Raw genomic sequence first — 57,671 nt, 5'->3', positions numbered from 1 at the left:
GGTTGGGGGGGATAGACCATAATAATAACAATAAAAATGCAGAAGACAGCCACCGCTCAGAAATAACCGCCGACGGTAATATTCTTGTTGTGGGTAATAAAGGTGTTTCTATTACTGGCAGTAAAGTCAAAGCCAGCAAAGATGGTTATGTTCAGGCGGCAGATGGCGGAATTAAAATCGATAATGCCATCAGTACCACCACCACAAAAATTGATGAGCGCACCGGGGTTGCTTTTAATATTACGGGCAGTTCACACAAAGCCAATAATCGTGATGAAAAAGTCACCGGCAGTGAATTAGTTTCAGACGCCAATCTTAAAATCATCAGCAAAGATAATGTCGATGTGATTGGTAGCTTGGTAAAAAGTGCCGGAGAACTCGGTATTGAAACCTTGGGCGAAATTAACGTCAAAGCTGCGGCAGAACAGCAGAAAATTGATGAGCAAAAGACCAAGCTGACCATCGAGGGCTTCACCAGTGATGATGGGAATAATCAGTTCCAGGCGGGTATTAAACTGGAGCATACCAGCGAAAGTGAAAAAACAGAGAGCGTTCAACACCATGGCGCAACCCTTGAAGGCGGCACAATCAAACTGGATGCAGAGAAAGACGTCACATTTACCGGCTCAAACCTGACCACCACCCAAGGCGATGCTGATATTAAAGGTGAAAATGTCTCATTCGTCGCCGTACAAGACACCCTCTCCAGCAATAAAGAAAAAGAAACTGTCGGTGTAGATGTTCATTACGACGGCGGAATGGATAAAGCTGGCAGTGGTGCAAATGTCAGTTATGAAGACACCCAAACAACTACGGATAAATCGACGGCGGTGGTTTCTGACTCGAACATAGCCGGCAACCTGAATATTAACGCCACAAAAGATGTCACTAACCAAGGGAGTGAGCATAAGGTTGACGGTGCTTACAATGTCGACGCTATCAATGTGAATAATCTGGCGGCAGAAAACAGTGAAAAAACCGTGAATAAGAGCACCACGGTTGATGTCGGTTTTGGTGCCAATATTGACTATAGCGAAGTCACTCGCCCGATTGAAGACATTGTAAACAAAGCCCAAGAGCTGGATATGGGCGGTATGCTTGATGCTGCCGATGATGTCGGTGCGCCTAATGTGGGGATCGATATTTACGCCAAAGGTGGCACTAAAGAAACCAACCTCAGTAGCAACAAAGCCACCGAAACATCAATCAAAGGCGGAGACATTAATATCAACGCAACGGGTAGCGTCAAAGACCAAGGGACTGAATATCAAGCAGATAAGGGTTCCATCACGTTGAATGCCGCTAGCCACATCTCTGAAGCCGCGATTGATCGCGTTGAGCAACACACTAAAGAAACATCCGGCGGGGCTGACATTCGGATTTATACCAGCACAGGCAAAGACATTACTGTGGATGGCAAAGGTAAAGGCGGTTCTAAAGACCAACTGGTAAAAGGTGAAATCGCGCAGGTTGGCAGCATGAACGCCGCCAATGGCATCAATATCAATGTCAAAGAAGATGCCACTTATCAAGGCACCAATATGGATGCGGGTAATGGCAAAATCTCGGTCAATGCAGGCGGAGATATTCGTTTTGATCAAGTCACTAACCTGACGAGCGAAAGCCATAATAATGTTGATGCTGACGCCAAAATGAATCTCGGCACAAACACCAACAGCAAAGAATTTGGTGCTGGATTAGGCGGCGGGCACAGTAAAGGCGAAAGCAGCACGTCTATTGCTCAAGTCAGCAATCTTCAGGGTCAACAAGGGATTGAACTGAATGCAGGGAAAGATGTGGCACTGACCGGGACTTCATTCGGCAGCAAAGAAAAAGCAACCGGTGATATTCTGCTGACGGCTGGCGGCAAAGTCGAGATGAAAGCCGCCGAATCTCAGGGATCAAAACAAGATATGACCTGGTCAGCCAGCGCTAATGCGGGTATGAGCAAAGGTACCGGTGCCGATAAAGACAGCAAAGGGATGTCGGCCGGAGCAAAAGTGAACGTCGCCAAGACTGATGAATCAGCGACCATATATCAGGGCAGTGTGATTAACAGCAATGGGACATTGACGATTAAAGCAGACAGCGATGATAAACAAGCCATTCATCTGCAAAACGCTGATATCACGAGTAAAGAAACTATTCTGATGACAAATAACGGCGGTATTTTGCTCGAGTCAGCCCAGGATAAAGAGTACAAAAATAATTGGAATTTTGAGGTGGGCGCTAATGGCAAACAGAATGCTTCCTTTAATAAAGATGATAAAGGCGTAGCTGAAAAACAAAGTAGCGAGAAAACCCACAATATTGGGGCCAAACTGGATATTGGTGTGGAAAAACTTGATGCCATCGTGCAGCAAAATACCCATATAAATAGCGATAATATTAGCTTTAATACCGCTAAAGATATGGTTCTGGCTGGAGCAATACTCAAAGCTGATAATATTAATGGCAATATTGGCGGCAACCTAACAGTAGAAAGCCGGGAAGATAAGCAGCACTCCGTGAACGTCAATACCGCACTGGGCGTCAGCCACAGTAACGAAAAACAAGACAGTTTGATTAATCAGTTAGCCAGTGCTAGCCCAATTGGTGAAGATAAAATCAAGAAAAAACTGGATACCAAATCCAACAAATTATTCGATAAAATCAAAAAACAATATGACCAGCTCTCCAGCCGATTTACCACTAAAGAAGAGGACAACGTCCAGACACTCAGTTATACCAAAGACGGTAAAAAAATGACGGTCGAGCAATCAAAGGACGAAGAAGAAACCAAAGATAAATGGTGGCAAAAAGGGGCGAAAACCGTCGGGAAAAAAGTCAAAAGTAACGTTCAAGAAGACCAAGTCAAAGGAGGCAATGGTCGGGCTAAGATTGAAGTCGAAGTCGTTGAAAATAAGGCAGTTGAAGAGCAATCTGCCATTAGCGGTCAAGAAACTGTCAACTTAACAGTTGGCGGTAAAACACAACTGATTGGCGGGAAAATATCTAACCAGAACAACGATGTTGCATTACAAACTCAGGGTCTTGAATTACAAGACATCAATGGTAAACACACTGAAGGCGGGGCCAGAGTGAATGGTTCCTCCTCCGTCGGCGAAATGATGAAAAGTGGCTTCAGCGACCTTAAAGAGGGTAAAACACCGCTGATCGGTGCTCACGGTGGTTCTGAACAGAAAAATGCGGTAGCAGGAGTCACCCGAGGCTAAAACTAGCGCATCATTCCAACTAAAAGAGTATTAAAAAAAGGAGATAGCCCACGTGGTTATCTCCTTTTTACTTTTTGAATCATTGAGTTAAATATCAGTCTGCATCGTAGCCCAAATTAGGTGCTAACCAACGCTCGACTTCACTGACCGGCATTCCTTTGCGGGCGGCGTAATCCTCAACCTGATCCCGCTGAATCTGCGCTACGGCAAAATATTTGCTGTCCGGATGGCTGAAGTACCAGCCCGATACCGACGCCCCCGGCCACATGGCATAGGACTCCGTCAGTTTCATGCCGGTGTGAGTTTCGACATCCAACAACTGCCAAATTTGGCCTTTTTCGGTATGTTCCGGGCATGCCGGATACCCCGGTGCAGGGCGAATTCCTTGATAATTTTCCCGCACTAACTCTTCATTACTCAGATTTTCATTCGGTGAAAAGCCCCAATACACTTTACGCACCCGCTCATGCAGATATTCTGCAAAAGCCTCTGCCAGCCGGTCAGACAGCGCCTTAATCATGATTTTGTTGTAATCATCATGCTGAGCATCATAAGCCTCGGCCAACGCATCCTCTTCCAGCCCACCAGTGACCGCAAAAGCACCGTAGTAATCAGCTTTACCACTGGATTTAGGTGCAATGTAATCCGCCAGACAATAGTTCGGGAAGTCGGTTTTCTCGGTTTGTTGGCGTAAATGGTGGCTGACCACCAGCACTTCATCGCGGCGCTCATCACGGTAAATTTCGATATCATCGCCAACACTGTTGGCGGGGAACAAGCCGACGACACCTTTAGGATGCAGTAAATCCTCTGCTGACAGTTTATCCAGCATCTCATTGGCATCCGCGAACAAGCGCTTGGCTTCTTCACCCACCACTTCATCTTCCAGAATGCGCGGGTACTTACCCGCCAGCGCCCAGGTCATAAAGAATGGCGTCCAGTCGATATAATTACGCAGGGTTTCAATGCTGGCTTCTACCGCCTGAACCCCCAATTTGTGCGCCACTGGCGGAGTGTAATTCGCCCAATCAATGACGGTTTGATTCGCGCGTGCGGTCTGCAAGCTAACCGGTGGTGTACGCGGTTTCTTACGCGCATGCTGAATACGCACAGTTTCATATTCTTTACGGGTTTTTGCTATAAAATCATCGCGTTGCGTATCAGATAGCAGCGCTGAAACCACCCCGACACTGCGGGAGGCATTAGAAACATAGGTGGTGGAGCCGCTGTAATTTTGCTCGATTTTAACCGCAGTATGCGCTTTAGAGGTGGTCGCGCCCCCAATCAGTAACGGTAAGGTAAAGCCCTGGCGCTCCATCTCTTTGGCAACATTGACCATCTCATCGAGGGATGGCGTGATCAAACCAGACAAACCGATGATATCGACTTTTTCTTCCCGCGCGGTACGCAGAATTTTTTCGGTCGGCACCATCACGCCTAAGTCAATGATTTCATAGTTATTACACTGCAACACTACGCCAACAATGTTTTTGCCGATGTCATGCACATCACCTTTGACCGTCGCCAACAGGATTTTTCCTGCCGTGGTGCCTTTCTGTTTACTGGCTTCAATATAAGGTTCGAGATAGGCGACCGCTTGTTTCATCACTCGAGCAGATTTGACCACCTGCGGCAGGAACATTTTCCCCTCGCCGAACAAGTCGCCCACCACATTCATCCCCGCCATCAGCGGCCCTTCAATAACTTCGATCGGCCGATCGGCCTGCTGGCGAGCTTCTTCCGTGTCCAGCTCGATAAATTCGGTAATCCCTTTCACCAATGAATATTCCAGCCGTTTCCCAACTGCCCAGCCGCGCCACTCGGCTTGCTGAATGGCTACTTCACCACTTTTACTGCTACGGTACTTTTCCGCCAAATCCAACAAGCGCTCAGTGCTGTCGTCACGGCGATTCAGAATGACATCCTCAACAGCATCACGCAGCTCATCCGACAGGTCGTCATAGATAGCCAACTGCCCGGCATTGACGATACCCATATCCATTCCATTACGAATGGCGTAATAAAGGAATACCGCGTGAATAGCTTCACGCACTGGATCATTACCACGGAAAGAGAATGAAACGTTGGAAACACCACCAGAAATCATAGCGTGGGGCAACTCAGCTTTGATATCCGCACAAGCTTCAATAAAGTCGACCGCATAGTTGTTATGTTCTTCAATACCGGTCGCGACGGCGAAAATATTTGGGTCGAAAATAATATCTTCCGGCGGGAAGCCGACCGTTTCCGTCAGAATTTTATAGGCTCGGCGGCAGATTTCTATTTTACGTGCGCGAGTATCGGCCTGCCCTGTTTCGTCGAATGCCATCACCACCATCGCTGCACCATAACGGCGCACCAGTTTAGCGTGATGGATAAAGGCAGCTTCACCCTCTTTCATCGAGATGGAGTTAACAATCCCTTTGCCTTGAATACATTTCAGGCCTTTTTCGATGACATCCCACTTCGAGGAGTCGATCATAATTGGCACCCGGGCAATATCCGGCTCACCGGCAATCAGATTGAGGAAGCGCACCATCGCGGCTTCGGCATCCAGCATGCCCTCATCCATATTGATGTCGATGATTTGTGCGCCGCTTTCAACCTGCTGGCGCGCTACATCCAGCGCTTCATCGTATTTCTCTTCTTTTATCAGCCGCTTGAACCGGGCCGAGCCAGTGACGTTGGTCCGCTCGCCGACGTTAACAAACAGCGTATTAGCATCAATCGTCAGTGGTTCCAGCCCCGCTAAACGGCACGCGACCGGGATATCCGGCAACGGACGCGGTGCAACACCCGCAACAGCTTTGACCATCGCGGCAATATGTCGTGGTGTCGTCCCGCAACAGCCGCCGACAATATTCAAAAAGCCCGCCCGCGCCCACTCACCAATCTGCTCCGCCATCTCTTTGGCTTCCAAATCATATTCACCAAAGGCATTTGGCAAACCGGCATTCGGGTGCGCACTGACATAATATTCAGAGATACGCGATAACTCCGCGACGTATTGGCGTAACTCATCTGGCCCCAAAGCGCAGTTTAAGCCAAAAGAAAGCGGCTTCACGTGGCGCAGAGAGTTATAAAAAGCTTCTGTGGTTTGGCCGGATAAAGTCCGGCCAGATGCATCGGTAATGGTGCCGGAAATCATCACCGGCAACAGCCCCCCCATAGCTTCAAATTCAGATTCCACCGCAAAGGTGGCTGCTTTTGCATTCAGGGTATCGAAGACCGTTTCAATCATAATCAGGTCAACACCGCCCTCAATCAGGGCGCGGGTCGATTCGCGATAAGCTTCAACCAACTGATCAAAACTGACATTACGGAATGCAGGGTCATTTACTTTAGGCGAGATAGATGCGGTTCGGTTGGTCGGCCCAAGTACCCCGGCGACATAGCGGGGTTTTTCGGGCGTACGGGCAGTCCATTCATCGGCGCAGATACGGGCCAGACGGGCAGCTTCATAGTTAATTTCAGCTGACAGGGACTCCATCTGATAATCCGCCATGGCAATGGTGGTGGAGTTAAAGGTATTGGTTTCGAGAATATCAGCGCCGGCTTCAAGATAGGCATTATGAATAGCAATAATGACTTCCGGCTTGGAGAGCACCAATAAATCATTATTCCCTTTCAGGTCACTGGGCCAATCGGCAAAACGCGCCCCCCGATAATCCTCCTCTTCCAGCCGATAGCTCTGGATCATGGTTCCCATACCACCATCCAGCACTAAAATCCGCTGTGCTAATTGCTGGTGTAATTCCTTAACCTTATTATTTGTAACTGTGTCCACCACTGTCGCCTCTTTACCCTGTTGCCTTGCCATTATTTGACGCATTTTTTGTCATTTATTTGCATCAGACATGCTGAAAAATTCATCTGTCATCCTAGCACAAGTTGCCAATGTAATGAGTCCAGCTACAGTTGAGACTTTTTCAGGTAGATAACCACACTCATCGGATGAGCATTTTTCACTATTTACATGCATAATTGAAAAACGAAAATGAATTCCATAATAATAGATGAGAGACTAATTTATGGCGCTACCCATTCCGATTAAACGGGGAAAGAAACCCAAGCCTGCCGCACAAACCACCCCAGCGGCGACAGGTCAGGTCCAATCATTGACTCGCGGACTTAAATTACTGGAATATATTTCCGAATCGCAAGGAAGTGTCGCGCTAACAGATTTAGCCCAACAGGCAGGTTTACCTAACTCAACCACTCATCGCCTGTTAACCACCATGCAACAGCAAGGTTTTGTCCGTCAAGTGGGTGATTTAGGCCTTTGGACTATGGGCGCACATGCTTTTATTGTTGGCAGCAGCTTTTTGCAAAGCCGCAATTTATTGGCCATGGTTCACCCAATGCTGCGCCGTTTAATGGATGAATCCGGTGAAACCGTGAACCTGGCGGTACTGGATCACAGTGACTATCAAGCCATTATTATCGACCAAGTGCAATGTACCGCGCTGATGCGGATGTCAGCGCCGATTGGCGGCAAGTTGCCGATGCATGCTTCTGGGGCGGGTAAAGCTTTTCTTTCCACCCTGCCAGACGATCAACTGGTGCAGCTTTTACATAAAAAAGGGCTGCACGCCTATACTCAGCATACCCGCACCAGCCCAGCCAGTTTGAAAGATAATTTAGCCCTGATCCGCAAACAGGGTTATTCATTTGACGATGAAGAACATGCACTTGGCCTGCGCTGCATCGCCGCCTGCCTGTTCGATGAACACCATGAAGCCTTTGCAGCTATTTCCATCTCTGGCCCAGTATCGCGCATTACCGACGATCGCGTCACAGAACTTGGCGCGCTGGTCATTCATGCTGCGAAAGAAATCACTCAATCTTACGGCGGAGGCAATCGTAGCTAGTGTGCAACCCGCCATACGTTGACCCGCAAAAGGTAACGCCAGGATTTGGCCGGTATGCATTCATTATTATCAAATATAAACCTATTCATCAAAAAACTATTTACCCATAAATTACGCCCGCACACATTGCGGAGCAAAATGATTGTTCTGGCGATCATTATGGTTTCGCTACCTACGCTGATTATCGGCTATCTGGTTGAAACTGAAGGGCGAGATGCTTTATTGCAGGAAAAAAAAACCAAGCTGTTTGCCGTCACCACCCTATTGGATAATGCGCTGGCAGACAGCTTTACGCTTTATCGGGATTTGCCCAGAGAACAGCGCATTAAGGCATTAAACCAACATCTGGCCCCCGCTACCGATGAAATTACTCATGCTTTTTCCGGTGTCGGGGCGGGTTATTATAACAAAGAGTTAGATGCCATTATTACCTACGCGCCTCAGGCGCAATATGGCAAGGCGGTCGGGATTAGCATTAATCCCAATCACCCCGGTCATGAAGTGATGAACCGTGGAGAGCCGCAGGTAAGCAAGGGTTCCCAAGTGCGTGGCAATATTATGAATGCCATGATTCCTATCAAACGCGATAACCAGATTTTGGGTTATATCTGGGCTAACGAACTGTCCAATGACATTGACCGCCAGGCCATGTCGATGGATATCAAAATTATTGTGGTGATCAGCATTGGTTTATTATTGAGCTTATGGCTGATTATTACTTTCTCGCGCCGTTTTGCCTCTGATATCGATATTATCAAATCCAGTCTGGCCAATTTATCACTGAATCTCAATACCGGGATCCCCGCAATGAAGGGGGAAATGGGTGAAATTTCCGACAGTGTTAATGCTTTATCTCGCGCCTTGCGGGAAACCAAAACACTCAATGAATTAATTCTTGAAAGTGCCGCAGATGGCGTTATATCCGTTGATATTAATGGCTGCGTCACCATGATTAACCCAGCCGGGGAACTCATCACTGGATATAACCGCAAAGAACTGATGGGCAAACCTTACGCGGAAGTATTTGAAAAGATAGATTTCGACAGCCCGGTGCTGGATACCCTCTATCGCGGCATTGAGCATGTGGCGCTAGAGCTTGATTATCCAGGGAAAAACCGCACCATACAACTTAGCATTAGTACCAGCCAATTGCGCAATGCACAGGGTGATACTCTTGGGGCACTGGCAATATTTACTGATTTAACCGCTAAAAAAGAAGTGCAGCGCCGTATTGAACAAGCTGAACGTCTGGCAACATTAGGGGAATTAATGGCCGGGGTGGCTCATGAAGTTCGCAACCCGCTCACGGCGATTAGCGGATTTGTTCAGATCCTCAAAGACAGTGAGAAAGATCCGCAACGGCTCGAATATACGCATATTATTCTGAAAGAAGTCCAATCAATTAACCGTGTCATCCAGCAGCTACTCGATTTTTCCCGCCCGCGCATTGGCCGTTACCATCAAGTTAATTTAAATCAAATTCTAAGAGAAAGTCTGATTCTGGTGAAAACTAAAGGTGTCGAAGCGCGCGTTGATTTCCATGTTCAGCTAGATGAAAACTTAAGCGATATTGAAGCTGATGGTGAATTATTAAAGCAGGTGCTGCTTAATATTCTAATTAATGCTGTTCAGTCCATCACTGCTCGTGGCGAAATTATTATTTCGACTCAAACACTGGATGATAATTATCAGCAAATAACAGTCAAAGATAACGGTTGTGGAATCGCCGATGATATTAAGTCAAAAGTATTTGATCCTTTTTATACCACCAAACCTTCGGGCACCGGGCTAGGGTTATCCATCAGTCAGCGCATTATTGCTTCCCATGACGGCGATATTAGGTTAGAAAGTCAGCCGAATAAAGGAACAACATTTATTATTATACTGCCAGTTAAGCATGGTGCAGGGAATCTATTATGAAAAAATCCTATCGTATTCTGATTGTTGATGATGAAGAAAACGTTCGTCGCATGTTAACTACCGTCTTTAGTCTTGATGGGCATCAACCTATTTGCGCTGCGGACGGACAACAAGCATTGGAGTTATTCAAACAGCAAACACCGGATATCGTGCTCATGGATATCCGAATGCCAAAAATCAGTGGTCTTGAAGCCTTACAAATTATGCGACAAACCCATCAGGAAACCCCAGTAATACTGATGACTGCTTATGCCGCCGTAGAGACGGCAGTGGAAGCTCTACGTCTGGGTGCATTTGATTATGTGATTAAGCCCTTTGATTTGGATGAGCTAAAAATCATTATCGGCCGTGCGATGCAATTACAGGAGATGAAACAAGAAATAAACCGCCTGCATCGCGCCCTATCAGACAGTTATCAATGGGGCCGGTTGCTGACTAACAGCGCCAAAATGATGGAGCTTTGTCGCGATACCGCCAAAATAGCCATGAGCCATGCGAGTGTTTTAATAACCGGTGAGAGTGGCACTGGCAAGGAGCTGATTGCTAAAGCCATTCACTATAATAGCCCGCGAGCAAAAGGGCCCTTTATCAAAATAAACTGCGGCGCACTGCCGGAATCTTTATTAGAAAGTGAGCTGTTCGGCCATGAGAAAGGGGCTTTTACCGGTGCACATATGCAACGCCAGGGTCTGTTTGAACGCGCTAATCTGGGCACACTGCTGCTGGACGAAGTGGGTGAAATGCCACTTAACCTTCAAGTTAAGTTGCTGAGAGTATTGCAAGAAAAAGAGTTCGAGCGCTTAGGCGGCAGCCAAACCATTAAAACAGATATCCGCCTGATTGCCGCCACCAACCGGAATTTGCCCGCGATGGTAGAGCAAGGTGAGTTCCGGCAAGATCTCTTTTACCGCCTGAATGTCATTCATCTTTCCCCATTGCCCTTACGGGAAAGACCTGAAGATATCCCGTTGTTAGCCAGACACTTCCTGCAGAAATTCAATGCTGAAAATGGTAAGGAAATCATTGAAATAGATGCAAGCGCCCAAGCAATTCTCGATGCTTACCCTTGGCCGGGTAATATCCGGGAATTATCTAATGCCATTGAGCGCGCAGTCATTATGAGCACCGGATTTATCATTTTCCCTGATGATCTACCTGAGCATTTACAGCACAAAGCACATGCTCAGCCTAATGTTAACCGGGGTATCTTTGCCGAACAGGGATTAGGTTTAAAAGAGAATATGAAAGCTTATGAACGTGAGCTAATCTGCGCGGCGCTAGCGAATAATCAGGATAATCGGGTACAAACTGCACGAGCATTAGGTATCAGCCGCCGAGCATTGATGTATAAATTACAAGAATATCGCATCGATTCTCAGTCACAACTATCCCACGATAATATATAAATAAATATTAACTGTGTTATTTATACTTATTAAAAATAAAACGCTTGGAATCAAATTTATTTGATAGCCGAGCGTTATTTCACTTCTAATTTTATTCCAAATAAAATAAGAGAAACAAAATGTGCACCCCTGTGCAAGAAATTGCACACTTCCTTGTTAATTAATATCACATCTTATTAACTCTATTTTTAATGTTTAAATTAACCCAACCGATATCAGCGAGTTAATTACCTTCCAACAAAAATAAATAATAACATTTTAATTGGCACAGTCGTTGCAATTCCTTAATTGAAACTGTTTTTGGGTATCAAATATAAGGGATAACTATGAAAAGAAAACTCATTGATATTGAGCAAGCTACTGAGTATTTCCGTGATGGCATGACCATTATGATCGGTGGTTTTATGGGGGTCGGCGCACCACCCCGTCTTATTTCCGCATTACTGAATTCCAATGTAAAAGATCTGACTTTAATCAGTACCGACACGGCTTTCGTTGATACCGGCGTCGGGCCACTGGTCGCCAGCGGCAGAGTGAAGAAAGTCATTGCTTCACATATCGGCACCAACCCAGAAACAGGTCGCCGGATGATCTCGGGTGAAATGGAAGTCGAGTTAGTCCCACAGGGCACTCTGGCGGAGCGCATTCGCTGTGGTGGGGCTGGCCTTGGCGGTTTCCTGACCCCCACCGGAGTGGGCACCGTGGTCGAAGATGGCAAACAAAAAATCACTCTGAATGATATCGAATATCTGCTGGAGCTGCCTCTACGCGCCGATCTGGCGCTGGTTCGCGCCCACCTCAGTGACTATCAAGGCAATCTGACTTACCAACTCAGCGCCCGTAACTTCAACCCACTCATGGCACTGGCCGCCGATATTGTCATTGCAGAGCCGGAGTCCGTGGTGGATATCGGCAGCATTACCCCTGATTGCGTTATTACCCCCGCTGCATTGATTGACCACATTGTTTGCCCGCAGGAGAACCAATAATGAACGCTAAAGAACTTATCGCGCGCCGCGTCGCCCTTGAACTGCACGACGGGGACATTGTGAATCTGGGTATTGGGCTACCAACTCAAGTGGTCAACTATTTACCCACTGATATTCATATCACCCTGCAATCTGAAAATGGTTTTCTTGGCTTGGCCCCGGTCACCGAAGCGCATCCTAATCTGGTCAATGCGGGCGGCTTACCTTGCGGAATATTGCCCGGCGGAGCGGCCTTTGACAGCGCATTCTCCTTTGCGTTGATCCGCGGAGGTCATGTTGATGTCAGCGTATTGGGCGGGTTGCAGGTCGATCAGCACGCCAATCTGGCTAACTGGATGGTGCCGGGGAAAATGGTTCCGGGCATGGGCGGCGCAATGGATCTGGTCACTGGCGCACGGCGGGTGATTATTGCGATGGAACATTGCGCTAAAGATGGCTCATCTAAGCTCCTTAAGCACTGTTCGCTGCCGCTAACGGCTAAAAATAAAGTCAGCATGGTAGTGACCGAACTGGCGGTGTTCAGCTTCGAGCAGGGCCAATTAGTCCTGCAAGAACATGCGCCGGGTGTCACGCTGGCAACTATCTCGGCAAAAACTGATGCTGAATTCTCGGTATCACCGGGCTTCAAAGTCATGCCAGTTGCGCTAGAGGAAGGTGCTGTATGATTGGCCGCATCTCCCGCTTTTTAACCGGTTTTGTTAGCCGGTATCTGCCCGATCCGCTGATTTTCGCCATGTTGCTCACGATGCTGACCTTTGGTATCGCGCTGGCACTGACCCCGCACACACCGGTTGAAATGGTGCATATGTGGGGCGATGGCTTCTGGAATCTGCTGGCATTCGGTATGCAGATGGCGCTGATTATCGTCACCGGCCATGCGCTGGCAACTTCAGCCCCAGTTAAACGGGTGCTGACGCTGACCGCCTCCGTCGCCAAAACCCCCGCCCAAGGGGTAATGCTGGTCACTTTCCTCGGTTCGGTGGCTTGTGTTATCAACTGGGGATTCGGTTTGGTGGTCGGCGCAATGTTTGCTCGCGAAGTGGCGCGGCGGATTCCTGGCTCCGATTATCCACTGTTAATTGCCTGTGCTTACATCGGCTTCCTGACGTGGGGCGGCGGATTCTCCGGCTCCATGCCCCTACTGGCTGCCACACCGGGCAACCCGGTGGAACACATTGCTGGCCTGATCCCGGTATCAGAAACCCTGTTCACTGGCTATAACCTGTTCATTACCTTGGGTTTGATCCTCGTCATGCCGTTTGTTACCCGCATGATGGTACCGAAACCTCATGAAGTCGTCAGTATTGATCCAGCACTATTGGCAGAAGAACCCAGCTTCCAGAAAACCTTGCCCGCTGATGCACCCATAGCAGAGAAAATGGAAGAAAGCCGCATCATCGCGTTCATCATTGGCGCACTCGGTATTGCTTATCTGGGGATGAGCTTCTGGGAAAAGGGCTTTAACATCACGATTAACACCGTAAATATGATGTTTATGATTGCTGGCCTGTTGCTGCATAAAACCCCAATGGCTTATATGCGCGCTATCTCAGCGGCCGCGAAAAGTACTGCGGGTATTTTGGTGCAGTTCCCCTTCTATGCCGGTATCCAACTGATGATGGAGCACTCCGGTCTCGGGGGTTTGATTACCGAATTCTTTATCAATGTCGCCAACAAAGACACCTTCCCAATCATGACTTTCTTCAGCTCCGCGCTGATTAACTTCGCCGTGCCATCAGGTGGCGGTCACTGGGTTATCCAAGGGCCATTTGTCATTCCTGCCGCGCAAGCGCTGGGGGCCGATTTAGGTAAATCCGTGATGGCTATCGCCTATGGCGAGCAGTGGATGAACATGGCGCAACCTTTCTGGGCGCTGCCTGCGTTGGCGATTGCCGGTTTGGGGGTCCGGGACATCATGGGCTACTGCGTCACCGCCCTGCTGTTCTCTGGCGTCATATTTATTATCGGCCTCACCCTCATTTAGCGTCGTCATATAAGGAATTCATTTATGGAAAGTATTGTTATTGTCAGTGCCGCACGTACGGCGATTGGGAGTTTTAATGGCGCATTGGCAGCAGTCAGCGCGGTCGATTTAGGGTCAATTGTGCTACGTGAGGCCATGGCCCGCGCCGGTATCAGCGGTGACCAGGTTGATGAGGTTATTTTGGGTAATGTGCTTCAAGCCGGGTTAGGCCAAAACCCCGCACGGCAGGCATTATTGAAAAGCGGAATACCTGATACCGTCAGCGCCTATACCGTGAATAAAGTGTGTGGCTCCGGTTTGAAAAGTGTGGCATTGGCAGCTCAGGCGATTTTAGCCGGAGATGCACAGACCATTATTGCTGGCGGCATGGAAAATATGAGCCAGGCACCTTATTTGATGGACAGCAAAGCGCGCTGGGGCTATCGGCTGGGTGACGGCCAGTTATTCGACGTGATCCTCAAAGACGGTTTGATGTGTGCCACCCATGATTATCATATGGGCATCACGGCAGAGAATGTCGCGAAAGAGTATGGCATTAGTCGTGAAGCCCAAGATGCATTAGCGCTGGCCTCACAGCAAAAGGCCGTGACGGCTATTTCGAGCGGTGCTTTCACCAAAGAAATTGTGCCGGTGACGGTGAAAAACCGCAAAGGCGATATCATCGTGGATACCGATGAATTCCCTAAAGCCAGTACCACGGCGGAAGGTTTGGCAAAATTGCGCCCGGCATTTAGCAAAGATGGTACGGTCACTGCGGGCAATGCATCCGGCATTAATGATGGTGCCGCTGCATTGGTGGTGATGTCGGAAAGCCGTGCTCGGCAGTTAGGACTGACCCCACTGGCGCGTATCCGTGGCTATGCAAGTGCTGGCGTGGTACCGGCCTTGATGGGCATGGGGCCAGTACCGGCAACTCTTAACGCACTGAAGAAAACCGGGCTAACACTATCAGATATTGATTTGATCGAAGCCAACGAAGCTTTCGCCGCGCAATTCTTGGCGGTGGGGGAAACATTGGAGTTTGTGGCAGAAAAAGTGAACGTCAATGGCGGTGCGATTGCTCTGGGCCACCCAATAGGTGCCAGCGGCGCACGCATTCTGGTGACACTGCTGCATGCCTTGCAAGCTCGCGACAAAACCTTGGGGCTGGCAACACTGTGTATCGGCGGAGGGCAAGGAACGGCAATGATTATTGAGCGCCTGAATTAATTATCTCACAACCTAAACAGGTAATTGGAGTGAATACACGCAGTAGTCGTGGATTCACTGCCAATTAATGCGTAGCGAGCAAAAAGAATTTGGGTGCACCCTGCACACAGTCGCCGTTAATCTATCCCAATCAAGGCGTAGCGAGCTAAGTCAGTTTAGGTGCGGCCAGCGCGGAAAAACCGGAGCGTACACGAAGTACGTGAGGATTTTGAGCACTGCCCAATCCTAAAATGACAACGCGCAGTCGCCGTCAAGAGATCACTCTCTGGGAGAATCGTTGTTTTCGTCTATAGGCAAAAACATCCTCCACATGCCCATCTTTAATACGCTGCTGCAACCCTCGCCAATAGCTGGCGTGGAACAAGTCGCTGTGCATTTCCTCAAAAAAGTGCCGCACTTTCCGGTCACTGCACAAAAAATGACGAAACTCTTCTGGGAAAACATCATTGGGCGAGACGCTATACCACGGCTCACTGGCCATCTCATCTTCCGGATAGCGCGGTGGCGGAATATCACGGAAATTCACCTCGGTCATATAGCAAATTTCATCATAATCGTAGAACACCACACGCCCATGGCGGGTTACGCCGAAGTTCTTAAACAACATATCACCGGGGAAAATATTCGCCGCCGCCAACTGTTTAATGGCATTGCCGTATTCTTCAATAGCATCCTTCAACTGCTGATCATTGGCCTGCTCCATATAGAGATTCAATGGCGTCATCCGCCGCTCCATATACAGGTGCTTAATAATGATTTGATCGCCTAAATCTTCCAGTTTCTCCGGCACTTCCCGTTGTAGCTCCGCCAGCAGTTCAGCACTGATGCGGTGCTTATCAATCACAAAATTCTCATACTCTTGGGTATCCGCCATGCGCCCTACCCGGTCGTGCTCTTTAACCAATTGATAGCATTCTAAAACTCGCGCCTGACTGACCTCTTTTTGCGGCGCAAACTCATCTTTAATCACCTTAAACACCCGATCAAATGACGGCAGGGTAAACACCAACATCACCATGCCTTTGACCCCTGGGGCGATAATAAATTGCTCGTTAGATTGATGAACAAAAGTGAGATATTCACGGTAACTTTCTGTTTTACCGTGCTTTTGACAGCCAATCGCCATATACAATTCAGCGGTCGATTTACCCGGTAATATTTCCCGCAGCCATTCCACCATCGCCGCCGGTAATGGCGCATACACCATAAAATAAGAACGGGCGAAGCCGAACACGATACTGGCCTCTGCCCTACTGGTTAAACAGGTATCAATAAATAGTGCGCCTGATTCATTGTGATGGATAGGCAACAGGAATGGGTGGACCCCATCCGCCAGCCGCAACTTCCCCACCAACCAGGCGGCTTTATTGCGATAAAACAGTTCATTAGCAATTTGAAAGCGGGCATCCGCGAGTTGCTCAGCGGTAAAGTTTTTCCGCAGTGCCGCCACAATATAGCCAATATCGCGAGGCAGATCTTCCCAGGGTAAACGCAGCGGCAAATCATTAAGCACTAGCTGCAACATGCCACTCAAATTGCCCTTGGGGGTGAAATCACGCGCTAATGGGCGAGGGATCTCACGAAAGCGCTGCTCCGGTTGTGAGCTGAAAACAAACAATTTATCCGGCGTTAAATCTCGGTGTTTGAACAACCGGCAATAGACTGAATTAAAAAAACTTTCAGCGATCTCGAAGCGCGGATAATCCGGCAGCAACTCGGTGTAGATTTCTTTTACTCGCGCCAGAAAATCGACATCAAAACAGCGCTGGTCAGTAATATGTTTCAATTGCTCGACCACCAGACCGACATGGTGGTCATAGAGGTGAATACGCTTCTTCATCGCCTGCTGTACGGCATGCCACTCAGCCTGTTCAAAGCGATGCTGAGCGCCAGCAGTGACCTCCAGAAAGCGGCCATATTGCGCATCGAACCCCTGCAAAATTGTCTGAGCGATTAAGTGTTCCAGTTTTACCGCCATGATAACCCCCCAGCCCTACGGAACAGAGCCTGCATATGCAGGCTCCTGATAAAAAACACTTTTATTCAAACAGCGGATTAAAATTGCTGTTCTTCCGTCGAGCCGGTTAATGCCGTCACGGAAGACTCGCCGCCCTGAATGATATTAGTGACTTTATCAAAGTAGCCGGTGCCCACTTCCTGCTGATGGGATGCAAAAGTATAGCCGCGCTCAACAGCCGCGAATTCTGGCTGCTGAACTTTCTCAACATAATGCTTCATGCCCTCGCCCTGCGCATAAGCATGGGCCAGATCGAACATGTTGAACCACATGCTGTGGATACCCGCCAAGGTAATAAACTGGTATTTGTAACCCATGGCAGACAGGTCATCCTGGAAGCTGGCAATCTGCTGGTCAGTCAGGTTCTTTTTCCAGTTAAATGACGGCGAGCAGTTGTAAGCCAGTAACTTACCAGGGAATTGTGCGTGAATGGCATCAGCAAAACGTTTAGCCAGCGCCAAATCCGGTGTTGAAGTTTCACACCACACCAAATCGGCATAAGGGGCATAGGCCAGACCGCGGCTGATGGCTTGTTCAATACCGGCATGGGTGCGGAAGAAGCCCTCAGCGGTGCGATCGCCACTGATAAATTCGCTATCATGCGGGTCACAATCAGAGGTCAGCAAATCAGCGGCATCTGCATCAGTACGGGCAATAAGCAGGGTTGGCACCCCCAGCACGTCGGCAGCCAGACGGGCGGCGACCAACTTTTGAATTGCTTCTTGCGTTGGTACCAAAACTTTTCCCCCCATATGGCCACATTTTTTCACCGCCGCCAGTTGGTCTTCAAAATGCACCCCCGCGGCACCCGCCTCAATCATCGCTTTCATCAGTTCAAATGCATTCAACACACCGCCAAAACCGGCCTCAGCATCCGCCACAATTGGTAGGAAATAGTCGGTATAACCTTTGCTACCCGGCTCAATATTATTCGACCATTGAATCTGATCTGCACGGCGGAAGCTGTTATTGATACGTTTCACCACCGCAGGCACCGAGTCGACCGGATACAGTGATTGATCCGGATACATGCTTGATGCAGTGTTTGCATCTGCTGCGACCTGCCAACCGGACAGATAAATAGCCTCGACCCCAGCTTTCGCTTGCTGTAACGCCTGCCCACCGGTCAACGCGCCCAGACAGTTGATATAATCTTTGCGCGATTTACCGTGCAATAATTCCCACAATCTCTTAGCGCCGTGCTGCGCCAGTGTGCATTCAGGGTTAACTGAGCCACGCAGCTTAACCACTTCTTCGGCACTGTACGGGCGAGTAATCCCCTCCCAGCGCGGTGATTTCCATTCCTGTTCCAATTGCTGAATTTGCTGAGTACGAGAGGCAGTCATAGCGATATTCCTTATTATTAAATTTTGTAGGGTTAAATTAAATGTGATATCCAAAGCCATTGGAGTTGCGGGTAGGCAGCAAGCGAACGAATCCCGATGAGCTGACACAAGTCAGTGATTCGGGTGAGCGAACGTAGCTAACAACCCTGCAGCTTCAAGGACAAAGGGTATCAGGCTAATAATGCGTAGCCCGGTAAGGTCAGGAAATCGATAAGCTCGTCTTGTGTTGTAATCCGCTCCATCAGGCGCGCAGCTTCTTCAAACCGCCCGCCATCAAAACGCTCTGCGCCAAGTTCAAGCTTCACTACCTGCATTTCTTCACTCAACATGCTGCGAAACAGTTCTTTCGTCACCGTCTGACCATTACTGAGGTTTTTCTGGTGATGTATCCATTGCCAGATAGAAGTGCGGGAAATCTCAGCCGTTGCGGCATCTTCCATCAGGCCATAAATCGGCACGCAACCATTACCCGATATCCATGCTTCAATGTATTGCACAGCGACCCTGATATTGGCGCGCATCCCTTCCTCCGTGCGTTCTCCAGAGCAAGGCTCCAGCAACTCCGCAGCGGTGATCGGTTTATCGTGCTCGCGGCTAACCTCTAATTGATTTGGCCGTGCCCCTAATACTTTGTTGAAAACGTCCATCACCGTATCAGCCAAACCTGGATGTGCAACCCATGTACCATCATGACCATTACTCGCTTCTAACTCTTTGTCTGCACGGACTTTATTCAATACTAGCGCATTCTTTACTGGGTCTTTATTCGGGATAAATGCCGCCATACCGCCCATCGCCAAAGCACCTCGTTTATGACAGGTTTTGATCAGTAAACGGGAATACGCGCTGAGGAAAGGCTTAGTCATGGTGACTGATTGACGATCTGGCAACACACGATCGCCGTGGTTTTTCAGTGTCTTGATATAGCTGAAGATATAGTCCCAGCGGCCACAATTGAGGCCAACAATGTGATGGCGCAGGTAGTAGAGAATCTCATCCATTTGGAATACAGCAGGTAATGTTTCAATTAATACCGTGGCTTTAATGGTGCCTTGCGGTAAGCCGAAGCGCTGCTCGGTAAAGGTGAAAACATCACTCCACCACGCAGCTTCTTGATAGGACTGCATTTTCGGTAAATAAAAGTAAGGGCCGCTGCCGTTGGCAAGTAATTGCTTATAGTTATGGTAGAAATACAACGCGAAATCGAACAGACCGCCAGGAATAGCTTCGCCCTGGCATTTCACATGTTTTTCTGGCAAATGCAGGCCGCGAACTCGGGCAATCAATACCGCTGGGTTAGGTTTAAGCTGATAAATCTTGCCAGATTCATTTGCATAGGAAATCGTCCCTTTGACCGCATCGTGCAGGTTAATTTGGCCATCAATCACTTTGTCCCAGCTTGGTGCCAGTGAATCTTCAAAATCGGCCATAAAGACTTTCACATTGGCATTAAGGGCATTAATCACCATTTTGCGCTCAACCGGCCCGGTAATCTCTACACGGCGATCTCGTAAATCAGCAGGAATCCCTTGTATTTTCCAGTCACTATTACGAATGGAATTGGTTTCCGAAATAAAATCCGGCAATGCGCCTTGATCTATATTTTTCTGCCAAGATACCCGTGCTGCAAGGAGTTCGCTACGAGATTGTGCAAATTTCAGCACCAATTCTGTTAAGAATTCGATAGCTTCATCCGGCAAAACCTGTCGCTCTGCAGCAGTAAATTGCTGTGTGAAAACTAACTCCGTGCCAACCAACTGTTGTGTCATTTCCCTTCCCCTTCCCAATCTCACGACTTTCACATCAACGCCAATGTAGCGTCATTCTTGGATTCGTATCGGGTAATGCATTCCAACCGGAAATTGAAGGCTAGATTTTATGGTTACTTTTCACCCCGACAGGACTAAGAATAATCAATTAATCGTGAAAATCAAAAACGATTTCCATTTTTATTTAAAATAATTTTTTAATCTTTAATTATCATATTGTTAACATGATAGTAGATATTAGTAAGATAGGAACCAACTTCCATTCATTACTTTTTTGTATGATAACTTATTGTTTAATAAAGAGATCAGACCAGTTAGAGGGAGGGAAATAGGCTCCATCAGAGCCAAAAACAGAAAGGCGGCCTCGATTCAGCCGCCTTTGTTAACATTTAGAGAGAGGGAAAATCAGTCGAGGGTAGGATTCATATGACGCAAATCAAATGGCGTGATTTGGTAAACGTAGTAGTTCAACCAATTGGCAAACAACAGATGCCCGTGGCTACGCCAAGATGCTTTTGGTGGTAATGAAGCATCATCATTGGGGAAATAATTGAGTGGAACTTGAGGGTTCAAACCAGCGGCCAGATCCCGCTGATATTCACCCGCCAAAGTATCGACATCATACTCAGGATGACCTGTTACGAAAGCAACCCGCTTATCTTTACTGGCAAACAAATATGCACCAGCTTCTTCCGATGAGACCAGAATATCTAAATCAGTGTATTGCTGGAGCACCTCAACGGGGAAATCTGCATAACGAGAATGGGGAGCCAAGAATGTCTCGTCAAAACCGCGCGTGAGTAGCGCCAGGGGTTTGTCTGTTTGGTGCTGGTAAATGCCTGAGAGCTTGGTCTCCCGCGTCATTTTAGGGATACCATATAAGATATTTAATGCTGCCTGTACCGCCCAACACACAAATAAAGTTGAGGTCACATGATCTTTTGCCCATGCAATAATGCGCTCAATTTGCGGCCAATAAGCAACATCACAGAAATCGACCAAACCTAATGGAGCCCCAGTCACAATCAGACCATCAAAGTTTTGCTCTTGAATGTCTTCAAAGTCGCAATAGAAGTTATTTAGATGCTCGGCTGGCGTGTTTTTTGACTCACGGCTATCAATACGCAGCAATTGGATATCGACCTGTAAGGGCGAGTTAGAGAGTAAACGCAGGAATTGATTTTCCGTCTCAATTTTTTTAGGCATTAGATTCAAAACCAATACCTTCAAGGGACGAATTTCCTGAGTTTTTGCGCGCGATGAGGTCATGACGAAAACATTCTCATTGCGTAAGAAACTCACTGCGGGTAATTCATCAGGAACCCGAATTGGCATGCCTATATCCTCGATATATCCGTTTATACGTTTAGACTTCTAGATGCCTGAAGATAGCGTTTTTTTGATAAAAAGTCGAGCAATCTGCGACAACCTGAAAATGTTTCATTGCTGAAATTTCAACATATGCAGTATAGCAAATGGTAGATGTTCATTTTACATACTGCATGAATGTTAAAAATCATTTAATACAATTAGTTAGATAGATAATATCGATAAGATTATTAATGTATTATATGAAAGATGGTTGATATTCTGATGATACGACGCAGTCGATTATTAATTACTGAATCTTGATCAAAAGATATTTTTGAATAGCGGAAAAGCAAAAACCCCACGCTTTTGGCATGGGGTCTTTACTTGATTTGATACCTGGCAGTGTCCTACTCTCGCATGGGGAGACCCCACACTACCATCGGCGCTACGGCGTTTCACTTCTGAGTTCGGCATGGGGTCAGGTGGGACCACCGCGCTATTGCCGCCAGGTAAATTCTTTTCTACAACTACCGAACTTTAACCCATGTAACTGGTGCTGATACCCAGAGTCGAACTGGGGACCTCACCCTTACCAAGGGTGCGCTCTACCAACTGAGCCATATCAGCACGCTAAATTTGATGCCTGGCAGTGTCCTACTCTCGCATGGGGAGACCCCACACTACCATCGGCGCTACGGCGTTTCACTTCTGAGTTCGGCATGGGATCAGGTGGGTCCACCGCGCTAAGGCCGCCAGGCAAATTCTGTCTAAACTAACCCACTCAGTATCTCTACCTCGCCAGTCAGCCCAATCTCGGAACTTCGCTGAAAATATCAATCAATCTCTCAAATACAAAACACCTTTGGTGTTGTAAGGTTAAGCCTCACGGATCATTAGTACTGGTTAGCTCAATGCATCGCTGCACTTACACACCCAGCCTATCAACGTCATAGTCTTTAACGTTCCTTCAGGGGGCTTAAAGCCCCAGGGAAGACTCATCTCGAGGCAAGTTTCCCGCTTAGATGCTTTCAGCGGTTATCTCTTCCGAATTTAGCTACCGGGCAATGCCATTGGCATGACAACCCGAACACCAGTGATTCGTCCACTCCGGTCCTCTCGTACTAGGAGCAGCCCCTCTCAATCTTCCAACGCCCACGGCAGATAGGGACCGAACTGTCTCACGACGTTCTAAACCCAGCTCGCGTACCACTTTAAATGGCGAACAGCCATACCCTTGGGACCTACTTCAGCCCCAGGATGTGATGAGCCGACATCGAGGTGCCAAACACCGCCGTCGATATGAACTCTTGGGCGGTATCAGCCTGTTATCCCCGGAGTACCTTTTATCCGTTGAGCGATGGCCCTTCCATTCAGAACCACCGGATCACTAAGACCTACTTTCGTACCTGCTCGAGCCGTCACTCTCGCAGTCAAGCTAGCTTATGCCTTTGCACTAACCTCACGATGTCCGACCGTGATTAGCTAACCTTCGTGCTCCTCCGTTACTCTTTGGGAGGAGACCGCCCCAGTCAAACTACCCACCAGACACTGTCCTCACCCCGGATTACGGGGCCGAGTTAGAACATCAAACATTAAAGGGTGGTATTTCAAGGTTGGCTCCATGCAGACTGGCGTCCACACTTCAATGCCTCCCACCTATCCTACACATCAAGGCTCAATGTTCAGTGTCAAGCTATAGTAAAGGTTCACGGGGTCTTTCCGTCTTGCCGCGGGTACACTGCATCTTCACAGCGAGTTCAATTTCACTGAGTCTCGGGTGGAGACAGCCTGGCCATCATTACGCCATTCGTGCAGGTCGGAACTTACCCGACAAGGAATTTCGCTACCTTAGGACCGTTATAGTTACGGCCGCCGTTTACTGGGGCTTCGATCAAGAGCTTCGCCTTGCGGCTGACCCCATCAATTAACCTTCCAGCACCGGGCAGGCGTCACACCGTATACGTCCACTTTCGTGTTTGCACAGTGCTGTGTTTTTATTAAACAGTTGCAGCCAGCTGGTATCTGCGACTGGCTTCAGCTCCGAGAGCAAATCTCTTTACCTAATGCCAGCGTGCCTTCTCCCGAAGTTACGGCACCATTTTGCCTAGTTCCTTCACCCGAGTTCTCTCAAGCGCCTGAGTATTCTCTACCTGACCACCTGTGTCGGTTTGGGGTACGATTTAATGTTACCTGATGCTTAGAGGCTTTTCCTGGAAGCTTGGCATCAACTACTTCATCACCGTAGTGACTCGTCATCACACCTCAGCGTTGATAAGCAACCGGATTTACCAAGTCACTCCGCCTACATGCTTAAACCGGGACAACCGTCGCCCGGCTAGCCTAGCCTTCTCCGTCCCCCCTTCGCAGTAACACCAAGTACAGGAATATTAACCTGTTTCCCATCGACTACGCTTTTCAGCCTCGCCTTAGGGGTCGACTCACCCTGCCCCGATTAACGTTGGACAGGAACCCTTGGTCTTCCGGCGTGCGGGTTTTTCACCCGCATTATCGTTACTTATGTCAGCATTCGCACTTCTGATACCTCCAGCAACCCTCACAGGTCACCTTCAACGGCTTACAGAACGCTCCCCTACCCAACAACGCCTAAGCGTCGCTGCCGCAGCTTCGGTGCATGGTTTAGCCCCGTTACATCTTCCGCGCAGGCCGACTCGACCAGTGAGCTATTACGCTTTCTTTAAATGATGGCTGCTTCTAAGCCAACATCCTGGCTGTCTATGCCTTCCCACATCGTTTCCCACTTAACCATGACTTTGGGACCTTAGCTGGCGGTCTGGGTTGTTTCCCTCTTCACGACGGACGTTAGCACCCGCCGTGTGTCTCCCGTGATAACATTCTTCGGTATTCGGAGTTTGCATCGGTTTGGTAAGCCGGGATGGCCCCCTAGCCGAAACAGTGCTCTACCCCCGAAGATGAGTTCACGAGGCGCTACCTAAATAGCTTTCGGGGAGAACCAGCTATCTCCCGGTTTGATTGGCCTTTCACCCCCAGCCACAAGTCATCCGCTAATTTTTCAACATTAGTCGGTTCGGTCCTCCAGTTAGTGTTACCCAACCTTCAACCTGCCCATGGCTAGATCACCGGGTTTCGGGTCTATACCTTGCAACTAGACGCCCAGTTAAGACTCGGTTTCCCTACGGCTCCCCTATTCGGTTAACCTTGCTACAAAATATAAGTCGCTGACCCATTATACAAAAGGTACGCAGTCACCCAACAAAGTAGGCTCCCACTGCTTGTACGTACACGGTTTCAGGTTCTATTTCACTCCCTCGCCGGGGTTCTTTTCGCCTTTCCCTCACGGTACTGGTTCACTATCGGTCAGTCAGGAGTATTTAGCCTTGGAGGATGGTCCCCCCATATTCAGACAGGATGTCACGTGTCCCGCCCTACTCATCGAGTTCACAGCAAGTGTGTTTTTGTGTACGGGAGTATCACCCTGTACCCTGCGACTTTCCAGACGCTTCCACTAACACACAAACTGATTCAGACTCTGGGCTCCTCCCCGTTCGCTCGCCGCTACTGGGGGAATCTCGGTTGATTTCTTTTCCTCGGGGTACTTAGATGTTTCAGTTCCCCCGGTTCGCCTTGCATGGCTATGTATTCACCATGCAATAGTGCAACGAATTGCACTGGGTTTCCCCATTCGGGTATCGTCGGTTATAACGGTTCATATCACCTTACCGACGCTTTTCGCAGATTAGCACGCCCTTCATCGCCTCTGACTGCCTAGGCATCCACCGTGTACGCTTAGTCGCTTAACCTCACAACCCGAAGGTGTTTCTTCTTTATTGGTGTGGCTGCGAACACACTCTGCGTTGTTGTGCAGTGCGCGCAATCCTCATGAACGTAGAGTTCACTCCGGTTGCTGTGCGCTGTACGCCTTGCTGAGTATCTTCTCGCTCACACTGCAACAATGATAAACACATTAGCATTGCGATTATTTGAGAGACTCTAATACAGGTTAATCCTTACCTCAGTACATCTACGGAGAGATAAGTTTCAGCTGTATTGTTTCAATTTTCAGCTTGTTCCAGATTGTTAAAGAGCAATATTTCACAACACACTGTGTCTTTCGACCGCAGTACGTTTTGAAATAGTTTTTTATATGGTGGAGCTAAGCGGGATCGAACCGCTGACCTCCTGCGTGCAAGGCAGGCGCTCTCCCAGCTGAGCTATAGCCCCATATAAAAAGCAAATCACCTTATTGCTGCAACTCAACAGGGAATGGTGAGTTGGTGGGTCTGAGTGGACTTGAACCACCGACCTCACCCTTATCAGGGGTGCGCTCTAACCACCTGAGCTACAGACCCAACAAGGTACTAAAGCCCGACTAATTTCTCAGCCCGGCCTTATTTGCTCGTTACTTTCTATCAGACAATCTGTGTGGACACTGCGCAATGCGTATCGTTAGGTAAGGAGGTGATCCAACCGCAGGTTCCCCTACGGTTACCTTGTTACGACTTCACCCCAGTCATGAATCACAAAGTGGTAAGCGCCCTCCCGAAGGTTAAGCTACCTACTTCTTTTGCAACCCACTCCCATGGTGTGACGGGCGGTGTGTACAAGGCCCGGGAACGTATTCACCGTAGCATTCTGATCTACGATTACTAGCGATTCCGACTTCATGGAGTCGAGTTGCAGACTCCAATCCGGACTACGACAGACTTTATGTGGTCCGCTTGCTCTCGCGAGTTCGCTTCACTTTGTATCTGCCATTGTAGCACGTGTGTAGCCCTACTCGTAAGGGCCATGATGACTTGACGTCATCCCCACCTTCCTCCGGTTTGTCACCGGCAGTCTCCCTTGAGTTCCCACCATTACGTGCTGGCAACAAAGGATAAGGGTTGCGCTCGTTGCGGGACTTAACCCAACATTTCACAACACGAGCTGACGACAGCCATGCAGCACCTGTCTCACAGTTCCCGAAGGCACCTAAGCATCTCTGCTAAGTTCTGTGGATGTCAAGAGTAGGTAAGGTTCTTCGCGTTGCATCGAATTAAACCACATGCTCCACCGCTTGTGCGGGCCCCCGTCAATTCATTTGAGTTTTAACCTTGCGGCCGTACTCCCCAGGCGGTCGACTTAACGCGTTAGCTCCGGAAGCCACGCCTCAAGGGCACAACCTCCAAGTCGACATCGTTTACAGCGTGGACTACCAGGGTATCTAATCCTGTTTGCTCCCCACGCTTTCGCACCTGAGCGTCAGTCTTTGTCCAGGGGGCCGCCTTCGCCACCGGTATTCCTCCAGATCTCTACGCATTTCACCGCTACACCTGGAATTCTACCCCCCTCTACAAGACTCTAGCTTGCCAGTTTCAAATGCAGTTCCCACGTTAAGCGCGGGGATTTCACATCTGACTTAACAAACCGCCTGCGTGCGCTTTACGCCCAGTAATTCCGATTAACGCTTGCACCCTCCGTATTACCGCGGCTGCTGGCACGGAGTTAGCCGGTGCTTCTTCTGCGAGTAACGTCAATGCTCAGTGCTATTAACACTGAACCCTTCCTCCTCGCTGAAAGTGCTTTACAACCCGAAGGCCTTCTTCACACACGCGGCATGGCTGCATCAGGCTTGCGCCCATTGTGCAATATTCCCCACTGCTGCCTCCCGTAGGAGTCTGGACCGTGTCTCAGTTCCAGTGTGGCTGGTCATCCTCTCAGACCAGCTAGGGATCGTCGCCTAGGTGAGCCATTACCCCACCTACTAGCTAATCCCATCTGGGCACATCCGATGGCGTGAGGCCCGAAGGTCCCCCACTTTGCTCTTGCGAGGTCATGCGGTATTAGCTACCGTTTCCAGTAGTTATCCCCCTCCATCAGGCAGTTTCCCAGACATTACTCACCCGTCCGCCGCTCGCCGGCAAAGTAGTAAACTACTTCCCGCTGCCGCTCGACTTGCATGTGTTAGGCCTGCCGCCAGCGTTCAATCTGAGCCATGATCAAACTCTTCAATTTAAGATTTGTTTGATTTGCTATGAGTTAACATAGCGATGCTCAAAGATTACTTTCTGCAAATATGCATTCGAACCGAAGTTCAAATGTGTACTGCTTTGGTCACTCTTCAAGACTTTGATATTTCTTCTGCCTGTCGAAACAGGCTTCGATATCGTCTTGCGAGTGCCCACACAGATTGTCTGATAAATTGTTAAAGAGCGTTCGTTACCCGTTTGCCTTTCGGCGAATCTTACGGTAACGCGGGAGGCAGATAATACGCTTTCCCGCTGAAGAGTCAAGGATTTATTTGTTTTCTTTCGAAGTCAAAATCATTCTTTTCTCTTCCTGACCTGGCGAAGTGTGTTTCGTTGTTCCCGGTCAGTGGAGGCGCATTATAGGGAGTTCCTGACAGCCTGCAACCCCTAATTTGAAAAAACTTTTCAACCGCTGAATCTTTAGTCAAAACGCCGTTAAATTGGTAGTTTTTCCAGCGTTGGGAAGCCATAACCCTGTAAAACGGGCAATAAAGCGTCAGTGTCCGTATTCAATGCCATGCAATACGCAATGTTTTCTGCTTGAGAAGAAACGACATTTTCCTGAGAAGAGATAAGCCAAGCGGTACGGCGAGCAATTGCGGCACCGGAATCGACCATGCGAGTACCTTCTGGCAGCACTTGTGCTAACTCATCACTTAATAGAGGGAAATGGGTACAACCTAAAACAATAGTATCTGGCGGTTCACGCATGGCGAGCCATGGATGAAGGATTTTCTTTAATGCTTCCGGCGGGACAGCCCCACCATGCAGCTTGGTTTCCGCTAACTCCACCAGCTCAGATGATCCCAGCAGCTCAATTTTGCAATCAGTGGCAAAACGCTCAATCAAATCCAAGGTATAAGAAGCATGAACCGTGCCGCGCGTGGCCAGTAAGCCAACCACACCATTCCGCGTGAGCCTTACCGCAGGTTTAATTGCCGGAACAACACCGACGACGGGGAAATCAAAACGTTCGCGTAAAGCGGGAAGAGACACCGTGCTAGCCGTGTTACAGGCGATAACCACAATCGCCAGCGGGTGGCGCTGTTGTACCGCAGTGACAATTTCTAATACACGCTCAACGATAAATTCACCAGACTTCTCCCCATAAGGGAACGCGACATTATCGAAAGCATATATATAGTGGAGATCCGGCAGCAGTTGCCGAATCTCTTGATAAACAGATAGCCCGCCAACACCGGAATCAAAAATCAGCGCTGTCGGGCGAGAAGCAGTATCAGCCTTAGAAGTTGTAACTTCCTGTGAGGTAATACTCTCGTCCAGCGGTTTTATAGCCATAAGCCGTTTCGTATTCTTTATCAAACAGGTTAGCAATTCTACCACGAACTGTGAGATGAGAAGTAACCGGATAACCAGCTGAAACGTCTACGGTGCTATAACTCGACAATTCGCGCTGAGTCGGGTTATAAATCGAAGAGATATTGTCATAACGTTTGCCGTAATACTGATAAGAAACGTCCATATCAAGGTTGAACATCGTCCAATCTAACTGATACTTGGCCTGTTGCTTAGAGCGGCGAGCTAATACCTCATTATTCGAATCATTACGTGGGTCAATATATTGCAATGTGACCGCGTGCGTAAATATGCCGGTAGTGAGATTTCCCGTCCATTCCACACCTTTTATCGTCGCAGAATTGACATTGTAGTAATGTCCTTTGAATGTTGAATTATCAAAGGAGTAATCAATCAGGTTTTCAATTTTGTTGTGATAAGCAGACAAACGCCAATCAAGTGGCCCGCTCACCCCTTCTAAACCGGCTTCCCATTGGCGGGATTCTTCCGGCTTAAGGTCGCTGTTGGATATAATATCAAAGCGCTGTGAACCATATTGCTGGCCCAAAGAGGGTGCCAGGAAGCCCGTGCCGTAGGATAAGGTCACACGATAGTCGGGAACAAACTCCCAGCCTGCCGCAGTTTGCCATGTTTCATGCCAACCGAATTGCTCATCTTTATCCCCACGGCCAGAGGCTTCCAGCGTGACTTCGCCGAGTTTTTGCTGCCCACTGAGATATAGACCGGTGTTATCTCTCTTATAAGTATCTGAGATAGTTTGGTTAGATGAGGTCAGGCGCTGCTGTTGCCAGTCAAGGCCCGCGCTCAGTGTTCCACTTTCAAAGCTGTAAGTGTTACCCCATTGCACATTCCGCTGGTCCATATTATCCAGTGTGGTCGCCACACCATAGCGGCCATATTGGCTGCTAAAGTTATAATCCTTATATTTCTGATAGCTACCGATTAATTGGGAAGAGTAGGCACCCGATGCATAACGCAGCCCTGCATCATAAGTATGATTATATAACCGCTCTTCATCGCCGCTGTATGCAGGGGACGACAAACCGCCAATATCATAATCAGTATTGTTGGTATAACCATAACCTCTAACAAAGCCGGAGATCTCTTGGTTAAACTGATGTTCCAACCCTGCCCAGAAGTTTTTATTGCGAAAACCGTCGCGATCACTATCAATTGGATTTGGCGAGTCAGGTCTGATGTTATAGCCATTGGTGGTTTGATATCCGCCCGCCAGTGTAGCTAAGGTGTCACCAAAGCGCTGGCGAACACTACCATCATATTGCTGATAGCCTTTAGAGCCGACGCCGGCATTAATCTGTGCACCTTCCTGGTCTGTTTGCGTAATCACGTTAATGACGCCACCAATTGCACCAGAGCCATACACCGCCGAGCGCGGTCCACGGATATACTCAATCCGCTGCACCAAGGAGATCGGGATTTGATCGAGATTGACACTATTGACGATACCGGTGCGAGCCAGTGGGATACCATCAATCAAGATAAGCACATGGCGCGCTTCCGTACCACGGATATACATAGAAGAACCCTGACCCAATCCTCCCATCTGAGCAATATCCACACCAGGCAAGCGGCGCATGACTTCATTAAGACTTTTTGTCTGCCAGCGCTCAATGTCATCGCGAGTGACCACATCGGCAGGTGCCAATACTGTAGAAATCGGTTGTTTGAAACGACCGGCAGTGACCACCATTTCGTCTTTATTATTGCCGGTGGTGGTGTTGTCTTGCGCCCAACCAGAAAAGGCTGTCACAGAGAGGGCTGTGAGCAGCGTGTATTTTTTAATTGTCATTAGAAAAGCATCCAAACTCAAATAGCGGATGCCGCAGTGCCATGGCCGGTATTACGCGACGACCATGAATATTGCGACGTGATACCGGCAGGTCTTCGGGCTTGGGATCTCTGCTATACAGAGCGGGCGATGACTTCCCGTCTTTTCGGACAGTGTCTGGTTGAAACCTATCGCCGTAACATCCCCTTACCGCTGCGCGTCAGCTCCGGATTTACACCGGATTCCCTTTTAACTCTTAAGTGTTTAAGTAACAGCTTGAGGCCGGACGGCAATGTTACGATCAAGTAAAATAGATGTCTAGACTTCCATTCATGGAACAAATTAATTAAACGACAAAACTGGACATCAGAGCTACTTTCCCTACAATCCGCTGCAATAAACCTTTTTTATCTGTACAGATGAGAAGAAACATGACTCCTGACATCCTGCCGACTGACGGCTACGAGCACCAATTGGCAGAAAAATCTGCCCGTCTTCAGGCGATGATGTCGCCGTTTCAAGCCCCTGATCCACAAGTATTTCGTTCTCCCGCTCAGCATTACCGTATGAGAGCCGAGTTCCGCGTTTGGCATGATGACGATGACTTGTACCACATCATGTTTGACCAACAGACCAAGCAGCGAATCCGAGTTGAGCAATTCCCGGTGGCCAGTCTGTTAATTAATCGTCTGATGAGCGTGCTGATGACCGCCATCAGGGCAGAGCCGATTTTACGGCGCAAACTGTTCCAGATTGATTACTTATCGACTTTGAGCGGCAAGCTGATCGCATCTTTGTTGTATCACCGTCCATTAGATGAAGAATGGCAGCAAAAAGCACGGGAACTGCGTGACCAATTGCGTGAACAAGGCTTTGATCTTCAACTGATTGGGCGGGCGTCAAAAACCAAAATCATGCTGGATCACGACTATATCGACGAAGTGCTGCCGGTTGCCGGGCGTGAGATGATTTATCGTCAGGTTGAGAATAGCTTCACCCAACCTAATGCTGCGGTGAATATTCATATGTTGGAGTGGGCGATTGATGTCACCCAACATGCCAGCGGCGATTTATTGGAGCTCTATTGTGGCAATGGTAATTTCTCCCTGGCATTGGCACGTAATTTTGAGCGCGTATTAGCGACTGAAATTGCCAAACCGTCAGTGGCGGCGGCGCAATACAACATTGCTGCTAATCATATCGATAACGTGCAAATTATCCGCATGTCCGCAGAAGAATTCACCCAAGCCATGCAAGGTGTTCGTGAGTTCAACCGATTGAAATATATTGATTTAAGTAGCTATAACTGCGAAACCATATTTGTCGATCCACCGCGCAGTGGGTTGGATGATGAAACCGTCAAGTTGGTACAAGCTTACCCACGCATCCTTTATATCTCCTGTAACCCAGAGACCCTGTGCGCCAATCTGGAACAGCTACAACACACTCATAAAATCAGCCGATTAGCACTATTTGATCAATTCCCATACACCCATCATATGGAATGTGGGGTTTTGTTGGAAAAAAGAGGCTGACGAAAAGCGGCAATCAGAGACAAACAAAAGGGCAACGCGATGTTGCCCTTTTAATTTGGGGATTTGGTGAACAGAAAAAGTTACTGCGCCTGCTGATTATCTGTATCTGTGCCAACATCAGCATTGATATCTGTCTGCATCGATTTACGCGCTTTCAGTTTAAATAGAATCCAAAACACCAACACCACACTCAAAATAGAAGGAACAAAGTTAGAGCCAATCGCCGGATGCTCAACCCGCACAATCGCGCTATACACCAGAATGCCAAGTAAGAAACACGCACCCGCTAGCACGGGCAGGCCTTGCGGCATAGCAAAATTGAGATAGCGCTGATGCAGACAATAAACCGCCAAAATTAATGCCAGCAGCGGAAAGATTGAAAAAGGGACAAATCCACTGAATAACGCGTTAAATGAGCCGTTTATTGCCAACCCGGTAATCAAGGCCAGCAGCAACGTACCGGTTTCACGGTGAGACTGTTTTTCAGAGCCAGACGGCTTTTCAGAGCACGATTGTTCCAACATTTTCCTTACCTTTTCCTTATTAAGCACGGGACACTGCCAGCTTTTCCTGTTCGCGACGATACCAATAATAAGCGCCCTTGGAGATCATCCGCAGTTGTAAAACTAAGCGTTCCTCTAACTGTCGCCGTTGTTCGATATCGACGTCCAGTACTTCGGCACCCGCACTGAAGACAATTGTGACCATGGCCTCAGCTTGAGCTTCAGTGAAGCTGCGCGGCATGTGGTTTTCCAGCTCGAGGTAGTCGGCCAGTTCGGCAATAAAATGCTGAATTTCACGCGCAACTGCCGCACGAAATGCAGCGGAAGTCCCAGAACGTTCCCGCAGCAATAAGCGGAATGCATTAGGATTATTACCGATAAACTCCATAAATGTAGATACTGAAGTGCGGATAACACTGCCGCCCTTAGCAATCCGCTGACGAGCTTGCCGCATAAGTTGGCGCAACATCAGGCCGCTTTCATCGACCATTGTCAGCCCAAGTTCGTCTACATCACGGAAATGCCGGTAAAAAGAAGTCGGTGCGATACCCGCCTCACGGGAGACTTCCCGCAAGCTTAGGCTGGCAAAACTCCGCTCAGCACTCAATTGGCTAAACGCCGCTTCGATAAGGGAACGACGAGTCCGCTCTTTTTGTTGTGCTCTGACGCCCATAATCGTACCCAAGGGATATCCAATTTCTCAATCTAAGACATATAGTCAGCAATATACCAAACTTTATAGTAACAACCGTTATACAAACGTATCATCCCAATATGGAATTACCATTTTACAGCAGACATCACGGTGATTTACCCATTGTTGATTGGGTTATACTTGGGATGATGTTAATGTGGCGTTGTAATTTTGTATAAAAATAGGTCTCTCCTACATGCAACAGCACTTCCATTTTGATGCCATTGTTATTGGCTCGGGTCCTGGCGGTGAAGGTGCCGCTATGGGGCTGGTCAAGCAAGGTGCCCGCGTTGCCGTGATTGAACGGTATAATAATGTGGGCGGGGGCTGCACCCATTGGGGCACCATCCCTTCCAAAGCTTTGCGCCATGCCGTTAGCCGTATTATCGAGTTCAACCAAAATCCACTCTACAGCGACAATTCCAGAACCATCAGTTCTTCTTTTGCCGATATCTTAAACCATGCGGACCGCGTTATTAACCAGCAAACCCGTATGCGCCAAGGTTTTTATGATCGCAATCACTGCCAAATGTTCTCCGGTGATGCCAGCTTCATAGACGCCAATACTATCAATGTGTGTTATGCCGACGGCACCAACGATACACTGCGAGCCGAAAACATCGTGATAGCGACGGGCTCACGCCCTTATCGCCCAGCAAACGTAGATTTTACCCACGAACGTATTTACGACAGTGACACCATTTTACAACTCAGTCATGAACCACAACACGTCATTATCTATGGCGCGGGGGTTATTGGCTGTGAATATGCGTCAATTTTCCGTGGTTTGAGTGTCAAGGTTGACTTAATCAATACCCGCGACCGCCTTTTGGCTTTCCTCGATCAGGAAATGTCAGATGCCCTCTCTTACCACTTCTGGAATAACGGCGTGGTTATCCGCCATAACGAAGAGTTTGAGCAGATTGAGGGGACGGTTGATGGGGTTATTGTCCATCTTAAATCTGGCAAAAAAGTCAAAGCGGACTGCTTGCTGTATGCCAATGGGCGCACCGGTAATACCAGTGGTTTAGGGCTGGAAAATATTGGGCTGGAAGCCGATAGCCGGGGCTTGTTGAAAGTCAACAGCATGTACCAAACGGCACTGCCCCATGTGTACGCGGTGGGCGATGTTATTGGCTACCCAAGTCTGGCCTCGGCGGCTTATGACCAAGGGCGAATCGCGGCGCAGGCGATGATAAAAGGCGAAGCGAATACTCACCTGATCGAGGATATTCCCACCGGTATTTATACCATTCCGGAAATCAGCTCGGTGGGTAAAACTGAGCAGGACTTGACTGCAATGAAAGTGCCCTACGAGGTTGGCCGGGCGCAATTTAAACACCTCGCACGGGCGCAAATCGTGGGCATGGATACCGGCAGTTTGAAAATTCTGTTCCATCGCGAGACCAAACAGATCCTTGGTATTCATTGCTTTGGTGAGCGTGCGGCAGAAATTATCCACATCGGGCAGGCCATCATGGAACAAAAAGGAGAAGGTAATACTATCGAATATTTCGTTAATACTACCTTCAACTACCCGACCATGGCGGAAGCTTACCGCGTGGCGGCGCTCAATGGATTAAACCGCCTGTTCTAGCTTTTGGTTAATAGCCGCTGGATTCATGCGCGGTTGCATGTGTTCACGTATCGCCTCGGCAAGTTGCTCATAGCGGCCACGCAATGGGGAACCGGGGCGGTACACCAACGCAATGGTGCGCTTGGGTACGGGTTTGTAGCATTCCAGATAACAAACACCGTCGCGCTTTCTTTCATTCGGGACTGCCAGTGATGGCAATAATGTAATTCCGCTGCCCGCTGCAACCATGTTGCGTAGCGTTTCCAAACTGGTGGCGCGGAAATGCGTATCTTCTTCAGCACCCGCCTGGAAGCAAAAACCCATTGCTTGATCACGCAAACAGTGACCATCTTCCAGCATCAGTAATTTCTCACCTGCCAGTTCATGCATCTGTACCTTGTCACGATCAGCCCAAGGATGATCAGCATAAATCGCCAGTTGCATCGGCTCATCAAACAGTGGAACTTCAATAAAAGCCTCGGTCTCTTTGACCAATGCCAGAATAGCGCAATCGAGTTTGCCGCTATCCAACTGGGCCAGAAGATTTTGGGTTTGCGCTTCATGCAGATACATTTCCAGTTTCGGGAATGTTTGATGCAACATAGGAATGATTTGCGGTAATAGATATGGCCCAACAGTAGGAATCAGCCCAATATGCAGCGGGCCAGACATACTCTCACCCTGCAAACTGGCCATTTCTTTGAGCACTTTCACTTCCCGCAATACTGTTCTGGCTTGCTCCACCAGCAGTAATCCAGCCTGCGTAAACAGTACCTTACGGCTAGTGCGCTCTAACAACATCACGCCCAGCTCATCTTCCAATTTACGAATCTGTCCACTTAATGTGGGCTGGCTGACATGACAAGAGTCGGCGGCGCGCCGGAAATGCCTGAATTCAGCCAGCGCCACCAGGTATTCTAAATCACGAATATTCATCGGTGCTCCGCTTTATGATAGCCATTGACGATAGATAAGATAGCAACCAGTGATTAGAACTATCAAGTGATAAAATGAATAATGTGTTCCAACGAAGAGATACCCAGAAAAATTTAAATATTTTATCTTTTAATTAAGGAGTTACAGATGTTCACTAGTCAAGAAGGTAAAAAAATCCCACAAGTGACTTTCCATACCCGCCAGGGCGACCAATGGGTTGATGTCACCACCGATGAATTGTTTAACAATAAAACCGTCATCGTGTTTTCACTGCCGGGCGCATTTACCCCAACCTGTTCCTCCAGCCATCTGCCGCGTTATAACGAACTAGCCAGTGTATTTAAACAGCACGGTGTTGATAACATTCTGTGTGTGTCAGTCAATGATACTTTCGTGATGAATGCCTGGAAAGCCGATCAGCATGCTGAAAATATTACTTTCATTCCAGACGGTAACGGTGAATTCACCAAAGGCATGGATATGCTGGTCGAGAAAGCAGATCTGGGCTTCGGGCCGCGTTCATGGCGTTACTCCATGCTGGTGCGCAACGGCGTGGTTGAGAAAATGTTTGTAGAGCCAAACAAGCCGGGCGACCCGTTTGAAGTCTCTGATGCTGACACCATGTTGAAATATCTGGCACCTGATTTTAAAGTACAAGAATCTGTTTCTATCTTTACCAAACCGGGCTGCCCATTCTGCGCCAAAGCCAAACAAATGCTGCAAGACCATGGTATTCAGTATGAAGAAATCGTGCTGGGCAAAGACGCAACGACTGTCAGTCTGCGGGCTGTGACCGGCCGCGGGACTGTGCCACAGGTGTTTATCGGTGGTCGCCACATTGGTGGCAGTGATGATTTAGAAAATTACTTATCTGCTTAATAATATTAATAGAATGAAGATATAGTTAATACCCAAAGTCATTGGAGTTGCAGGTAGGCAGCAAGTGAACAAACCCCGATGAGCTTACTCAAGTAAGTGATTCGGGTGCGGAAACGTAGCTAACAACCCTGCGACTTCAAATACGAAGGGTATGCTTGGTAGGCTTCGGCCTACCCTTTTTTCCTGTGATGGAGCAGACATGAAAACCTTAAACGTTGATGTCGCCGTTATTGGCGGCGGTACTGCCGGGCTTGGCGCTTACCGCGCTGCCAAACTGTCGACCCCCAATGTGGTGATGATTGAAGGTGGCGAATACGGCACCACCTGTGCCCGCGTTGGTTGCATGCCATCCAAACTGCTGATTGCCGCGGCTGAAGCTGTGCATCAGATTGAAAAAGCGCCCGGTTTTGGTATCCACCCACAAGGTAATATCTTGATTAATGGCCGCGAAGTGATGGATCGCGTGAAGCGCGAACGCGACCGTTTTGTCGGTTTTGTGCTGGAAGGTGTCGATAATATTCCGGCGGATGACAAAATTCAGGGTTATGCCCGTTTTATCGATGACAACACCCTACAAGTTGATGATCACACACGGATTATTGCGCAGCGTATTGTGATTGCCACCGGCTCTCGCCCAACTTGGCCTGCCGCCTGGAATGAGCTGGGTGATCGGCTTATCGTCAACGATGACGTTTTCAACTGGGATGACTTACCCGAATCAGTGGCGGTTTTCGGCCCTGGGGTTATCGGGCTGGAACTGGGGCAGGCACTGCATCGGCTCGGTGTCCAAGTCAAAATGTTCGGCGTGGGTGGCGGTGTCGGCCCCCTGACAGATAGCATTGTGCGCAATTATGCGGCAAAAACACTGGGCGAAGAGTTCTATCTCAATCCAGATGTCAAAGTTGAAGTGATGCAGCGCGAAGGGGATAAAGTCTTTATCCGCTATCTGGATGAGACCAGCTCACCCCAAGAAATCATGGTGGATTATGTTTTAGCCGCTACTGGCCGCCGCCCGAATGTCGACAAACTGGGGTTGGAAAATACCTCACTGGAGCTTGATGAGCGCGGTGTTCCGCCAGCAGATCGGCTGACAATGCAGACTAGCGTGCCACATATCTTTATCGCCGGGGATGCCAGTAACCAATTGCCATTACTGCATGAAGCCAGTGATCAGGCCCGTATTGCGGGGGTGAATGCTGGCGGATTCCCTGAAGTGGTTCCGGGTTTACGCCGCAGTGCAATTTCAGTGGTGTTCTCTGATCCACAAATCGCGATGGTGGGTTCTACTTTCCGCGAGTTGTCGCAAAAATTCAGTGCCTGCGGTTGTTTTGAAATCGGCGAAGTCTCTTTTGAGAACCAAGGCCGTTCGCGTGTCATGCTGAAAAACAAAGGTATTTTGCGAGTTTATGGCGAACAGGGAACCGGTCGCTTCCTGGGTGCCGAGATGATGGGGCCGGGTGCCGAGCATATTGCACACCTGCTGGCTTGGGCACATCAACAGCAAATGACCATCAATCAAATGCTGGATATGCCGTTCTACCATCCCGTCATTGAGGAAGGTTTGCGTACGGCATTGCGTGATTTGCAGTCCAAGTTAAAACTGGGCACTGACGAGGCGGAGCGTTGCTTGCGCTGCCCAGGTGAATAATATTCTGTTCTGATTGATTCAACCGGGCTCGATGCCCGGTTTTTTATCCTTTATTTCTCCAAATGGTTTCAAGTAACCCTCCGGCACTCACCATCTTTTGTTTTTGAGTTCAAAACCAATCGGCATAGTCAATGTTACCTGCCCATTAGATAACAACCCGGCAGGGGGCTGGGGCAATGGTTGGGCGCGTTTAATCATGGCCAAGGATTCTTGATCTAAAGCCGCAATCCCACTGCTCTTAATCAGTTTAGCGGATAGCACATATCCCTCGGTATTAACCACAAAACGGATGCTCGCAGTTCCTTGTTGCCGTTGTTTTTTGGCGCTAAGTGGATAGCGTTTAAACCCCGCCAAATGACCTTGTAAGCGGCTTTTCCAATTCATTTTACTCTTTTGATTATGTGCCGAATCACTGTTCGCGGCCGCCGCGACTTGGTGACTTTCGCCAGACAATGGTGTACTGGTTGCCGCTGCGGGCGCAGAAGGTTTACTGGGGCTTTCAGATATTGGTTCGCTGATAGGTTGGCGCGGTGTCATGACTTTTTGTTGTAGTCGCTTTACTTTGGTCGGCTCTTTTTTGGCGGTTTCTACTTTTCTTTCGACAATCAATGAAGCATTAGAGTGCTCGGGAGCGGTCAGCATATCGCTGATATCTTCTGGTTGGTTTTCCAACTGCTCGACTATCGGCTCGTTGATGTTTTGAGTTATCCCCACCACCGGGTCTTGCTCCAAGTTTTGAGTAAATTCCGGTTCTGTCGACAAGGCGAGCATCATTGCCACAGGAGAGACCTCTGTCGAAGGCGGGAGCATAAATGTGTTACTCAATAGCCATATCAGAGAAACATGGATACCACTCGTAAATAAGATACTTCCCCACCAAAGCATCATATTGCCGCTGTCCTGTCGTTTTTTCATAAATTAAATCACTATATTCCTTTATTTTTTAATCTGTTACCTTCCAAAGATTACTCTTCAGCAAAGGCGACATGCAGGCGATCAGTAAGTGGTTTAAACAGATAATTAAGTAATGACCGTTCCCCTGTTCGGATAAAAATGTCAACTGACATGCCAGGCCGGATTTCCAGCTCAGTTTGCGTAATATCAATAGCGACGGTTAAAGGATAATAAGGCTCTAAAGTCAGAGGATGCTGTATCCGATCCGCACCAACATGCAGTACAGAACCTTGTAAACGGGGGGTATTACTTTGATTAAAAGCAGAAAAGTTCAGATCTACGGGTAGCCCAATCACCACCTTATCAATTAATGATACGGGGAGCTGAGCCTCCGCTAATAATGGCTGCCCACTGGGAACCAGTTCCATTAATGTTTGCCCAGTACTGACCACGCCGCCAACAGTATGTTGAGCAAGCGCGATAACGGTGCCATTGACCGGCGCGTAAATACGCGTGTTATCTAACTCATATTCCGCAACCCCCAAACGCAGCTCTAGCTCTTGAGTACTTTGCTGCGCTTTGGCCAGTTGCTCGCGATTCTCACTTTTATACTGTTCACGCCGCTGTAAGATATGCTGCTCTGTTTCACCAATTTGCTTGTGAAGCTCCAAAATCTCACTGGTATTTTTCTCTATATTGGCACGCAGTGAGATCGCCTGCCGCTCCATCTCTAACAGTTGGCTTTGAGAAACATGACCATTTTTCGCCAATAACTGAACCCCCTGCAATTGCTGCTGGAACAAGTTAAATTGTTGCTGGTTATGACCTCGCAGCGTTTGTAATCCATCCAACTGGCTCTCGTGACGAGTAATTTGTGCAGATAACCGAGCAATTTCACTCAGTTGAGCTTGGCGTCGATGATGAAAAAGCTGTTGCTGCAAAACAATATTACGTTCAACTAATGACTGTACTGGGTGCTGGAGCAATATCGGGGGGAAAGTAATTGTCGGCAATTCATGTTGTTCGGCAGTGAGGCGGGATTCCTGAGCGAGGGCGCTCAAATACTGATGCTGTAAGTTATCCCGATGGCTACGCATCGCGGTATCATCTAGCGTGATAAGTAATTGACCTTCCGTGACGTCATCGCCCTCGGCAATATGCAATTGCTGAATACGCCCTCCTTGCAACGGTTGAACCAACTTACGATTTTCCGCGACAACAATATGCCCCATAACAGCAATACCTTTATCTAAGGGAGCCAACCCCGCCCAAAGCAAAGAACCGATGAAACCACCTATAACCAATAACCCGCCAAGGCTAAGATATCTCCCGCTATTAACCTGAAGCGGCGGTGGGTTTTGATTCATATTCTTAGCCAAACTACGACCAGATTCAGGTAACATCGATGACTTCTCCTTCCGTGGATATATTTAACATCATGATTTTTGTGATGCCGTGCGGGCTGGGACCGCACCATATGAGATACCGCTATTCCAAGACTTTTTACTCGCTGGTGTTTTGAGCTCACCCTTAACCGTCGGCTTATCCTGCCCTTTAATCTGTTGTAGAACGGCTTCGGTACGATCGAATAATTCCACCCGCCCTTTATTGAGTAGCAATAGGTAGTCGCTATCAGATAAGAGCTCTGGCTTATGGGTGATCATCACAATGGTGCACCCCTGCTGTTTGAGCCGGATAATGCTTTCTAATAAGGCTTTTTCACCTTCTTTATCCAAATTGGCATTCGGTTCATCCAACACAATAAGCCGTGGCACACCATACATGGCCCGTGCTAAAGCAATGCGCTGCCGCTGGCCACCGGATAATGCCTCACCGCCCTCCCCTAGCTGAGAGTCATAGCCGCAGGGCAGATGTAAGATTAAATCGTGAACCCCCGCCATCTGGGCCGCCGCGATGACTTTTACTGTGTCAATCGTGCCAAAGCGCGCAATATTTTCAGCAATCGAACCACGAAATAACTGAATATCCTGCGGCAGGTAACCAATAAATTGTCCCAAGTGGGCTTTATCCCATTGAGAAAGATTCGCGCTATCTAATCGTACCGAACCGCTGAAAGCCGGTTTACATGCAACCAACAGTTTCGCCAAGGTAGATTTCCCACTGCCAGATGGCCCCAAAACACCCAAAATGTTACCGGGATGCAATTCAAAGTTGATGGAATATAAAATGGGGATATGTGTGCCCGGCTTACAGACAGTGAGCTGTATTACACTGAGTTTTCCTATTGGCGCAGACAAAACCATACCTGCAGGTACAGGTGGATGCTCCGCTAATAAATGGGCCAGACGCTGATAAGACAGCCGCGCCTGGCTCCATTGTTTCCAGACTGCAATTAACTGATCAATAGGCCCTAATACCCGGCCGATTAAAATTGAACCGGCAATCATGACGCCCGCTGTAATTGAGCCGTCAATGACCAGTAATGCACCTAGCCCTAGCATCATTGATTGCAAAGCATGGCGACTGGATTTAGAGACCGCAGTCACCTGACTGCTTTTGTCACTGGCAATATTTTGCTGATAAAGAAAATGTGAATGCTGGACTAACCAACGTCGGCGTAATACATCCAACATTCCCATTGCTTCAATAGCATCCGCATTGCGTAAATTCGCATTAGCTTGTTGCGTTGCTTGTGAGGTTACTGTGGAAGCTTCTTTTAATGGCTTTTTACACACCCACTGGTTGAGCCATGCTAGAAAAATCAACACACAAGCACCGGATGCGGCTAATACTCCTAACCAGGGATGGAGTACAAAAATAACCAACAAGTAAAGCGGGAACCAGGGAGCATCAAAAAAAGCAAATAGGGCATTGCCCGTCGCAAATTGACGTAAAGATGTCAGGTCATTCAAGGCTTGTGCTGCAGGTGTTTTATGGCCCATAAGTTGAGATGCAAACGCGGCGTTAAAGACCCGTTGATTAAGTTGCATATCAATCCGAGTCCCAAGCCGAATAACTATCGCGCTGCGAACCCATTCAAGTAAGCCAATAAATACAAATATTCCCAGCACCAAAATAGTGAGCATCAGCAATGTCATGGTATTCGCTGACGCCAGGACGCGATCATAAACCTGCAGCATATAAATAGCGGGAGCCAACATCAAAAGATTAATTACTGCAGTAAATAGCCCTATTCCCCAGAGACTCTTCTTATGGTGGGCTAAAACAGAAAGAATAGTCAGAGACTCCGAAAAAGTATCGGGGGTTTTATATGATTCCATGGCGTCCATTCCCATACTAAAAGTAGAATTACTGTCTGAGTCAGCGTTGTTTTATTTCTCAATTTTAATAATTTCAATCCTTGCTGATACAAATATAACTAACATCATCCAAGGTATGGCGGTGATATTATTACTTCACCAAAAAAATAATTTTAACAAACTTTATTAAGCTACCAATAATACTTCAGTATTATCGACCGCCCCGACAGTATCAATTACTGGTGCATCATTGATAACGTCACTCGCGGCCTCAAGCTGACTGGCAATAGCCATATCTTTAAGTGGGGTATCTATATCAATACCTTGCGCTTTTAGCTTCTTCAGTATCGGTTCAGCATCGCCTCTTAATAAACGGTATACTCCGAGATCTTTACCATTTAGGCAGTCATAATGAATATAGGAATGGAGCAACATATAAAACGAACTTTCTATATCATCCGCAATATCTAGCCCGTCAAATTTCAATTCCTCATTCTTAAGTTGATAGTATATTTCATGGTCAACCTGACCTTTACTTAATTCAATATCAGAAAGTGGTGATATTTCATCACCAAAATATAAGCTTCCATTGATACTCGCAGTGATTTGCTGATTAAATAGATCATCGCCGACCATTGAAGTGGCTGCTACATACCCAGTGGTTATTGCTACTTTATTCTGCTGAGGATTGATTCTTCCATATGCATAGAGACTACCTGAATCGGCTGGGCTGTATGATCCTAACTGAAAAATATAATTCTCATCTGAATTATCAGACGGTGCTAACATCATATCTCCAAAATTAGTAGCCCATTTACGTGTATATGAAGAAATAGACTCATGACTGATTTTTTTATCATACGTGATAGTAATTGTCATAATGATATCCTTTTAACTCATAAGTAATATAGGGTGCTATGACATCATATTGCTGCAAAAAATACTAAACTTGCCAAAAAAAATTAACTTTATAGCTAAAATATAAATTTAATTATGCGGCTAATAACTCTTGTGGCACCCCTACCGTTTCAATCACGAATGTATCAGTCACAACATCGCTGGCAGCATCAAACTGGCTGGCAATAGCGATATATTTAAGTGGAGTATTCACATCAATACCTTGTGCTTCCAGCTTCATCAATATGGGTTCTGCATTACCTCTGAGTAAGTTATATATTCCCAGATTTGTCCCCCCCTGATAGTTGTTATCCTCATTCAGTACATAAGATAAAGTATAAATAGAATTAGTTATATCATCTGCAATATCTAACCCGCTGAACTCCAATTGCACTTTTTGAAGTTGCAGTTGTTCGAACTTTATACTCTTGAGGTCAGATATAGGGAGCAAGATTTCACCCAACTCTACACTCCCGCTAATATCTGGAATTAAGTGTTGATCGAGTAAACTTTCTATTTCTGTATTATCCTCTATTTCTGTATTAATCGTTGCGACAAACTCCGTCACTATTGCCGCTTTCTTCTGATTGTAAAGATGGGAGCTGGCCGCAGCAATTTTTTGACCTACGACTGGAGGGGAGGGTTTAATGGAGGAGATAATACTATATTCTATTTCAGGTTTAATCAGAACCATATCATCAAATTTAGTTGCCCATTGATGTAGATAAGAAGAAATCGTTTCATTTTTAATTTCTGGTTGATACCTTATTTCCACAGCCATGATAGTATCCTTTCATTTGACTATTAAGAAGATATAACTCATCATTGAGTCATATATATCTACAGAATAAAAATAAAAATAAAGCTACAGTAACCACCGCCAGCAATATACGCCAAACCAACCAGAGTAGCTCGCGGTGGTTTATTTTATTTATCTAAAAATCATATTATGATGGTATTTATTACTATTATGCAGCCATCAATATATCGCCACCATCATATGCTCCGACAGTATCAATCATTGGCGCATCTGCCATAACTTCACTACTGATATCTAACTGGCTAGCAATCGCCATATCCTTAATTGGAGTATTGATATCAATACCTTTGGCCTGAAGGATTTCCAACAGGGGTTCGGCATTGCCACGCATCAAACCATAAGTGGCTTTATGCATCTCGCCCTGGTGGTTTTCTGCCATGGTTTTGTTAACATCATAGTCACCGGTAATATCTATATTGCACAATTTCAGTTGCACATCATTAAGCTGCTTACCAATACCATTTTGATTATCAGCCAATGATTCACCTAACTCCAAGCCTTCCATTTTGCCGTAGAAAGTATGCTGAGGCATAAAGGAGTACTTCAACTCGCCTTCAACAATTATCGCGGTACCCGTACCGTGCGAGCTACTCACTGAATATTGGGTCCCATCAAAAAATCCACCACCAGCGAATTGACCAAAATCCTTGGAGTATCCTTCAGCCCCAGTGTCTTTGATATCGCCATGCTTAGTGGCCCACTGCTGAAGATATGAAGAAAGGGTATAATCTTTAAATTCGCTATTATATTGAATACTTACTGTCATAATAAATCCCTTATATTAAACAACAAATATATGACTCATCATTGAGTCACTTCGACCGACAGATAAAAATAACACTTCACCTGAAGACTTTACATTCAATATCTATATCTATTCTCTGTATTTTAGTTTTGTATTAAAAACTAAAATTTATATTCAAAACCACCCTGAATAGTTCGGCCCCGATTCGGGGAAAAAGAAATTGAATCACCATAACTAACAAGATAAGCACGATTGGTTATATTTTCTATTGAGCTGCGCAAAATTAAATTATTAGTTAGCTTATAACTGGCATAAAGATCAAATATGGTATATTTCGGCCAATCTGCAACATAAGCGGTATTTGCATACCCATAGTTATTAATGACTGAACTATCTTGGTGTCCTTTGTTATAACGAATAACGGTACCGAGATCCAGCTTTTTATCAAAAATTCTGCCGCCTAAAGTTAAACTACCGCGATCACCAGGTAAATAAGCGGAAGATCCAAATAAGTTTCTTGCTGCCCGGCAGTCAATAATATTGTTTATTTTATTATTAATAACACTATAATGCCCATATTTATTATTACCGGCAAGATTTTTACCCCCCCCTAACCAAGCCCTTTTTGAACAAACAGAATTAACACCAATCATTCTGGTATAATTAAGGTTGGTATAAAATAAACCCATATCATAACTTAATTGATATTCCAGACCACGAAATTGGGTTGCAAGTAAATTATTAATATAGGTGGCATTAGTAAAGCTACCCCCTCCATGCAAGGGCTTTTCTTTGGATAGCTCAAGATTGACATAATTAGTCACACGGGTATCAAAGTAGGCCAGTTTGGCCACCAGACGATCTTCTGCAATAAACAGATTACTGTGCTGGATATTAATACCGGCTTCCCAAGCTTTGGAATGCTCTGCTGCCAGCAGCGGATTGGGCAAAATCCAGCCGTGACCATGGGCGCTGCCGGTGGCCAGCACTTCGGTAATCGCCGGTGGCCGCCAGGACTTACCGTAGTTGCCAAAAAACTCCAGCCATTGCACGCCAGGTTTGATACCAATGGCTGCCGTGGGTGACAGTTGCTGTTCACGGCGATCGACCTCCCAGGCCATTTTCATCGGTGTAATTACACACCGCTTCAATTCGTTGGTAACATGTTGCTCATGTACCTTTTTGTAACAGCGGTTCTCATGGGTATAAGTTGCTCGGAAATCTTTGCTCAGCATCCAGGTATTGCCCTGTAACCTAAATTGGTCGTGACGCAATCCCCCCTCCAATCGCAGCCAATTATCATAATCATAATTCAACTGAGCAAAAGTGCTGGTAATGGCGCGCTTGCCCGGTGGGGTGATACCCAGCATAGACTCATGGGTTGAGTTACCGGTCGAGCGGTCACTAAACCACTCAAGGCCATAGTTGAGGCGGAATTGATGGTGGTCAGCAAGGGTAAAAAAACTGGTGTTTTGCAGTTGTAAACCCCGGGTGCTTAAGCGGGTTTGAGTCCAGAATTTATCGCGGAAAACAACATTGGCATTATGAGTATTAGTTTTATCATCAGTATCAACGTAATAGATTTTCGCCGTTAGATCTAGCCAGGCGATATGCTCGGGCTTGAGGCTATAATCCAGCCCAATATTGCGATTCGCCACGTTACTCACACTGCTGCTTACCCAGCCATGCTTTCCTATTCCTGGCCCTTCTTTTACCATGGTCATAAAGCCGGCATTAGGGCTATGTATTTGGGTTTGCAGATAACTGAATGTTAACCGTTGGTCGGCGGATAAATTCCAACCCAACTTGGCCAGTTGTGAGTGCATTTTATAATTAGTGAATGGCACTTTATTATTTTTAATATCATAACTTAATTTTTCTGTGGCTGTGCCAAAACGAATATCGCCCAGAGTCCCTTTATTGCCCGGCCAATAATCGCTTAAATTGCGCTCGCTGGCAGCGATTAATAGATCGCCATATTCATTACCCATTGCCAACGCGGCACTGCCAATAAGATTAGTGCCATTATCACCGTGCATAGCGCGGATTTTTCCGCCAATCTCTTTGCCTGGTTCGAGGAAATCACTGGCATTAATAGTATTAAAGGTGGCAACCCCGCCAATGACTCCGGCCCCGCCAACACCACTAGTAGCGCCCTTTTCAATCACCACGTTGCTCAATATTTCTGGGTCGATATACATCACACCATTGCGTTGACCGTGGCCACTTTTCATGAAATTCTGCCGCATACCGTCAATATTCATATTGACCCGGCCATAATCCTGCATGCCACGGATATTCACTGATAACGCCGGGTCTTGCTGACTCACACTGGAATAGACTCCCGGCGTTTGTTCTAATATATCTGCTGCATGGCGGGCAGGCCGGTTATCCATTTGTTCGCGAGATATTTCACTGACCGAATGGAGCTCATCATAAACCCAGTCCCCCTCCTGAGCATTACTGGTTCCCTCTACTTTGAGTTTATCCAATACCATGTCGTTTTCTTTCGCTGATGGCACGGCATCATCAGCTTTGGCATGCTCTGAATAGCCTTGCGCCGCCAGCGCCAGCAATATGCCGAATGCAATTTTAGTCATTGCATTTATTGTCGACTTTTTATCTCTAACTATACTTTCCATTTATGAGATTTCATCCTTATTAATACAAACCAATATATCCATTAATTATTGGGAGTCATTTTAATTATATAAAAAATAATATACCGTAATAGCAATCCGCCCCGAATATTACAAATCATCGAGGAATTGATATGTTATGGCTTGATATAAAACAAATAAATTAATGGAATTAATAAAACAAATCGTTAAATAAATCGTTAAATAAAAACAGGAGCATTATTTTTTAGTGAACAAGGTAATATGGCGAATTAATACTTCCGCTTATTTATCCATATTAAATTCCTTTCATATTTTTAATACTAGTAGAGGTTTTATCGCAACGCCACGATTTGATAATGATTATCATAACCATTTGTGAGTACGAACTCAACGGCGCATTAAAAATAATGCAGTATCAAGTTAAAAATTAAGGTTATTGGCAGAATAAGGAATAGCGCAATAATCGTTGCTGTAATAAGAAGAAATATATTTAAGTGCCTATAATGCAAAATGGGCCACTCTAAAAGAGGCCCATTTCTAATATTAATACTCAGCGAACTAAAACAGCCGTGCTTTAGCCTCTGCAATGGCAGAAGCCACTTGCTGTGGTGAAACACCGCCTTTAGCAACCCGCTTATCTAAACAAGATTGCAAGGACAAAATCGGATAGACATCATCACCAATGACCGCACTGAATTTTTGCAAATCACTCAGCGATAGAGCCTCTAATGCTTTCCCCTGACGAATGGCCTCAACCACGGCCTCACCAACAATATGGTGCGCCTCACGGAAAGGTACACCTTTGGCGACCAGATAATCCGCCAGTTCAGTCGCATTGGCATAACCTTGCTCAGCCGCTTCTTTACAGCGCGGGCGTTTTACCTGAATGCCATCCAACACCAGCGCCGCCATATGCAAGCAGTCAAGCCAGGTATCGAGCGCATCAAATAGCCCTTCTTTGTCTTCTTGCATGTCTTTGTTATAAGCCAGAGGCAAGCCTTTCAGCGTCATCATCATGCCGGTCAATGCGCCTTGTACCCGGCCACATTTCCCACGGATTAATTCCAGTGCATCGGGGTTTTTCTTTTGCGGCATCAGGGAAGAACCTGAAGTTACGCGATCAGATAAATCAACAAACGCGGCTTCACCACTATTGAAGAAAATCAAATCTTCCGCAAAACGCGACAAATGCACCATACCAATACTGGCATCAGACAGTAATTCCAACACATGGTCACGGTCAGAAACACTGTCCAGACTGTTGCGAGTCGCCGAAGCAAAACCTAGCCAACCCGCCAATTGTTCGCGATCAATAGCATAAGCAGTACCCGCCAATGCGCCACTGCCTAACGGGCTGACATCAAGGCGTTTCAGGGTATCTTGCAGCCGGCTTTCATCACGAGCCAGCATTTCAGCATAAGCCAAGCACCAGTGGGCGAAAGTGACAGGTTGAGCACGTTGCAAATGAGTATAGCCCGGCATTACCGCATCTTGATTAGCTTCGGCAGTGATAACCAGCGCTTGCTGCAACTGCTGCACCGCGGTTTTTAATTCGGTTATCTGGAATTTGCACCACAATTTCAGGTCAGTCGCCACTTGGTCGTTACGGCTGCGCCCGGTGTGCAATTTCTTGCCTAAATCGCCGACCTTATCTATCAGTTTGGTTTCAACCCAGCTGTGTATATCTTCCGCATCACTGGCTAAAATAGCCTGTGGATCGGCCTGTACTTCCTCTAATAAAACAGAAAGTGCCTGCTCAAGTTGTTGCTGTTCGATTGGTGTTAAAACGCCAACCGTGACCAGTGCTTTCGACCAGGCAACAGAACCGATAATATCCTGCTCTGCCAGCCGGTAATCAAACCGCAGAGAATCATTAAATTGCTTAAAACGCTGATCTGCCGCCTGACTGAACCGCCCGCCCCACAATGCCATAATCTTTCTTCCCTAGTTTCAGAATAAAAACTCATAATATACCCAAAGTAGTTGGAGTGGCAGCAAGGCAGCAAACACACGAATCCCGTTGAGCTGACTCAAGTCAGTGATTCGGGTGAGTAAGAGCCGCTAACACCGCTGCAACTTCAAATAAGAAGGGTATTTAGGCCAGAATACGCGTGCCAATCGGCACACCGTTAAACAGTGCCGGTAACTGGTCTGCATGACGCCAACTGGCGATATCCACCGGGCGGCCCAATGAACGAGCGGCATCCAGCGCCGCATTCACTTTGACCACCATACCATCAGTAATGATGCCCTGAGCAATCAATTGCTCGGCTTTTTGTGCGGTCATTTCAGCAATACGCTGGCCTTTACCATCTAGAATCCCGCTGACATCCGACAGCAAAATCAAATCGGCTCCCAGTGTCGCGGCCAAGGCTGTTGCCGCTTGATCGGCATTGACATTCATCAATTTGCCATCGACGGTAATACCAATAGAGCTGATGATTGGCATGTAATTTGCGGCCAGTAAGGTTTGTACTAAAGCCGGTGAGCCCGCTGCGGCTTTACCCACATGGCCCAGTTCCGCCTCCAGCGGTATGACCGACACGGTATGACCATCACCCAAGCATAAGCCAACAGCATTGATGTCATGCTTCACCGCCCAGGCCAGCAACGTTTTGTTGGCGGTACCGGCTAATGCACCGGTAATAATGTCAATCTGATCGGCTGGAGTCACCCGCAGGCCGTTTTTCTTTACTACCGGCAACGCGAGTTTTTTCATCAAATCATCAACCAGACAACCACCACCGTGCATAATCACCAACGGGCGCTCATGCTTCTCGCGGTAGGTCACCAATGCAGTAAACAGGCGCTCCAGCGCTTCTTCGCTGTCCAGCAACACGCCACCTAATTTAATGACCAACGGGTTCATCATGTTTCGCCTCAATATAATTGGATAAAATGTCAGTTTCGACGCTGTTACACCCCCCAGTGACCTACAACAGGGATTGGGTTTCCGCAAAGCCAAAACGTATATTCATACATTGCACGGCCTGCGCCGCGGCCCCTTTCAGCAGGTTATCTTCTGTCGCGACAATAATTAAATGCTCGCCCTGCACAGAGAAACCGATATCACAGAAAGGTAAGCCGACTACCGCCTTCAGTGCCGGAACACCTTGTTTATACAGCCGAACCAGTGGTTTATCCTGGTAAGCATTATGGTATGCCTCGGCGATATCTTGTGCCGTTACACCCGCTTTCAGGCGGCAGGTAATTGTTGCCAAAATACCGCGGGCGAAATTCCCCAAATGCGGGGTAAAAATGACCGGCGTGCCAAGGTGAGCAACAATTTCTGGCTGATGGCGATGATTAAACAAACCATACGGCTGCAAACTCACTTCACAGAAACTGTTGCCCATGCTGGCTTTACGTCCCGCGCCACTGACACCGCTGACCGCGTTAATCACTGGCCACTGTGCATCATGGAGTAAATCGCCATCGACCAACGGTTTAAGCGCCAGTTGGGATGCGGTGGGATAACAACCCGGCACCGCAATCAATTGAGCCTGCTTAATTTTTTCAGCCTGCCATTCAGCTAGCCCATAGACCGCTTTGGCCAGCCAATCGGCATGTTGATGCTCAAAACCGTAATATTGGCTATAAAACGCCGCATCCTGAACCCGGAATGCGCCAGAGAGATCGAATACCACACACCCCGCCGCCAGGAATTGTGGCGCTAAATCATGGCTGACTTCATGAGCAGTAGCGAGGAAGACAACATCCACCCCTTTTGCTGCCTGAGCCACATCCAGCAAGGGTTGTAGCGGAAGATCAATAATGCCTTTTAGTTGCGGATGCAGATCAGAAAGTAATTTTCCTGCATCTGCACTTTGCGCTGAAACCGCTAAAGCGGTTATGTTCATATGTGGGTGACGATTCAGGTAAGCCGTAAGTTCTGCTCCGGCGTAGCCACTGGCACCTACAATTAGCGTATTCAACATGGGTTCAGTTCACCTTGCCCTTCGTACTTGAAGCTGCGGGGTTGTTAGCTACGCTTATTCACCCGAATCACTGACCAGTGTCAGCTCATCGGGATTATGAGCCTTATCAGAGGCTCACCCTACGAGCCAGCGCAAGCGCTGTTCAAAATGGTTTACAACCAATTTGTCTTTCGCTTGCTGCCTACCTGCAACTCCAATTACATTGGGTATAAATTTAATTGGTATAAAGACATAAGTAGTCAAAACCGGCATTTGGGTTATCAGCAAGGTCTTACTGTTCCCCCACGTGATTGAGTATTGACTTTTTCGTCAATTTAAGGGTGTTTTTAGGTTCCCTTACGCTCAAGCTTACTGTATTTTTATTCATAATTAATGCATGAATATTGATACTATCCTAACCAAAGGCTGTCAACAGTGAAGATGAAATTACCTCCATTTATTGAGCTGTATCGGGCGTTAATCGCGACGCCATCGATCAGCGCAACCGATAGCGCCCTCGATCAAAGCAATGAGGCGTTAATCAACTTGTTGGCCGGATGGTTTGCAGATTTGGGTTTTCGCGTCGAAATCCAGCCGGTACCGGGCACACGCCACAAATTTAACCTGCTTGCTTCTATTGGCGAAAACGCGGTTGGCGAGAAAAACAGCGGAGAAGGTCGCGGCGGGCTACTGCTGGCGGGTCATACCGACACCGTACCTTATGATGAAGGGCGATGGACGCGCGATCCGTTCACGCTAACCGAGCATGACAATAAATTGTATGGTTTGGGTACTGCCGACATGAAAGGCTTCTTTGCCTTTATTCTCGATGCAGTGCGCGATATCGATGCCAGCACATTAAGCAAGCCACTGTATATTTTGGCGACGGCCGATGAAGAGACCACCATGGCGGGCGCGCGCTATTTTGCTGCCTCCACCCAGCTGCGCCCTGACTTTGCCATTATTGGTGAGCCAACCTCGCTGCAACCCGTGCGGGCGCACAAAGGGCATATTTCCAATGCTATCCGCATTACCGGTCAGTCCGGTCATTCCAGTGATCCGGCCCGCGGTGTGAATGCTATTGATTTGATGCATGAATCCATTACTGAGCTTATGAAGCTGCGCACCACGCTGCAAGAGCGCTATAACAACCCAGCATTTGCTATCCCCTACCCGACTATGAATTTCGGTCATATTAATGGGGGTGATGCTGCAAACCGTATCTGTGCTTGCTGTGAATTACATATGGATATCCGCCCGCTGCCAGGGCTGACATTAAGTGATCTGGATGAGTTGATGACTGAAGCACTGGCCCCCGTCAGTGCGCGCTGGCCGGGCCGCTTGAGTATTGATGAACTGCATCCGCCGATTCCGGGCTATGAGTGTCCGACCGACCATCATATGGTCGGGGTTATCGAGAAATTGCTGGGTGAGCGCACGGCGGTGGTGAACTACTGCACCGAAGCGCCATTTATTCAGCAAATTTGCCCGACATTGGTGTTGGGGCCAGGTTCTATCAATCAGGCCCATCAGCCGGATGAATTTATTGATATGGCCTTTATTGAGCCAACCCGCGAGCTGATTGGTCAGTTAGTTAACCATTTCTGCCAACAGAAATAACCCTTATGGGGTAGGCGGATCAATATTGCTGATTAGCTAAACTGATAACGTGGCCCTAGTAATTAAATTTCAGCAATATCCCTAAAAATGATGTTTTTTTGCTAAAAATAGTGTCAATTGGGGTATGGAATTGAACGTGGCGAGTGGATTTGTCCATCTCTGCCTTTTGGGTGAAACTAATTTACATATCCAGCAAGTTGCGAAGGGTACTAAAAGAGATCATATGAACGAACAATATTCCGCAATGCGAAGTAACGTCAGTATGCTCGGCAAACTACTCGGGGATACCATCAAGGAAGCGCTTGGCGAGCACATTCTTGATCGGGTAGAAACCATCCGTAAATTATCTAAATCTTCGCGTGCTGGTAATGAAGCAAGCCGTCAGGAATTGCTGACGACACTGCAAAATCTGTCCAACGACGAGCTGCTGCCGGTAGCCCGTGCTTTTAGCCAATTCCTCAATTTGACGAATACGGCGGAGCAATATCACAGCATTTCGCCACATGGTGAAGCCGCAAGTAACCCGGAAGCCCTGGCCCAGCTATTCACCCGCTTGAAAGACAAAAAGCTGAGTGAGCAAGACATGCGCAGCGCGGTTGATGAGTTGTCCATTGAGCTGGTGTTGACGGCTCACCCAACCGAAATTACCCGCCGAACCCTGATTCATAAACTGGTCGAAGTGAATACCTGCCTGAGCCAGTTGGATCATAATGATTTAGCCGATTACGAACGCAACAAGATCATGCGTCGTTTGCGGCAGTTGGTTGCACAATCATGGCATACCGACGAAATTCGTAAAATTCGCCCATCCCCGGTTGATGAAGCCAAATGGGGCTTTGCTGTGGTCGAAAACAGCTTATGGGAAGGGGTACCCGCTTTCCTGCGTGAGTTTAACGAGCAGCTGCAAAACTCTCTCGATTACCGCTTGCCGGTAGAAGCCGTGCCAATCCGCTTCACTTCATGGATGGGCGGCGACCGCGACGGTAACCCGAATGTCACGGCCGAAATTACCCGCCATGTGCTGCTACTGAGCCGCTGGAAAGCCACCGATTTGTTCCTGCGGGATATTCAGGTTTTGGTATCAGAACTTTCAATGTCGGAATGTACGCCAGAACTGCGCGAATTGGCCGGTGGCGAAGAGGTGCTCGAACCTTATCGTGAGCTGATGAAGCGCGTACGCACTCAGTTGACCAACACCCAAGCCTATCTGGAAGACCGCCTGAAAGGCGAACGTGTCTTGCCGCCAACGGATCTCTTGGTCAGTAATGACCAACTGTGGGACCCGCTATACGCCTGTTATCAATCACTAAAAGCTTGTGGCATGGAAATCATCGCCAACGGCCAATTACTGGATACCCTGCGCCGCGTGCGCTGTTTTGGTGTGCCGCTGGTGCGTATTGATGTGCGTCAGGAAAGTACCCGCCATACCGACGCTATTGCTGAACTGACCCGCTATTTAGGTCTGGGCGATTATGAAAGCTGGTCTGAGGCGGACAAACAAGCCTTCTTGATCCGGGAGTTGAACTCCAAGCGCCCATTGGTTCCACTGAAATGGGAACCGAGTGCCGATACCCAAGAAGTGCTGGAAACCTGCCGGGTCATTGCCGAAGCTCCACAAGGTTCAATCGCCGCTTACGTGATTTCTATGGCTAAAGTTCCATCGGACGTGCTGGCGGTGCATTTATTGCTGAAAGAAGCCGGTTGTCCGTTCACTCTGCCTGTCGCGCCATTGTTTGAAACTCTCGATGATCTTAACAATGCTGACGATGTAATGACCCAGCTATTGAATATCGACTGGTATCGCGGCCTGATCCAAGGCAAACAAATGGTGATGATTGGCTATTCTGACTCGGCGAAAGATGCCGGTGTGATGGCTGCTTCTTGGGCGCAATATCGCGCGCAGGATGCTCTCATCAAAACCTGCGAGAAAGCCGGAATCTCTCTGACACTGTTCCATGGCCGTGGCGGTTCTATCGGCCGTGGTGGCGCACCGGCGCATGCGGCTTTGCTTTCTCAGCCTCCGGGCAGCCTGAAAGGCGGCTTACGTGTCACTGAACAAGGCGAGATGATTCGCTTTAAGTTTGGCTTACCGGAAGTCACTATCAGCAGTTTGGCTCTGTACGCCAGTGCAGTGCTGGAAGCCAATTTGTTGCCGCCGCCAGAGCCGAAGAAAGAATGGAATGAAGTGATGGATATTCTGTCTGATGCCTCTTGTGAGATGTATCGCGGCTATGTGCGTGAAAATCCTGAGTTTGTTCCTTACTTCCGTGCTGCGACGCCAGAACTGGAATTAGGCAAATTGCCATTAGGTTCGCGCCCAGCCAAGCGCCGCCCGAATGGCGGAGTAGAAAGCCTGCGTGCTATTCCGTGGATTTTCGCCTGGACGCAAAACCGCCTGATGTTGCCCGCCTGGCTGGGCGCGGGGGCTGGTTTACAAAAAGCTATCGACGCCGGTAAACGGGAAGAGTTAGCCACTATGTGCCGTGACTGGCCATTCTTCTCAACCCGCATTGGTATGCTGGAAATGGTGTTCGCCAAAGCCGATTTGTGGCTGGCTGAATATTATGACCAACGTCTGGTGGATAAATCATTGTGGCCATTGGGCCAGCAACTACGCGACCAATTGGAGGCCGATATTAAAGTGGTGCTGGCCATTGCCAACGATGACCATTTGATGGCGGATTTACCGTGGATTGCCGAGTCTATCGCGCTGCGTAATGTCTATACCGACCCATTAAACGTGTTGCAAGCCGAGTTACTGCACCGCTCGCGTCAGCAAGAACACCCAGATGCCCGCGTTGAGCAAGCATTGATGGTGACTATTGCAGGTGTGGCGGCAGGGATGCGTAATACCGGTTAGCGTTTGATTTTGGGGGAAGAAATTCCCCCGATTATCTTTTGTTTCGGCTGGTAGAGCACGGATCATTATTTCGGTTGTTAGAATTTCAGTGACCACTTAATCCCAGTAGCCTCAACCGAGCAGGAGGGCTAGCTGGCCCTCCTGCACCTGCGGCTTGCGCGAAATATTGCCCTGTGGGTAAACCTCCTACGTCTTTCGGGCTGACGAGCCAGCGCAATTTGCTCCTGCTCAAGCGCGCTTTTCGCGGTCGTCCATGGCCGCTCACTCTACCCTCCATCCTTGTCGGCAATATTCCTGATTGCGCTCAAGGTCAAAAGCCCATTCAAAACCCTGTTTTTAGGTTTTGATCTTAAAAAGCACATTTGAGCCGCCGAGTGAAGAGTGGAGGTAGGACGCGAGGTATGGACGCCGAGCGAGGGCCGCTTGAACAGGAGTGAATCGGCCCGTTCCGTCAGCCGAAACGATGAGTAAGGGAACCCACGCAGTGAGCAGGCGATACGTGCGAAGCGCTGGATTCCACAAGGGTGCGCACCCGCACCCTTTGGCGGTTGGTTCGTCGGTGGCTAAGCTAACTAGGTGCTTTAACAACCGAACTATTCACTCTGCGAATATCAACCGAAATCAGATCCGATCAAACTGAATGACTAATCAAAGCCAATGGGGATTAAAAGGGGCCACCGCCACTTTTTAAAAAACTATGGCCTCACCCCAAGGGTATGGCAGATCGCATAACTCAATTCTGCGCGATTCAGGGTGTAGAAATGGAAATCCTTCACCCCTTCGCGGCTGAGAATCTTCACCATATCCATCGCCACCGATGCCCCGACCATTTTGCGTGTCTCAGGGTCATTATCCAGCCCTTCAAATATACGGGTCATCCAATTAGGCACCCGTACATTGGTCATGGTGGCAAAGCGCTGGAGCTGTTTAAAATTAGACACCGGCAAGATACCCGGCACGATCTCAACGTCAATACCGGTCGCAACACAGCGGTCGCGAAAACGCAGGTAACTTTCTACATCAAAAAAGAACTGCGTAATGGCACGGTTAGCACCGGCATCAATCTTGCGTTTCAGGTTAATCAGGTCAGCCTGTGCACTTTTGGCTTCTGGGTGTACTTCCGGATAGGCGGCAACCGAGATATCAAAATCACCCACATCTTTCAATAAGCCCAC

The 57,671-nt window shown here is 47.9% G+C and carries 35 protein-coding genes, 3 tRNA genes, 4 rRNA genes and 1 riboswitch (2 of these 43 running past the window's edge); of the genes, 14 read left to right on the top strand and 28 right to left on the bottom strand.

Going from position 1 to position 57,671, the window contains the following annotated elements; all coding sequences use genetic code 11:
• Positions 1 to 3,215: the 3' portion of a hemagglutinin repeat-containing protein gene (locus DX162_RS07705; RefSeq protein ID WP_098081052.1), read on the top strand. It extends 1,684 nt beyond the left edge of the window; only the last 3,215 of its 4,899 coding nucleotides appear in the window; the start codon falls outside the window, past its left edge; its stop codon occupies positions 3,213 to 3,215.
• Between the two features lie 94 nt (positions 3,216 to 3,309).
• Here DX162_RS07705 and metH read toward each other — a convergent pair whose 3' ends face one another.
• Positions 3,310 to 7,005 carry a methionine synthase gene (metH, locus tag DX162_RS07700; protein WP_115155901.1) on the bottom strand — a complete coding sequence of 1,232 codons (3,696 nt, stop codon included), beginning with the start codon at positions 7,003 to 7,005 and terminating at the stop codon, positions 3,310 to 3,312.
• Between the two features lie 241 nt (positions 7,006 to 7,246).
• Between metH and iclR the strand changes: the two genes are divergently transcribed.
• The 7 genes from iclR to DX162_RS07665 all read left to right on the top strand — a co-directional run bounded on the left by iclR (position 7,247) and on the right by DX162_RS07665 (position 15,594).
• Positions 7,247 to 8,086: a glyoxylate bypass operon transcriptional repressor IclR gene (gene iclR / locus DX162_RS07695; RefSeq protein ID WP_004391877.1), complete on the top strand. Its 840-nt coding sequence runs from the start codon at positions 7,247 to 7,249 to the stop codon at positions 8,084 to 8,086.
• 54 nt (positions 8,087 to 8,140) lie between these two features.
• Positions 8,141 to 10,006, top strand: coding sequence for a two-component system sensor histidine kinase AtoS (gene atoS / locus DX162_RS07690; protein WP_050413824.1), 1,866 nt, complete (start codon positions 8,141 to 8,143; stop codon positions 10,004 to 10,006).
• Positions 10,003 to 11,412: an acetoacetate metabolism transcriptional regulator AtoC gene (gene atoC, locus DX162_RS07685; protein ID WP_032820470.1), complete on the top strand. Its 1,410-nt coding sequence runs from the start codon at positions 10,003 to 10,005 to the stop codon at positions 11,410 to 11,412. The genes atoS and atoC overlap by 4 nt, the downstream gene beginning before the upstream one ends.
• 326 nt (positions 11,413 to 11,738) lie before the next feature.
• Positions 11,739 to 12,401 carry an acetate CoA-transferase subunit alpha gene (gene atoD, locus DX162_RS07680; protein WP_032820473.1) on the top strand — a complete coding sequence of 221 codons (663 nt, stop codon included), beginning with the start codon at positions 11,739 to 11,741 and terminating at the stop codon, positions 12,399 to 12,401.
• A complete protein-coding gene (locus tag DX162_RS07675) occupies positions 12,401 to 13,066 on the top strand; it encodes a 3-oxoacid CoA-transferase subunit B (RefSeq protein WP_004391880.1) in 666 nt (221 codons plus the stop codon). Before atoD ends, DX162_RS07675 begins: the two co-directional genes overlap by 1 nt.
• The gene (locus DX162_RS07670; protein WP_032820474.1) at positions 13,063 to 14,385 is read left to right on the top strand and encodes a TIGR00366 family protein; all 1,323 of its coding nucleotides are present in this window, start codon (positions 13,063 to 13,065) and stop codon (positions 14,383 to 14,385) included. The genes DX162_RS07675 and DX162_RS07670 overlap by 4 nt, the downstream gene beginning before the upstream one ends.
• Positions 14,386 to 14,409: 24 nt before the next feature.
• Positions 14,410 to 15,594: an acetyl-CoA C-acetyltransferase gene (locus DX162_RS07665; protein ID WP_004391882.1), complete on the top strand. Its 1,185-nt coding sequence runs from the start codon at positions 14,410 to 14,412 to the stop codon at positions 15,592 to 15,594.
• A gap of 250 nt (positions 15,595 to 15,844) precedes the next feature.
• Here the strand turns inward: DX162_RS07665 and aceK are convergent, their stop codons facing one another.
• The 13 genes from aceK to btuB all read right to left on the bottom strand — a co-directional run bounded on the left by aceK (position 15,845) and on the right by btuB (position 31,151).
• Positions 15,845 to 17,572, bottom strand: a complete 1,728-nt coding sequence (aceK, locus tag DX162_RS07660; protein ID WP_004391883.1) for a bifunctional isocitrate dehydrogenase kinase/phosphatase — start codon at positions 17,570 to 17,572, stop codon at positions 15,845 to 15,847.
• A gap of 77 nt (positions 17,573 to 17,649) precedes the next feature.
• Positions 17,650 to 18,957: an isocitrate lyase gene (aceA, locus tag DX162_RS07655; RefSeq protein WP_098081049.1), complete on the bottom strand. Its 1,308-nt coding sequence runs from the start codon at positions 18,955 to 18,957 to the stop codon at positions 17,650 to 17,652.
• 170 nt (positions 18,958 to 19,127) lie between these two features.
• Complete coding sequence (aceB, locus tag DX162_RS07650) at positions 19,128 to 20,726, bottom strand: malate synthase A (protein ID WP_004391886.1); 1,599 nt, start codon at positions 20,724 to 20,726, stop codon at positions 19,128 to 19,130.
• A gap of 405 nt (positions 20,727 to 21,131) precedes the next feature.
• On the bottom strand, positions 21,132 to 22,061 hold the full coding sequence (gene metA / locus DX162_RS07645; RefSeq protein ID WP_004391887.1) for a homoserine O-acetyltransferase MetA: 930 nt from the start codon (positions 22,059 to 22,061) through the stop codon (positions 21,132 to 21,134).
• 370 nt (positions 22,062 to 22,431) lie between these two features.
• Positions 22,432 to 22,547: ribosomal RNA gene (gene rrf / locus DX162_RS07640) — 5S ribosomal RNA — on the bottom strand.
• 41 nt (positions 22,548 to 22,588) lie between these two features.
• Positions 22,589 to 22,664, bottom strand: a tRNA-Thr gene (locus DX162_RS07635).
• A 14-nt stretch (positions 22,665 to 22,678) separates the two neighbouring features.
• Positions 22,679 to 22,794, bottom strand: a 5S ribosomal RNA gene (rrf, locus tag DX162_RS07630).
• A gap of 115 nt (positions 22,795 to 22,909) precedes the next feature.
• Positions 22,910 to 25,816: ribosomal RNA gene (locus tag DX162_RS07625) — 23S ribosomal RNA — on the bottom strand.
• A 345-nt stretch (positions 25,817 to 26,161) separates the two neighbouring features.
• Positions 26,162 to 26,237, bottom strand: a tRNA-Ala gene (locus tag DX162_RS07620).
• A gap of 51 nt (positions 26,238 to 26,288) precedes the next feature.
• Positions 26,289 to 26,365 (bottom strand) — tRNA-Ile (locus tag DX162_RS07615).
• 102 nt (positions 26,366 to 26,467) lie between these two features.
• Positions 26,468 to 28,010 (bottom strand): 16S ribosomal RNA (locus tag DX162_RS07610).
• The 16S, 23S and 5S rRNA genes sit together here with 3 tRNA genes alongside, the layout of an rRNA operon.
• Before the next feature lie 449 nt (positions 28,011 to 28,459).
• Positions 28,460 to 29,323, bottom strand: coding sequence for a glutamate racemase (gene murI, locus DX162_RS07600; protein ID WP_032820719.1), 864 nt, complete (start codon positions 29,321 to 29,323; stop codon positions 28,460 to 28,462).
• Complete coding sequence (gene btuB, locus DX162_RS07595) at positions 29,268 to 31,151, bottom strand: TonB-dependent vitamin B12 receptor BtuB (protein ID WP_032820717.1); 1,884 nt, start codon at positions 31,149 to 31,151, stop codon at positions 29,268 to 29,270. The genes murI and btuB overlap by 56 nt, the downstream gene beginning before the upstream one ends.
• Positions 31,152 to 31,220: 69 nt before the next feature.
• A riboswitch (cobalamin riboswitch) is annotated at positions 31,221 to 31,428 on the bottom strand.
• 133 nt (positions 31,429 to 31,561) lie between these two features.
• On the opposite strand from btuB, the gene trmA reads away from it, so the two are divergent.
• Positions 31,562 to 32,665, top strand: coding sequence for a tRNA (uridine(54)-C5)-methyltransferase TrmA (trmA, locus tag DX162_RS07590; RefSeq protein WP_098081025.1), 1,104 nt, complete (start codon positions 31,562 to 31,564; stop codon positions 32,663 to 32,665).
• 80 nt (positions 32,666 to 32,745) lie between these two features.
• Here the strand turns inward: trmA and DX162_RS07585 are convergent, their stop codons facing one another.
• A complete protein-coding gene (locus DX162_RS07585; protein WP_004392275.1) occupies positions 32,746 to 33,189 on the bottom strand; it encodes a YijD family membrane protein in 444 nt (147 codons plus the stop codon).
• Positions 33,190 to 33,208: 19 nt separating this feature from the next.
• Positions 33,209 to 33,841 (bottom strand): HTH-type transcriptional repressor FabR, encoded by a 633-nt coding sequence (fabR, locus tag DX162_RS07580; RefSeq protein ID WP_049563486.1) that lies wholly within the window; start codon positions 33,839 to 33,841, stop codon positions 33,209 to 33,211.
• A 217-nt stretch (positions 33,842 to 34,058) separates the two neighbouring features.
• Between fabR and sthA the strand changes: the two genes are divergently transcribed.
• On the top strand, positions 34,059 to 35,459 hold the full coding sequence (sthA, locus tag DX162_RS07575) for a Si-specific NAD(P)(+) transhydrogenase (protein ID WP_004392272.1): 1,401 nt from the start codon (positions 34,059 to 34,061) through the stop codon (positions 35,457 to 35,459).
• Here the strand turns inward: sthA and oxyR are convergent.
• Entirely contained in the window at positions 35,442 to 36,374 is a 933-nt protein-coding gene (gene oxyR, locus DX162_RS07570; RefSeq protein ID WP_032820715.1) for a DNA-binding transcriptional regulator OxyR, read from the bottom strand. The genes sthA and oxyR overlap by 18 nt on opposite strands.
• Before the next feature lie 147 nt (positions 36,375 to 36,521).
• Here oxyR and DX162_RS07565 point away from each other — a divergent pair, with 147 nt between their 5' ends.
• On the top strand, positions 36,522 to 37,253 hold the full coding sequence (locus tag DX162_RS07565; protein ID WP_004392271.1) for a glutathione peroxidase: 732 nt from the start codon (positions 36,522 to 36,524) through the stop codon (positions 37,251 to 37,253).
• Positions 37,254 to 37,452: 199 nt separating this feature from the next.
• Entirely contained in the window at positions 37,453 to 38,901 is a 1,449-nt protein-coding gene (locus DX162_RS07560) for a dihydrolipoyl dehydrogenase (protein WP_004392270.1), read from the top strand.
• A gap of 87 nt (positions 38,902 to 38,988) precedes the next feature.
• Here DX162_RS07560 and DX162_RS07555 read toward each other — a convergent pair whose 3' ends face one another.
• From DX162_RS07555 to argC, 10 genes are all read right to left on the bottom strand, one after another.
• Positions 38,989 to 39,816: an energy transducer TonB family protein gene (locus DX162_RS07555; RefSeq protein WP_080548359.1), complete on the bottom strand. Its 828-nt coding sequence runs from the start codon at positions 39,814 to 39,816 to the stop codon at positions 38,989 to 38,991.
• A gap of 50 nt (positions 39,817 to 39,866) precedes the next feature.
• Positions 39,867 to 41,198 carry an HlyD family type I secretion periplasmic adaptor subunit gene (locus tag DX162_RS07550; protein ID WP_172460428.1) on the bottom strand — a complete coding sequence of 444 codons (1,332 nt, stop codon included), beginning with the start codon at positions 41,196 to 41,198 and terminating at the stop codon, positions 39,867 to 39,869.
• A gap of 33 nt (positions 41,199 to 41,231) precedes the next feature.
• Complete coding sequence (locus tag DX162_RS07545; RefSeq protein WP_032820713.1) at positions 41,232 to 43,037, bottom strand: type I secretion system permease/ATPase; 1,806 nt, start codon at positions 43,035 to 43,037, stop codon at positions 41,232 to 41,234.
• A gap of 165 nt (positions 43,038 to 43,202) precedes the next feature.
• A complete protein-coding gene (locus DX162_RS07540; RefSeq protein ID WP_032820711.1) occupies positions 43,203 to 43,895 on the bottom strand; it encodes a heme acquisition protein HasA in 693 nt (230 codons plus the stop codon).
• A 112-nt stretch (positions 43,896 to 44,007) separates the two neighbouring features.
• Positions 44,008 to 44,694, bottom strand: a complete 687-nt coding sequence (locus tag DX162_RS07535) for a heme acquisition protein HasA (RefSeq protein WP_004392262.1) — start codon at positions 44,692 to 44,694, stop codon at positions 44,008 to 44,010.
• 187 nt (positions 44,695 to 44,881) lie between these two features.
• Complete coding sequence (locus tag DX162_RS07530) at positions 44,882 to 45,499, bottom strand: heme acquisition protein HasA (RefSeq protein ID WP_004392260.1); 618 nt, start codon at positions 45,497 to 45,499, stop codon at positions 44,882 to 44,884.
• Between the two features lie 140 nt (positions 45,500 to 45,639).
• Entirely contained in the window at positions 45,640 to 48,120 is a 2,481-nt protein-coding gene (locus DX162_RS07525; RefSeq protein WP_004392259.1) for a TonB-dependent hemoglobin/transferrin/lactoferrin family receptor, read from the bottom strand.
• 537 nt (positions 48,121 to 48,657) lie between these two features.
• Positions 48,658 to 50,031 carry an argininosuccinate lyase gene (gene argH, locus DX162_RS07520; protein WP_004392258.1) on the bottom strand — a complete coding sequence of 458 codons (1,374 nt, stop codon included), beginning with the start codon at positions 50,029 to 50,031 and terminating at the stop codon, positions 48,658 to 48,660.
• A gap of 163 nt (positions 50,032 to 50,194) precedes the next feature.
• Positions 50,195 to 50,968, bottom strand: a complete 774-nt coding sequence (gene argB, locus DX162_RS07515; RefSeq protein WP_032820710.1) for an acetylglutamate kinase — start codon at positions 50,966 to 50,968, stop codon at positions 50,195 to 50,197.
• A gap of 64 nt (positions 50,969 to 51,032) precedes the next feature.
• The gene (gene argC / locus DX162_RS07510) at positions 51,033 to 52,037 is read right to left on the bottom strand and encodes an N-acetyl-gamma-glutamyl-phosphate reductase (protein ID WP_004392255.1); all 1,005 of its coding nucleotides are present in this window, start codon (positions 52,035 to 52,037) and stop codon (positions 51,033 to 51,035) included.
• A gap of 420 nt (positions 52,038 to 52,457) precedes the next feature.
• On the opposite strand from argC, the gene argE reads away from it, so the two are divergent.
• Both argE and ppc read left to right on the top strand, forming a co-directional pair.
• A complete protein-coding gene (argE, locus tag DX162_RS07505; RefSeq protein WP_004392254.1) occupies positions 52,458 to 53,636 on the top strand; it encodes an acetylornithine deacetylase in 1,179 nt (392 codons plus the stop codon).
• A 223-nt stretch (positions 53,637 to 53,859) separates the two neighbouring features.
• Positions 53,860 to 56,496: a phosphoenolpyruvate carboxylase gene (gene ppc, locus DX162_RS07500; protein WP_032820708.1), complete on the top strand. Its 2,637-nt coding sequence runs from the start codon at positions 53,860 to 53,862 to the stop codon at positions 56,494 to 56,496.
• A 695-nt stretch (positions 56,497 to 57,191) separates the two neighbouring features.
• Here the strand turns inward: ppc and metF are convergent.
• Positions 57,192 to 57,671: the 3' portion of a methylenetetrahydrofolate reductase gene (metF, locus tag DX162_RS07495; RefSeq protein ID WP_004392252.1), read on the bottom strand. 405 nt of this gene lie beyond the right edge of the window; only the last 480 of its 885 coding nucleotides appear in the window; the start codon falls outside the window, past its right edge — the gene reads right to left on this strand; the stop codon is at positions 57,192 to 57,194.

It is taken from the genome of Yersinia kristensenii (assembly GCF_900460525.1).
In the GTDB taxonomy this organism is placed as follows: Bacteria; Pseudomonadota; Gammaproteobacteria; order Enterobacterales; family Enterobacteriaceae; genus Yersinia; species Yersinia kristensenii.
Note: the sequence above shows the minus strand (reverse complement) of the source record. Positions and strands in the feature narration are given on the sequence as shown.

Excerpts from the sequence above, each read along its gene's own strand:
- iclR (WP_004391877.1), top strand. The coding sequence starts at position 7,247 with ATGGCGCTACCCATTCCGATTAAACGGGGAAAGAAACCCAAGCCTGCC.
- atoS (WP_050413824.1), top strand. The coding sequence starts at position 8,141 with ATGCATTCATTATTATCAAATATAAACCTATTCATCAAAAAACTATTT.
- atoC (WP_032820470.1), top strand. The coding sequence starts at position 10,003 with ATGAAAAAATCCTATCGTATTCTGATTGTTGATGATGAAGAAAACGTT.
- atoD (WP_032820473.1), top strand. The coding sequence starts at position 11,739 with ATGAAAAGAAAACTCATTGATATTGAGCAAGCTACTGAGTATTTCCGT.
- DX162_RS07675 (WP_004391880.1), top strand. The coding sequence starts at position 12,401 with ATGAACGCTAAAGAACTTATCGCGCGCCGCGTCGCCCTTGAACTGCAC.
- DX162_RS07670 (WP_032820474.1), top strand. The coding sequence starts at position 13,063 with ATGATTGGCCGCATCTCCCGCTTTTTAACCGGTTTTGTTAGCCGGTAT.
- DX162_RS07665 (WP_004391882.1), top strand. The coding sequence starts at position 14,410 with ATGGAAAGTATTGTTATTGTCAGTGCCGCACGTACGGCGATTGGGAGT.
- aceK (WP_004391883.1), bottom strand. The coding sequence starts at position 17,572 with ATGGCGGTAAAACTGGAACACTTAATCGCTCAGACAATTTTGCAGGGG.
- aceA (WP_098081049.1), bottom strand. The coding sequence starts at position 18,957 with ATGACTGCCTCTCGTACTCAGCAAATTCAGCAATTGGAACAGGAATGG.
- aceB (WP_004391886.1), bottom strand. The coding sequence starts at position 20,726 with ATGACACAACAGTTGGTTGGCACGGAGTTAGTTTTCACACAGCAATTT.
- metA (WP_004391887.1), bottom strand. The coding sequence starts at position 22,061 with ATGCCAATTCGGGTTCCTGATGAATTACCCGCAGTGAGTTTCTTACGC.
- murI (WP_032820719.1), bottom strand. The coding sequence starts at position 29,323 with ATGGCTATAAAACCGCTGGACGAGAGTATTACCTCACAGGAAGTTACA.
- btuB (WP_032820717.1), bottom strand. The coding sequence starts at position 31,151 with ATGACAATTAAAAAATACACGCTGCTCACAGCCCTCTCTGTGACAGCC.
- trmA (WP_098081025.1), top strand. The coding sequence starts at position 31,562 with ATGACTCCTGACATCCTGCCGACTGACGGCTACGAGCACCAATTGGCA.
- DX162_RS07585 (WP_004392275.1), bottom strand. The coding sequence starts at position 33,189 with ATGTTGGAACAATCGTGCTCTGAAAAGCCGTCTGGCTCTGAAAAACAG.
- fabR (WP_049563486.1), bottom strand. The coding sequence starts at position 33,841 with ATGGGCGTCAGAGCACAACAAAAAGAGCGGACTCGTCGTTCCCTTATC.
- sthA (WP_004392272.1), top strand. The coding sequence starts at position 34,059 with ATGCAACAGCACTTCCATTTTGATGCCATTGTTATTGGCTCGGGTCCT.
- oxyR (WP_032820715.1), bottom strand. The coding sequence starts at position 36,374 with ATGAATATTCGTGATTTAGAATACCTGGTGGCGCTGGCTGAATTCAGG.
- DX162_RS07565 (WP_004392271.1), top strand. The coding sequence starts at position 36,522 with ATGTTCACTAGTCAAGAAGGTAAAAAAATCCCACAAGTGACTTTCCAT.
- DX162_RS07560 (WP_004392270.1), top strand. The coding sequence starts at position 37,453 with ATGAAAACCTTAAACGTTGATGTCGCCGTTATTGGCGGCGGTACTGCC.
- DX162_RS07555 (WP_080548359.1), bottom strand. The coding sequence starts at position 39,816 with ATGAAAAAACGACAGGACAGCGGCAATATGATGCTTTGGTGGGGAAGT.
- DX162_RS07550 (WP_172460428.1), bottom strand. The coding sequence starts at position 41,198 with ATGTTACCTGAATCTGGTCGTAGTTTGGCTAAGAATATGAATCAAAAC.
- DX162_RS07545 (WP_032820713.1), bottom strand. The coding sequence starts at position 43,037 with ATGGAATCATATAAAACCCCCGATACTTTTTCGGAGTCTCTGACTATT.
- DX162_RS07540 (WP_032820711.1), bottom strand. The coding sequence starts at position 43,895 with ATGACAATTACTATCACGTATGATAAAAAAATCAGTCATGAGTCTATT.
- DX162_RS07535 (WP_004392262.1), bottom strand. The coding sequence starts at position 44,694 with ATGGCTGTGGAAATAAGGTATCAACCAGAAATTAAAAATGAAACGATT.
- DX162_RS07530 (WP_004392260.1), bottom strand. The coding sequence starts at position 45,499 with ATGACAGTAAGTATTCAATATAATAGCGAATTTAAAGATTATACCCTT.
- DX162_RS07525 (WP_004392259.1), bottom strand. The coding sequence starts at position 48,120 with ATGGAAAGTATAGTTAGAGATAAAAAGTCGACAATAAATGCAATGACT.
- argH (WP_004392258.1), bottom strand. The coding sequence starts at position 50,031 with ATGGCATTGTGGGGCGGGCGGTTCAGTCAGGCGGCAGATCAGCGTTTT.
- argB (WP_032820710.1), bottom strand. The coding sequence starts at position 50,968 with ATGAACCCGTTGGTCATTAAATTAGGTGGCGTGTTGCTGGACAGCGAA.
- argC (WP_004392255.1), bottom strand. The coding sequence starts at position 52,037 with ATGTTGAATACGCTAATTGTAGGTGCCAGTGGCTACGCCGGAGCAGAA.
- argE (WP_004392254.1), top strand. The coding sequence starts at position 52,458 with ATGAAATTACCTCCATTTATTGAGCTGTATCGGGCGTTAATCGCGACG.
- ppc (WP_032820708.1), top strand. The coding sequence starts at position 53,860 with ATGAACGAACAATATTCCGCAATGCGAAGTAACGTCAGTATGCTCGGC.